General features: G+C 45.6%; 48 protein-coding genes, 3 tRNA genes and 1 pseudogene (1 of these 52 running past the window's edge). 30 read left to right on the plus strand and 22 right to left on the minus strand.

Features of this window, described 5'->3' with window-relative positions; all coding sequences use genetic code 11:
• Positions 1–237 precede the first annotated feature (237 nt).
• The 3 genes from P3C17_RS19325 to P3C17_RS19335 all read right to left on the minus strand — a co-directional run bounded on the left by P3C17_RS19325 (position 238) and on the right by P3C17_RS19335 (position 585).
• Positions 238–314 (minus strand) — tRNA-Met (locus P3C17_RS19325).
• A gap of 65 nt (positions 315–379) precedes the next feature.
• Positions 380–456: transfer RNA gene (locus tag P3C17_RS19330), tRNA-Met, on the minus strand.
• Positions 457–508: 52 nt separating this feature from the next.
• A tRNA-Met gene (locus tag P3C17_RS19335) sits at positions 509–585 on the minus strand.
• 242 nt (positions 586–827) lie between these two features.
• Here P3C17_RS19335 and rlmKL point away from each other — a divergent pair.
• The 5 genes from rlmKL (at position 828) to rmf (ending at position 7,328) form a co-directional block, all read left to right on the plus strand.
• Complete coding sequence (gene rlmKL / locus P3C17_RS19340; RefSeq protein WP_300930955.1) at positions 828–2,960, plus strand: bifunctional 23S rRNA (guanine(2069)-N(7))-methyltransferase RlmK/23S rRNA (guanine(2445)-N(2))-methyltransferase RlmL; 2,133 nt, start codon at positions 828–830, stop codon at positions 2,958–2,960.
• A gap of 6 nt (positions 2,961–2,966) precedes the next feature.
• The gene (locus P3C17_RS19345; protein WP_300930956.1) at positions 2,967–3,206 is read left to right on the plus strand and encodes a glutaredoxin family protein; all 240 of its coding nucleotides are present in this window, start codon (positions 2,967–2,969) and stop codon (positions 3,204–3,206) included.
• A 3-nt stretch (positions 3,207–3,209) separates the two neighbouring features.
• Positions 3,210–5,120, plus strand: a complete 1,911-nt coding sequence (locus P3C17_RS19350) for an ATP-binding cassette domain-containing protein (protein ID WP_300930957.1) — start codon at positions 3,210–3,212, stop codon at positions 5,118–5,120.
• 12 nt (positions 5,121–5,132) lie between these two features.
• Positions 5,133–6,764, plus strand: a complete 1,632-nt coding sequence (locus P3C17_RS19355; RefSeq protein WP_300930958.1) for a DUF3466 family protein — start codon at positions 5,133–5,135, stop codon at positions 6,762–6,764.
• A 381-nt stretch (positions 6,765–7,145) separates the two neighbouring features.
• The gene (rmf, locus tag P3C17_RS19360; RefSeq protein ID WP_046521510.1) at positions 7,146–7,328 is read left to right on the plus strand and encodes a ribosome modulation factor; all 183 of its coding nucleotides are present in this window, start codon (positions 7,146–7,148) and stop codon (positions 7,326–7,328) included.
• Positions 7,329–7,391: 63 nt separating this feature from the next.
• On the opposite strand, the gene P3C17_RS19365 is transcribed toward rmf, so the two are convergent.
• On the minus strand, positions 7,392–9,788 hold the full coding sequence (locus P3C17_RS19365; protein WP_300930959.1) for a TonB-dependent receptor: 2,397 nt from the start codon (positions 9,786–9,788) through the stop codon (positions 7,392–7,394).
• Between the two features lie 178 nt (positions 9,789–9,966).
• Between P3C17_RS19365 and P3C17_RS19370 the strand changes: the two genes are divergently transcribed.
• The 5 genes from P3C17_RS19370 to P3C17_RS19390 all read left to right on the plus strand — a co-directional run bounded on the left by P3C17_RS19370 (position 9,967) and on the right by P3C17_RS19390 (position 13,506).
• On the plus strand, positions 9,967–10,617 hold the full coding sequence (locus P3C17_RS19370) for a LysE family translocator (RefSeq protein WP_300930960.1): 651 nt from the start codon (positions 9,967–9,969) through the stop codon (positions 10,615–10,617).
• Positions 10,618–10,652: 35 nt separating this feature from the next.
• On the plus strand, positions 10,653–11,189 hold the full coding sequence (locus tag P3C17_RS19375; protein ID WP_300930961.1) for a YaeQ family protein: 537 nt from the start codon (positions 10,653–10,655) through the stop codon (positions 11,187–11,189).
• Between the two features lie 99 nt (positions 11,190–11,288).
• Entirely contained in the window at positions 11,289–12,206 is a 918-nt protein-coding gene (locus tag P3C17_RS19380) for a rhodanese-related sulfurtransferase (RefSeq protein ID WP_300930962.1), read from the plus strand.
• A gap of 158 nt (positions 12,207–12,364) precedes the next feature.
• A complete protein-coding gene (locus P3C17_RS19385; RefSeq protein WP_300930963.1) occupies positions 12,365–12,904 on the plus strand; it encodes a cytochrome b in 540 nt (179 codons plus the stop codon).
• 26 nt (positions 12,905–12,930) lie between these two features.
• Positions 12,931–13,506 carry a YceI family protein gene (locus tag P3C17_RS19390; protein WP_300930964.1) on the plus strand — a complete coding sequence of 192 codons (576 nt, stop codon included), beginning with the start codon at positions 12,931–12,933 and terminating at the stop codon, positions 13,504–13,506.
• Positions 13,507–13,556: 50 nt separating this feature from the next.
• Here the strand turns inward: P3C17_RS19390 and yfaE are convergent, their stop codons facing one another.
• The 5 genes from yfaE to ubiG all read right to left on the minus strand — a co-directional run bounded on the left by yfaE (position 13,557) and on the right by ubiG (position 19,063).
• Positions 13,557–13,811: a class I ribonucleotide reductase maintenance protein YfaE gene (gene yfaE / locus P3C17_RS19395; protein ID WP_300930965.1), complete on the minus strand. Its 255-nt coding sequence runs from the start codon at positions 13,809–13,811 to the stop codon at positions 13,557–13,559.
• A gap of 15 nt (positions 13,812–13,826) precedes the next feature.
• Entirely contained in the window at positions 13,827–14,957 is a 1,131-nt protein-coding gene (gene nrdB / locus P3C17_RS19400) for a class Ia ribonucleoside-diphosphate reductase subunit beta (protein ID WP_264342206.1), read from the minus strand.
• 65 nt (positions 14,958–15,022) lie between these two features.
• Positions 15,023–17,308 carry a class 1a ribonucleoside-diphosphate reductase subunit alpha gene (gene nrdA, locus P3C17_RS19405; RefSeq protein ID WP_300930966.1) on the minus strand — a complete coding sequence of 762 codons (2,286 nt, stop codon included), beginning with the start codon at positions 17,306–17,308 and terminating at the stop codon, positions 15,023–15,025.
• A 370-nt stretch (positions 17,309–17,678) separates the two neighbouring features.
• Positions 17,679–18,356, minus strand: a complete 678-nt coding sequence (locus P3C17_RS19410; protein ID WP_300930967.1) for an HAD-IA family hydrolase — start codon at positions 18,354–18,356, stop codon at positions 17,679–17,681.
• Positions 18,353–19,063 carry a bifunctional 2-polyprenyl-6-hydroxyphenol methylase/3-demethylubiquinol 3-O-methyltransferase UbiG gene (gene ubiG / locus P3C17_RS19415; protein WP_300930968.1) on the minus strand — a complete coding sequence of 237 codons (711 nt, stop codon included), beginning with the start codon at positions 19,061–19,063 and terminating at the stop codon, positions 18,353–18,355. The genes P3C17_RS19410 and ubiG overlap by 4 nt, the downstream gene beginning before the upstream one ends.
• 177 nt (positions 19,064–19,240) lie before the next feature.
• Here ubiG and gyrA point away from each other — a divergent pair, with 177 nt between their 5' ends.
• The 10 genes and pseudogenes from gyrA (at position 19,241) to P3C17_RS19465 (ending at position 31,292) form a co-directional block, all read left to right on the plus strand.
• Positions 19,241–21,865, plus strand: coding sequence for a DNA topoisomerase (ATP-hydrolyzing) subunit A (gyrA, locus tag P3C17_RS19420; RefSeq protein WP_300930969.1), 2,625 nt, complete (start codon positions 19,241–19,243; stop codon positions 21,863–21,865).
• Between the two features lie 251 nt (positions 21,866–22,116).
• A complete protein-coding gene (serC, locus tag P3C17_RS19425; protein ID WP_300930970.1) occupies positions 22,117–23,196 on the plus strand; it encodes a 3-phosphoserine/phosphohydroxythreonine transaminase in 1,080 nt (359 codons plus the stop codon).
• Complete coding sequence (gene aroA, locus P3C17_RS19430; protein ID WP_300930971.1) at positions 23,196–24,482, plus strand: 3-phosphoshikimate 1-carboxyvinyltransferase; 1,287 nt, start codon at positions 23,196–23,198, stop codon at positions 24,480–24,482. The genes serC and aroA overlap by 1 nt, the downstream gene beginning before the upstream one ends.
• A gap of 114 nt (positions 24,483–24,596) precedes the next feature.
• Positions 24,597–25,277: a (d)CMP kinase gene (cmk, locus tag P3C17_RS19435; RefSeq protein WP_233007132.1), complete on the plus strand. Its 681-nt coding sequence runs from the start codon at positions 24,597–24,599 to the stop codon at positions 25,275–25,277.
• A gap of 101 nt (positions 25,278–25,378) precedes the next feature.
• Positions 25,379–27,034, plus strand: a pseudogene (gene rpsA / locus P3C17_RS19440) (30S ribosomal protein S1); the annotation flags it as partial.
• 90 nt (positions 27,035–27,124) lie between these two features.
• Positions 27,125–27,409 carry an integration host factor subunit beta gene (gene ihfB / locus P3C17_RS19445; RefSeq protein WP_008899011.1) on the plus strand — a complete coding sequence of 95 codons (285 nt, stop codon included), beginning with the start codon at positions 27,125–27,127 and terminating at the stop codon, positions 27,407–27,409.
• A gap of 35 nt (positions 27,410–27,444) precedes the next feature.
• Positions 27,445–27,687: a lipopolysaccharide assembly protein LapA domain-containing protein gene (locus tag P3C17_RS19450; protein WP_300930972.1), complete on the plus strand. Its 243-nt coding sequence runs from the start codon at positions 27,445–27,447 to the stop codon at positions 27,685–27,687.
• 5 nt (positions 27,688–27,692) lie between these two features.
• Positions 27,693–28,823, plus strand: coding sequence for an N-acetylglucosaminyl transferase (locus P3C17_RS19455; RefSeq protein ID WP_300930973.1), 1,131 nt, complete (start codon positions 27,693–27,695; stop codon positions 28,821–28,823).
• Positions 28,824–28,844: 21 nt separating this feature from the next.
• Positions 28,845–29,552: an orotidine-5'-phosphate decarboxylase gene (gene pyrF / locus P3C17_RS19460; protein ID WP_300930974.1), complete on the plus strand. Its 708-nt coding sequence runs from the start codon at positions 28,845–28,847 to the stop codon at positions 29,550–29,552.
• Between the two features lie 27 nt (positions 29,553–29,579).
• Positions 29,580–31,292, plus strand: coding sequence for a potassium/proton antiporter (locus tag P3C17_RS19465; protein WP_300931007.1), 1,713 nt, complete (start codon positions 29,580–29,582; stop codon positions 31,290–31,292).
• Positions 31,293–31,776: 484 nt separating this feature from the next.
• On the opposite strand, the gene P3C17_RS19470 is transcribed toward P3C17_RS19465, so the two are convergent.
• From P3C17_RS19470 to P3C17_RS19490, 5 genes are all read right to left on the minus strand, one after another.
• The gene (locus P3C17_RS19470) at positions 31,777–32,007 is read right to left on the minus strand and encodes a hypothetical protein (RefSeq protein WP_300930975.1); all 231 of its coding nucleotides are present in this window, start codon (positions 32,005–32,007) and stop codon (positions 31,777–31,779) included.
• Between the two features lie 108 nt (positions 32,008–32,115).
• Entirely contained in the window at positions 32,116–32,631 is a 516-nt protein-coding gene (locus P3C17_RS19475) for a hypothetical protein (RefSeq protein ID WP_300930976.1), read from the minus strand.
• Positions 32,632–32,948: 317 nt separating this feature from the next.
• Positions 32,949–33,527, minus strand: a complete 579-nt coding sequence (locus P3C17_RS19480; protein WP_300930977.1) for a hypothetical protein — start codon at positions 33,525–33,527, stop codon at positions 32,949–32,951.
• Between the two features lie 159 nt (positions 33,528–33,686).
• Positions 33,687–35,375 carry an NAD-dependent malic enzyme gene (locus P3C17_RS19485; RefSeq protein ID WP_300930978.1) on the minus strand — a complete coding sequence of 563 codons (1,689 nt, stop codon included), beginning with the start codon at positions 35,373–35,375 and terminating at the stop codon, positions 33,687–33,689.
• Between the two features lie 145 nt (positions 35,376–35,520).
• Complete coding sequence (locus tag P3C17_RS19490) at positions 35,521–35,949, minus strand: Lrp/AsnC family transcriptional regulator (protein WP_233081740.1); 429 nt, start codon at positions 35,947–35,949, stop codon at positions 35,521–35,523.
• A gap of 157 nt (positions 35,950–36,106) precedes the next feature.
• Between P3C17_RS19490 and P3C17_RS19495 the strand changes: the two genes are divergently transcribed.
• The 4 genes from P3C17_RS19495 to P3C17_RS19510 all read left to right on the plus strand — a co-directional run bounded on the left by P3C17_RS19495 (position 36,107) and on the right by P3C17_RS19510 (position 40,783).
• Positions 36,107–37,312: an aspartate aminotransferase family protein gene (locus P3C17_RS19495; protein WP_300930979.1), complete on the plus strand. Its 1,206-nt coding sequence runs from the start codon at positions 36,107–36,109 to the stop codon at positions 37,310–37,312.
• 70 nt (positions 37,313–37,382) lie between these two features.
• Positions 37,383–38,414, plus strand: coding sequence for an arginine N-succinyltransferase (gene astA / locus P3C17_RS19500; RefSeq protein WP_300930980.1), 1,032 nt, complete (start codon positions 37,383–37,385; stop codon positions 38,412–38,414).
• Entirely contained in the window at positions 38,411–39,895 is a 1,485-nt protein-coding gene (astD, locus tag P3C17_RS19505) for a succinylglutamate-semialdehyde dehydrogenase (protein WP_300930981.1), read from the plus strand. Before astA ends, astD begins: the two co-directional genes overlap by 4 nt.
• 84 nt (positions 39,896–39,979) lie before the next feature.
• Positions 39,980–40,783 (plus strand): DUF1338 domain-containing protein, encoded by an 804-nt coding sequence (locus tag P3C17_RS19510; RefSeq protein ID WP_300930982.1) that lies wholly within the window; start codon positions 39,980–39,982, stop codon positions 40,781–40,783.
• 22 nt (positions 40,784–40,805) lie between these two features.
• On the opposite strand, the gene P3C17_RS19515 is transcribed toward P3C17_RS19510, so the two are convergent.
• A complete protein-coding gene (locus tag P3C17_RS19515) occupies positions 40,806–41,360 on the minus strand; it encodes a dienelactone hydrolase family protein (protein WP_300930983.1) in 555 nt (184 codons plus the stop codon).
• A 9-nt stretch (positions 41,361–41,369) separates the two neighbouring features.
• A complete protein-coding gene (locus P3C17_RS19520; protein ID WP_300930984.1) occupies positions 41,370–42,236 on the minus strand; it encodes an MBL fold metallo-hydrolase in 867 nt (288 codons plus the stop codon).
• A 205-nt stretch (positions 42,237–42,441) separates the two neighbouring features.
• Between P3C17_RS19520 and P3C17_RS19525 the strand changes: the two genes are divergently transcribed.
• On the plus strand, positions 42,442–44,748 hold the full coding sequence (locus P3C17_RS19525; RefSeq protein ID WP_300930985.1) for a methyl-accepting chemotaxis protein: 2,307 nt from the start codon (positions 42,442–42,444) through the stop codon (positions 44,746–44,748).
• A gap of 59 nt (positions 44,749–44,807) precedes the next feature.
• On the opposite strand, the gene htpX is transcribed toward P3C17_RS19525, so the two are convergent.
• The 6 genes from htpX to P3C17_RS19555 all read right to left on the minus strand — a co-directional run bounded on the left by htpX (position 44,808) and on the right by P3C17_RS19555 (position 51,584).
• On the minus strand, positions 44,808–45,692 hold the full coding sequence (gene htpX, locus P3C17_RS19530) for a protease HtpX (RefSeq protein ID WP_233080856.1): 885 nt from the start codon (positions 45,690–45,692) through the stop codon (positions 44,808–44,810).
• A 348-nt stretch (positions 45,693–46,040) separates the two neighbouring features.
• A complete protein-coding gene (locus P3C17_RS19535; RefSeq protein WP_233080857.1) occupies positions 46,041–46,508 on the minus strand; it encodes a Dps family protein in 468 nt (155 codons plus the stop codon).
• 161 nt (positions 46,509–46,669) lie between these two features.
• The gene (gene tyrS / locus P3C17_RS19540; protein WP_300930986.1) at positions 46,670–47,953 is read right to left on the minus strand and encodes a tyrosine--tRNA ligase; all 1,284 of its coding nucleotides are present in this window, start codon (positions 47,951–47,953) and stop codon (positions 46,670–46,672) included.
• 93 nt (positions 47,954–48,046) lie between these two features.
• Entirely contained in the window at positions 48,047–48,826 is a 780-nt protein-coding gene (locus P3C17_RS19545) for a helix-turn-helix transcriptional regulator (protein ID WP_300930987.1), read from the minus strand.
• A 78-nt stretch (positions 48,827–48,904) separates the two neighbouring features.
• Entirely contained in the window at positions 48,905–50,518 is a 1,614-nt protein-coding gene (locus P3C17_RS19550) for an ABC-F family ATPase (RefSeq protein WP_300930988.1), read from the minus strand.
• A 157-nt stretch (positions 50,519–50,675) separates the two neighbouring features.
• Entirely contained in the window at positions 50,676–51,584 is a 909-nt protein-coding gene (locus P3C17_RS19555; RefSeq protein ID WP_300930989.1) for a DMT family transporter, read from the minus strand.
• Between the two features lie 122 nt (positions 51,585–51,706).
• Between P3C17_RS19555 and P3C17_RS19560 the strand changes: the two genes are divergently transcribed.
• From P3C17_RS19560 to P3C17_RS19580, 5 genes are all read left to right on the plus strand, one after another.
• The gene (locus tag P3C17_RS19560; protein ID WP_300930990.1) at positions 51,707–53,152 is read left to right on the plus strand and encodes a PLP-dependent aminotransferase family protein; all 1,446 of its coding nucleotides are present in this window, start codon (positions 51,707–51,709) and stop codon (positions 53,150–53,152) included.
• 73 nt (positions 53,153–53,225) lie between these two features.
• Positions 53,226–55,091, plus strand: a complete 1,866-nt coding sequence (locus P3C17_RS19565; protein ID WP_300930991.1) for a GNAT family N-acetyltransferase — start codon at positions 53,226–53,228, stop codon at positions 55,089–55,091.
• Positions 55,092–56,009 carry a histone deacetylase family protein gene (locus tag P3C17_RS19570; RefSeq protein ID WP_300930992.1) on the plus strand — a complete coding sequence of 306 codons (918 nt, stop codon included), beginning with the start codon at positions 55,092–55,094 and terminating at the stop codon, positions 56,007–56,009.
• A 147-nt stretch (positions 56,010–56,156) separates the two neighbouring features.
• Positions 56,157–57,641: a TrkH family potassium uptake protein gene (locus tag P3C17_RS19575; protein ID WP_300930993.1), complete on the plus strand. Its 1,485-nt coding sequence runs from the start codon at positions 56,157–56,159 to the stop codon at positions 57,639–57,641.
• A gap of 1 nt (position 57,642) precedes the next feature.
• Positions 57,643–57,671, plus strand: the start of a protein-coding gene (locus P3C17_RS19580) for a DUF4118 domain-containing protein (protein ID WP_300930994.1). It continues 1,282 nt past the right edge of the window; 29 of the gene's 1,311 nt are visible here — the first part of the coding sequence; it begins with the start codon at positions 57,643–57,645; the stop codon falls past the right edge of the window.

Here is a 57,671-nt window from a genome sequence, read left to right on the forward strand (position 1 = left end):
GGTTTATAAAGAGGAGTCCGGCGAGCTACCAGGCTGTTCCATCTTCTAAACCCCAAATTTTTGATACAAAAAAACCGACTATTGAGTCGGTTGATTGTTGGTTGCGGGAGCCGGATTTGAGCTGATGACCTTCGCCCAGGGTTTATAAAGAGGAGTCCGGCGAGCTACCAGGCTGTTCCATCTTCTAAACCCCAAATTTTTGATACAAAAAAACCGACTATTGAGTCGGTTGATTGTTGGTTGCGGGAGCCGGATTTGAACCGACGACCTTCGGGTTATGAGCCCGACGAGCTACCAGGCTGCTCCATCCCGCGTCCGTATCTTAACACCGAGCAGTGTGTGTTAAGTGGGGTACTACATCTACATAACTTACTTAAGTTGGTTGCGGGAGCCGGATTTGAACCGACGACCTTCGGGTTATGAGCCCGACGAGCTACCAGGCTGCTCCATCCCGCGTCCGTATTGATAGTTGAGCAGTAACTATCAGGATTTAAAACAAACATCAGATTGGTTGCGGGAGCCGGATTTGAACCGACGACCTTCGGGTTATGAGCCCGACGAGCTACCAGGCTGCTCCATCCCGCGTCCGTGTTTGCGGGGCGCATAGTAGAGCTTTTGACATAGCAGCGCAAGGCCTAATATCAGTAAATTCCAAAGAAGCGAACTGACTGCACAATTATTAAACGCATAGGTCTTAAAGTAGGCGATAGTGGCTATTTCTGAAGTTTCATCGCCGCAAATCTTTGTTTTTTGAGCTGAAAAACATCCCAATGCTTTCGAAAGCGCTTCTGTTATAATGTGCGCCATTTTATTGCAGGGCAGATCATATGTTGGAATTCTGGGCCTTAACATCCAAAGGTGTTGAAGAGCTGTTGGCGGATGAGATCCGTCGTTATCAAGGCGAAATCATTAAATTAGGCATGGGCGTAGTGCGCTTTAAGGCTGAACTTAAAGATGCGTATCAGCTGTGCTTATGGTCGCGTCTGGCGACCCGTATTATGCGCCTGGAACAATCCATCGAAATTGATGCCAATTCAGATCTGTATCAGGTGGCTATGCGCATTAACTGGCCTTCCTTAATGCGGATGGAACAAAGTTTTGCTGTCGAGTGTGTGGGGAAGCACCCAACCATAGACAATACCCAGTTTGGTGGCATGCGCGTGAAAGATGCCATAGTGGATCAGTTCCGCGAGCGTTACGACGCGCGTCCAAATGTCGACCGTCTGGATCCGGACGTCCGCTTTCAGGTGCGTTTAGAACGTCAGTTTTTCCATTTCTTTCAGGATTTCTCTGGTCCTTCACTTCATCAGCGTGGTTATCGCAAAGAGCAGGGTGAAGCCCCACTAAAAGAACATTTAGCTGCCGCTTTATTATTACGCTCAGGTTGGAAAGCCGATCAGCCTTTATATGACCCATTTTGTGGTAGCGGCACTTTGTTAATAGAAGCAGTGCTTATGGCCCGTCAGTTAGCCCCAGGTTTAAAGCGGGAGAAGTTTGCGTTTGAACAATGGGGCGATCATCAGCCTGAACTCTGGCAACAACTGCGCGCTGAAGCTTTAGGCTCACGTCAGGCGATAGCTGAAGGTGTAACCTTTGTCGGTAGCGATACAGATGAGCGCACTTTGCAGAAAGCCCGTCAGAACGCTGCCCGTGCTGGAGTGGCAGATTTTATTGAATTTATTACCCAGGATGCGACACAAATTCAGTCTGCTGTATGCGAAGGCAAAGGCGTAATTATTACCAACCCACCATACGGTGAGCGTTTAGGGGATTTGCCAAGCCTTATTCCTATTTATGCTGAATTCTCCTTAGGCTTGAAAAAACATTATCAGGGCTGGCGTTTAGCCATTATTACCTCAAGCCCCGATTTATTGCGGGCGCTGAAGTTATCCAAAGCCAAAAGCTATAAATTCACTAACGGTCCGCTGGATTGTGAATTTACTATGTTCGATTTGACCGAACAGCAAGTGCAGGTCAATGCCAACAGTCAAAGTGCAGCTTTGTTTTATGCGGAAAGCGAATCTTTTGGCAATCGCCTGAAGAAAAACGTCAAGCAGTTAGAGAAGTGGGCGAAACGCGAAAACATCAGTTGTTACCGTATGTATGACGCCGATATTCCGGAATACAACGTCGCAGTCGACTGGTACGACGGTGAAGTGGTGATCCATGAATACGCCGCACCTTCTAATGTCGACGAGCAAATAGCGCAAAAACGTTTGTTTGATGTGGTGAACCTGGTGCCTAAAGTGCTGGGTATCAGCAGCGACAAGCTAGTGCTAAAAGTTCGCGAAAAACAAAAAGGTAAAGATCAGTATCAGGCGCTGGCCAAAGCCGGTCAGTACAAAGAAGTTACTGAATATGGCGCTAAATTTTTAGTCAATCTGCGTGATTATCTGGATACCGGTTTGTTTTTAGATCACCGCGTCACTCGTTTGGCTATTCAACAGCAAGCCAAAGGCAAAAAATTATTGAATTTGTTTGCCTACACAGGCACTGCTTCTGTGCATGCTGCTTTAGGTGGTGCTTTGTCTGTTACTACAGTGGATATGTCAAATACCTATCTGGACTGGGCAAAACGCAATTTCCTTATTAATGGTCTGGATGGCAAAGCCTATCAGTTTGTGCAGGATAACTGTCTGGATTGGCTGAAAGGCTGTAAAAACCAGTTTGATTTAATCTTTGTTGACCCGCCAACTTTTTCGAATTCGAAACGGATGGAAGATACCTGGGATGTGCAACGTGATCACGTCAAGTTGCTGACTATGGTAGGCCGTTGTCTGGCGCCTAATGGCAAAGTAATTTTTTCCAACAATAAAAGGCGCTTTAAAATTGACAAAGCAGAACTGGAAGAAGCAGGCTGGATCATCAAAGATATTTCAGCCCAAAGTTTGCCGGAAGACTTTAAACGTAACCCGAATATTCACGTGTGCTTTGAGCTGTTTAAACGCCTTGAAGAGTAAGTTTTCATGCAGATAAAGCTTTACAGCACCTGGGGTTGCCATTTGTGCGAGCAGGCCGAGCAGCTTTTGCTGCAGGCAGGCGTTGCAGGTGCTGTTGAAATTATAGATATAGTGGACGAACCGGCTGCTTTTGAGCGCTATCGTGTGCATATTCCGGTGTTAAAAGTGAATGAACAGGAACTGTTCTGGCCCTTTGAACTTGAACAGATACAACAACTGCTGCGTCAGCAGTCGTCAGGATTATAAAGAGTGGAATTATTACGTTTTCAGCAAGCCAGCCTTGCTTTTGGTACCCATCCCATTTTAGATAAAGTGGATTTCAGTTTATTTGCCGGCGAACGCGTCTGTTTGGTTGGTCGCAACGGGGCTGGTAAATCATCCTTTTTAAAAATACTGACCGGTCATCAAAATTTGGATGATGGCCAGGTTGTGCGGCAGAATAATTTAATTATCAGCCGCTTAGAGCAAGACCCACCAGCTCGTGTAGATATTAAAGTGGCAGATTTTATTCGTGAAGGTGCGGGCGATTTAGCTGAAAAACTGCAGCGATTTTACCATCTGGCCGATCATTTTTCGGATGCCACCGAAGCTGAACAACGTGAGTTTGGCACCTTGCAGGCTGAACTGGATACCCGTCATGGCTGGCAGTTAGAAAACCGCATTGAAGAGTTGTGTTTGCAGTTTGAAATGGACCCTGATACCACCCTAGCTTCTTTATCAGGTGGCTGGTTACGTAAAGCCGCTTTAGCCAAAGCTCTGGTGTCACAGCCTACCGTATTGCTGCTGGATGAACCGACCAACCACCTGGATGTAGCCGCCATTCAATGGCTGGAGCAGTTCTTTATGAACTTCAAAGGCGCGATCATTTTTATCTCGCACGACAGGGCTTTTATTCGTGCTTTAGCCAGCCGTATTATCGATTTGGACCGTGGTGAGCTGACTTCGCACCCAGGTAATTACGCCGAATATCTGGAACGTAAGCAAAAACTGCTGGAAGTTGAGCAACAACACAATGCCTTGTTTGATAGAAAACTGGCAGAAGAAGAAGTCTGGATCCGCCAGGGTATTAAAGCCCGTCGAACCCGTAACGAAGGCCGGGTTCGTGCCTTAAAAGAACTGCGTAACGAGCGTGCTGCCAGGGTAGAGCAAATGGGCAAAGTAGAATTTGCCATTGAGCAGTCGCAAAAGTCGGGCAAGCTGGTGTTTGAAACCAAAGATGTCAACGTCAGCTTTAAAGGCGAAACTGTACTGAAAGACATCAATATTTTAGTGATGCGTGGCGATCGTATTGCCTTGGTCGGTCCAAACGGTGTGGGTAAGTCCACCTTAATCAAAACTTTGCTTGGCGAATACAAGGCCGACAGTGGTGAAATTAAACGCGGCACTAACCTTGAAGTGGCGTATTTTGACCAACACCGTATTCAGCTGGATTTAAATGCCACAGTGCAGGATAACGTCGCTGATGGTAAGCAGGAAATTATTCAAAACGGTCAGACCCGTCACGTATTAAGTTACCTGCAGGACTTCTTATTTGCACCAGCGCGCGCCAGAACACCGGTTCGGGCTTTATCTGGTGGCGAGAAAAACCGCTTATTACTGGCGCGTTTATTCGCTAAACCAAGCAATTTACTGATCCTCGATGAGCCGACCAACGATCTGGATGTAGAAACTTTAGAGCTATTAGAAGATATTCTGCAGCAGTATCAAGGCTCTGTGCTTCTGGTCAGCCACGACCGTGAATTTGTTAATAATACAGTGACCAGTTCGCTGTATTTCGCTGGTCAAGGCAAGGTGGTCGACATAGCCGGTGACTATGAAGATGTGGTGGCTTATCAAAAACGGCAGCAAAACAATGTAAAAGCTGTTGAAATTGTGCAAAAAAGTGTAAAACCTGTCGAAGAAAAGCCTGTAGAGCTTTCATCCACAAGCAGTAAGAAGTTATCATACAAAGAGAAACGAGAACTGGAACTATTGCCCGCTTTAATCGAGACACTTGATGCAGAATTGAGTGGCTTGCAGCAGCAAGTAAATGATCCACAATTTTTCCGGCAAAGTGCCGATTACACCCAAAAAGCGTTGAACCAATTGCATGAGGCCGAGTCGAAGCTCGCGCACGCTTATGAGCGTTGGGAACAATTAGAAGCATTAAATCAGCAGTAACAGGGGACCTGAATGAGATTATCGCCCGTAGTATTAGCCTTATTACCCGGCCTGGCCGCCAGTTCAGCATACGCCGCTGTTTATCAGGTTCAGGAGTTGGCTGAGGTCACCACTGTCCAATCTCAGTTTGGCGCGGCTTTAAATGACAATGGCGACGCAGTTGGTTCTGGGTCTGTGATTTATAATTTCCCGATCGATATCAGCGCCATTGATTTCGAAAATGCCAGTTTGGTGGCAGCCTTAACGGCCGAACAAATAGAACAGATTAAGTTGGGTAACATCACTGCGTCCTCTCAGCTTGTTTTGGTCAATTACCTTAGAGCCAACAGCACAAACTATGCAATCCAGCGCTATGTAGAAGTAATGGGCTTTAACCTGGTGACTGGTGAACAGCTTAAGATCCGCGAGCAAGCAGCAACACCAACCAATAATGAATACCTGTACGATATTAATAATAGTGGAAATGCTATTGGTGTTGCGACAACCACCTACACCCAACAGAGTTTTACGCCTGAAGCTACTGAAGCAGTTCCATCGCCTGAGACTGTCAATTTATGGCTGCCTGCACCGGGTCATATAAAGTCTTATGTAGTCAATGGCAATAGCGTTACTGCATTACCTATTCCCTATGAAGAGTTTGGCGGTGGTTTCTCTGTTGCCATTAAAATCAGTCAGGACAACTACGTGGCAGGTTATGGCAGTGTTTCTATGCTGGAAAGCGTTCAGGAAACTATTGAAACAACCTGTACCGGAAAAACCAGACCTATAAGTCTTTGTCACGACCAATATAAAGATGGTTATGTTGAACGGGCATTAGTCTGGAAAATGAACGAAGCAGGGCAAATTTCAGCGCCAGTCCAATATGGCGTTTTAGGCCCTCTGATTGAAGATACGGCAGAAAATCTTTATTCCAGCCGGGCTTTATCTGTGAATGATAACGGTATAGCTGTCGGATATTCTACCTCTACTGATGGCAACCGTGCTGCATTGCATGCTAGTGTTTTTCATGAAGGTGAAGTGTCAGCCATCATAGATCCACTGGAATGGAATTCCAGTACTGCAGTTGATATCAACAATGAAAATATTGTCGTCGGTTCTGCAAGTACAACCTTTAATGGTATGTCACGCGACAGGTTATTCATTTTTGATTACAACACAAAAACCCTGACCTTTCCAAATGGCTTTTTTAATAGTTCTGATACGAACCCTATGGCCATCAACGAAAATAATATGGTAGTAGGTTCGGCTGAAATATTACCTGCTGATGGCACCAACAGGCGTATAGTGGCCTTTTTGTATGATATCGAAAACGATACTTTCACCGACTTAAATACCTTATTACCTTGTGATTCAGCTTTTACTTTGGCTGAAGCAAAAGATATCAACAATAACAACGAAATCATTGCCAACGCTGTAGTTTCTGTTGAGCAACGCGATAGCAAAGGGGAGTTGGTAAAAGACAGCGCGGGTAATCCTGTTATGGAGAATGTCTCCAGAGCTGTGAAACTAACTCCGGTTCCTAACGGTACAATCGACAGCTGCAAGATACCAGAAGACGAAACCTATGAGCGTAAAGGTGGTTCATCGACGTGGTATAGCTTATTGTTGTTGCCACTATTGTGGCTAAGACGACGTGTAAGCTAGTTACAGTTGTATATAGATGGCTAAATACAAACCCGCGAAAGCGGGTTTGTTCTATGTTGTCCAACCTAAATTTTGTTCTCTGCTATCCAAAATATTGCCTCTAAAATGACGTTACTCCGTAACGTTAAACAACAGCAGGAGAGCCTTTTTCATAGCTTTAGCTGCCGAAGGCGAACATCACGGACGATGTGAGTAAAAAAAGTCCAAGCAATTCAAAAAAAATAAATTATTTTGTCATCAAATCTTAAATAACTTCAGGTTCTTACTTAATGTCAATAGGGAAGAGCTAAGTTTATTAGTGGAACCTTTTCGGCATCTCAACTATCTATTAAGGTGCAACGTAAGTTGCTTGTTATTTATCAGATCGAGGAAGATTGCCTTATGAAAAGACAGAAAAGAGATCGTTTAGAACGTGCCCACGCTCAAGGTTATCGCGCCGCTGTCACAGGTCGCTCAAAAGAGATTTGTCCTTATCAGAATTTAGACACCAGATCGCAATGGCTCGGAGGGTACCGGGAAGCGATGGAAGACAAAGGGATTGGCCTGTTCGCCAGAGGCCAGTAATTCACGAATTCAGATAACAAGGCCCCGATAACCGGGGCCTTGTGCGTTTTCGAAGGCTCAAAATTAGAAGCGGGCTTTGATGCCTAAAGTGAAAGAACGACCTGGCAGAGGCGCATCTTCTTTGATAAAGGAGCTATGCACAAAACCTAATTCATCGGTCAGATTGTTGGCTTTGACAAAAGCAGTCAGATCCAGATCATTTAAATTAAAGTAATAACTAAAACTCAAATCGAGGATCTGATAGGAGCCTGTTGCACTTTCATCTGCTGCGACCCGGTTTTGCTTCATATAGTGAGTCCAGTCGATATTTGCTGACCAGTCCTCTGCTGAATAGCTATAACCTGTACCTACTTTCACAGGTGGAATACGCGGCAAATCACCGCCGTTGTCCAGCTTGGCTCGCACTGAGTCAATAAAAAACTCCAGTTGTTGTTCTGCTGTCAATTGATAAGCCATTGCAAACTCAGCGCCATATAAAGTGGCATTCTGCTGTTGATAATGGAATATTGAGAACGCTTCATCTTCAGCATGGCCGTGTTCTTCATCATGCTCTTCGTGATCGTCATGCTCATGGTCTTCATCTGCATGGGAGTGCAGGTCTGCCATAGTTAAACCTGAATCTCTCATATACAGGTAGTTATGTACTTTGTTGTAGAACAGGTTGTAAGTGAAGGTAAAATCACCGTCATATTTGCGTAACGTCAAATCGATGTTGTTCGCCACTTCTTTTTTGAAGTTGACATCAGACTCTGAAATTTCACCGTCTTGATCCAGGCTATAGGCCAAACCCAATTCATAAGTACGGGTAGCGATGTGGGCACCATTTGAGTATAACTCTGCAGCGCTCGGGGCTCGTTCAGAGCGGCTGACGGATAAAGCCGCGTTGTAACCCGGCTGAAAGTTCCAGACTAAGCCTGCCGACAGGCTAGACGCTGTAAAGTCATGTTTTACCTCGTCAGCATGATGTTCGTCTGTGTCTTCTTCCTCATGGTGATGTTCAAACTCTATGCCAGAGGCTTTGTAATCGACGTGCTCAATACGGGCACCTAGCTGAGCTGTAAAGTCGCCAAAACTGCGCTCTTCAAGCACAAATAAGGCGTGGGAATCGGTTTTGGTATCTGGGGTGAAGGCTTCTTCACCTATCGCCTGATAATCGCTTTGTTGCAGGTGATAACCAAAAACACCATGCCAGCCGGCAATAGTTTCATGCTCAGCAGCGAAGCGGCTCTCAAAGCTATCATTCTTAAAGGTGGTACCAATGACGCCTTCTTCTATTTCGTGATGCTGATAACGGGTTAGGGCGCTGCTGAAAGATAAGGTTTCAATGCCGTTAAAAGGTTTATACAGCTCGCCAGCCAGGCCGTATCTGTCTTGTTTTACTTTAGCAAATACAGCTTCTTCTGTATGTTCATCGTGGTTCTCGTCGTGGTCCTCATCATGTTCTTCATGATGATGGTGATGGCCAGGAATACCGTATTCACTGTCAATATGCCCTATGGAAAAACCAAGCAAGCCTTTATCAGTGATCCAGCTTAAACCACCATTCACCGCAGAATTATCCAGCCATGAATTTGCCAGTTGATCAGTGCTTTCGCCTTCATCATTGGTAAAATCTGGCACATCATAATTATCGGTTTTACGCTTAAAGCCATCCACATGCCAGGCGACTTGATCCTGACCGCCATCATGAGTCAAGGCGGCAGTTTTTTCATCTGCACCTGAGCTGTAGCGCGTCTCTATCTGGGTATTGGCGGGACGTAACTGTCGTGGCAATCTGTTGTCGACCACGTTCACGACACCACCTACAGCGCCACTGCCGTACAATAAAGTGGCAGGGCCACGTAACACTTCAATTTGCTCTGTGGTGATGGCGTCAGCACTGATGGCATGATCCGGGCCAATACGGGATACGTCAGCAGAATCAAGACCGTTACTTAATATGCGAACCCGTGGCCCATCGAGGCCCCGCAAAATAGGGCTTGAGGCTACTGGGCCGTAATAGTTGCTGTGTACGCCCGGCATCGACTTTAAGGTTTCGCCTATAGTAGGGGCTATTTTACGGCTGAGCTCTTCACCTGATAACACAGAAACGGGATTAGCCATTTCCAAATCGTATTGATGCAAGCCTGAAGCTGAGACCACAATACGTTCCACGCCACCAGACTGCAGTTGTACTTTAAGTTCGTTGCTGTTTGATAAGGTGACAAACTGATCGCCATAACCTTTGGCAGAGATATGCAGTTCAGCGTCAGCAGGAGCCTGGATAGTAAAGCGGCCATTTTTGTCTGCGTACACATATTGCTGACGGCCATGCACATGCACACGAGCCTGTTCAATGGCTTTGCCGTCATTATCCAGCACTACACCGTTCACGGTGATGCTTTGTGCGACAACCTGGGCTGAAAATGCTGAAACAACCAGCATGGCAACGGGAGTAAGTTGAAAAAGAGAAGGGCGCATCGGAAAACCTATTACAGTAATTAATGATTGTGATGTTATAACATTTTTGCGGATTAACGATTCAGACGCAAGTACTTTTGTGATGAAGTAACATTAATTTAAGATTTAGCTTCGACACTCTGAAGTCTAATGCTTTAATATCTGCATAATAATGTTTGAATAATCAAAAGGATAAGCTATGGATTTCTGGCCGGAATTTTTACTGATCGCGTCAGTTCATTTAGTTGCAGTAGCAAGCCCCGGCCCTGATTTCGCCATAGTTCTACGCTATGCAGTGCGTTATGGTCGTAACGTCGCGTTAGCGGCCAGTGTTGGCATAGGTATGGCTATTTTTCTGCATGTCTGTTATTCGCTGCTTGGCTTAGGCTTGCTGATTAAAACCACCCCCTGGTTATTTACCTTGTTCAGCGCACTGTCGGCAGCGTATCTGGCTTATATAGGCTGGCAGGCTATTCGTAGCGGCGCACCAACCAACACCACAGCAGAAATAGTCACAGAGCCGGTGACAGAGACTCCGTCATTACTCAAAGCCTTTACCTCAGGTTTTGTCACTAATGGTCTAAACCCCAAAGCGACCTTGTTTTTCTTATCACTTTTTGCAGTCATTATTTCGCCAGTTACGCCACTTTCTTACAAAGTGATTTACGGCGTTTATATGGCCGGCGCTACAACGGCCTGGTTTGCATTTTTATCTGTGATCCTAACCCGCGAAAAAGTAAGAGCTTTTTTGCTTATGAAAGGGTACTGGTTTGATCGTTTAATGGGTGCGGTATTACTGGCATTGGCTATGCATCTGATTTACGGTGCAATTCAATCTCAGCTACACTAAACAGAGGTTGTTGCCGATACCAACGAGGTGTCTGTATGCAAGTGATAAGCAAAGTAATAAGGCTGGATCTGAACTATGCGTCAGAGGCCAGTCATTTTTATCAAAAACGGACTTGTTATATAGCTCCTTATAAAACCGAGCTGGCTGAACATTTTGCCCGCCGTATTCTGGCTTATCTATCTTATTTCGAATCTTCTCCACAACTGGCTAAAATAGAAAGTGCAGGTAAAACGCCTGACTTGTATGTCAGTGATGCGGCTGAACACATCAAACTTTGGTGTAATGTTGATTTACTCAGCGAAAAACATATGCAACGCGCCAGCCATCAAGCGGATCAAGTGGTGTTGTTTCTGGATGAAACCCAACAGAAAAAAGTAAAAAGTCAGTACAAACAACACTTCAGCAATGTGCAGTTCCATGCGTTATCCCACCAACAGCTACTGGACTTTTGCTGCATGCTCAAAGGTCATATGCAGCTGGACTTGTGGCGGGAAGATGACAAGTTATTAATCACAGACGGTGAGCAAACCTTTGAGCTGGCCTTGTCCTCTGAGCCAGAACTCCGGCATTAAACTTGCCATAACTTGTTATTTCATTTTCACTAGTTATAATGCTCGCCCGTATTTTTGCCCCGGATTTACGGTCCGGTTTTGCAGAAGGTGAATCCAAAAATGTATGTTGTTGCTGCTTTATATAAGTTTGTCGCTTTACCTGATTATGTTACTTTGCGTGATAACCTCTACCAACATCTGGTGCTGAACAAAGTCAAAGGTACTTTGTTGCTGGCCGAAGAAGGTATCAACGGCACTATTTGTGGTCCACGTGAAGGTATAGATGCGATGTTGCAATGGTTTGCTGCAGACAGTCGTTTTGAAGCTATGTCTTACAAAGAATCTTTTGCTGATGAACAGGCGTTTTACCGCACTAAGGTCAAGCTGAAGAAAGAGATCGTCACTATGGGGGTTGAAGGTATCAATCCTGCTCATATAGTCGGCACTTATGTCAAAGGTGAAGCCTGGAATCAGTTAATCTCTGATCCAAACACTATAGTTATCGATACCCGCAACGATTATGAAGTGGCCATTGGCACTTTTAAAAATGCTGTCAATCCAAATACCACCAGCTTCCGCGAATTTCCAGAATGGGCAGAACAAAACCTGGACAAAACCAAGCACAAAAAAGTGGCGATGTTTTGTACCGGAGGTATTCGCTGTGAAAAGTCTACGGCCTTTTTAAAAGAGCAAGGTTTTGAAGAGGTCTATCACCTGGATGGCGGTATTCTGAAATACCTGGAAGAAGTACCAGAACCAGAAAGTCTGTGGCAGGGTGAGTGTTTTGTGTTTGACCAGCGTGTTGCGGTGAAACATGGTTTGGAACAGGGCAGCTACGATCAGTGTTATGCCTGTCGCATGCCACTCTCACAGGACGAAATGAAGTCGCCACTTTATGTGCAAGGTTTAAGTTGTCCGCATTGTCATGACAAAATTACTGAAGAGCAGAAAGCTTCTTTTGCTGAGCGTCAAAAGCAAATAGCCCTGGCTAAAGAGCGAGGCGAACAGCATATCCGTGACGGTAAAGTTGAATTCTAATTTCAGCTATATTTGAAAAGAGCCGTTAAGGCTCTTTTTTTTGCCCTTGTCTTTAGAGGTAATAGGTTATAGTTCTATTTATTAGAATTAAACGTGCTTAATTTTGCTATTTTAAACCAACTTCTGGAAAGATAAGCTGTGTATTAAGAGAGGAAGCTATGGCAACAGAAAATAAAGGTTACAGTTGGACCAGCATTGTATTGCACTGGCTGGTGGCCGTCATGGTCATTGGGCTTTTTGCCTCAGGCTTTTGGATGGTGGATCTAAGCTACTACAGCAGTTGGTACAGAACTGCGCCTTTTTGGCACAAAAGTGTTGGTGTGTTGTTATTGGCTCTGATGCTGTATCGGTTACTGTTTCGTGTGATTAAAGGAACTGCTGAGCCTTTATCCAGTCACAGTAAAGCCATACAGCGTGCCAGTCATGTTACCCATCTGACTTTATATGGCCTGGTGTTTTTGATTATCTGTAGCGGCTATTTGATCTCGACTGCAGATGGCCGGCCTATAGACGTATTTGGCTTATTTAATTTACCCTCAGCCGGAGAATTGTTTGCTGAACAGGCAGACAGAGCTGGACTGGTCCATAAGTTTGCCGCTTACGGCTTAATTGCGTTAGCCGTTTTACATGCAGCGGCTGCTTTTAAACATCACGTTTTTGATAAAGACAACACGTTAAAACGCATGCTTAAACCTTAAGACCCTAATTACTAAAGGAGATTGGAATGAAGAAATTACTAATTGCCGGTTTGTTGACTTCAATGTTAGCAGCACCAGCACTGCAAGCTGCAGACTACGAAATAGATACGCAAGGTGCTCACGCTTTTATTCAATTTAAAATCAGCCACTTAGGTTATAGCTGGTTGTATGGCCGTTTTAATACCTTTGAAGGTACATTCAGCTATGACGCTGCCAAGTTAACGGACTCTAAAATCCAGTTAGAAATCGATACCAAAAGTGTTGACTCTAACCATGCTGAGCGTGACAAGCACTTACGCAGCCCGGATTTCCTGAACGTAGACAAACACAGCAAAGCGACTTTTGTCAGCACAAAAATAGTACCAAAAGCAGGTGCTGATTTTGATGTAGTAGGTAACTTCACATTAAACGGTGTTACTAAAGAAGTTGTGATCAATGCCACTAAGCTGGGTGAAGGTTCTGATCCATGGGGTGGTTACCGCGCAGGTTTTGCTGGCACCACCAGCATCAACTTAGAAGATTTCGCCATTAAAAACATTCTTGGCCCGGCATCTGCCACTGTTCATCTGGATCTGACGGTAGAAGGTATTAAGAAGTCTTGATTCTGAATTGAGTTTCTAAAGACGACATTGCCCTGATGTATTTTTGATACTCAGGGCAATTCTATCTCTATATCTGTAACGGGAATACTGCAGCAAGGCAAAATTTCACCTGTTCGCACAAAAGCCAGCGGCTCGTTGATGTAGCTGACTGAACCTGACAGTAGTTTACAACGACATGCACCGCAATAACCTTCACGGCACTGATAATTCACTTGCTGTTTTTGTGCTTCAAGGGCTTCAAGCAGGGTGCGTTGCTCAGGCCCAAACTCCAGACTGAGCACATTTTTCACCACTACTTTAACCATGTGAATAGTCGCAGATCAGAGATCAAAATCGCCGAAGTCAGCGCCATCCATTTCGTTGTCGATTTGACCCACTAAATAGGAGCTGATTTCTGATTCTTGTGGCGCCACCTGCACATTGTCAGACACCAGCCAGGCATTGATCCATGGAATAGGGTTCTGAGTGGTGCTGAATATCGGTTTTAAGCCCACAGCCTGCATTCTGTTGTTGGTGATGTACTCAACGTACTGGCATAAAATATCTTTGTTTAAGCCAATCATTGAACCATCTTTAAACAAGAACTCAGCCCAGTCTTTTTCCTGCTCAGCGGCTTTACGGAATATCGCATAGGCTTCGTCTTCGCATTCTTTGGCGATAATGGCCATTTCCGGGTCGTCTTCACCAGCAGCCATAATATTCAGCATATGCTGAGTGCCGGTTAAATGCAGCGCTTCATCACGGGCAATCAATTTGATGATTTTTGCATTACCTTCCATCAGTTCACGTTCGGCAAAAGCAAAACTACAGGCGAAACTGACATAAAACCGGATGGCTTCGAGCACGTTTACCGACAAAATACAGATGTAAAGCTTACGCTTCAGATCATGCATGCTGATGGTATGAGTTTTGCCGTTCACTTCATGAGTGCCGACACCACATAAGTGATACAGGCTAACAGAAGTGATCAAATCATCGTAATAACGGGTCACGTCATCTGCACGTTCAACAATACGTTCATTTAGCAGAATATCGTCGAACACTTTATGAGGTTCGTTGGTGATATTACGCACTATATGGGTATAGCTGCGGCTGTGAATAGTTTCACTGAATGCCCAGGTTTCAATCCAGGTTTCCAGCTCAGGCAAGGACACTATAGGTAACAAGGCGACGTTTGGTGAGCGGCCTTGCACTGAGTCCAACAGAGTTTGGTATTTTAAATTGCTGAGAAATATATGTTTTTCATGTTCTGGCAACTGTTGAAAGTCGATGCGATCTTTACTGACATCCACTTCTTCAGGACGCCAGAAAAAGCTCAGTTGCTTTTCGATCAGTTTTTCAAAAATGCCGTATTTCTGTTGATCATAACGGGATACATTCACCGGATTGCCAAAAAACATCGGCTCTTTCATTTGATCATTGTTCGTACGGCTAAAGGTGGTATAACTCATCAGCAATTTCTCTGTGTTTTTATTAGCTATGCATACAAAAAGAGGGCTGCAATGCAGCCCCAGTCTTAAATTTTACAGGCGCCACCGGCACAACCATCGTCTTCCGGCGTCGCTTTGATGTCTTCCTGTATGTCGGAAGCGCCATCGCGGGTATTGTGGTAGTACATGGTTTTAACACCCAGCTTATAAGCCGTCAGTAAGTCTTTTAACAAGATCTTCATTGGCACTTTGCCACCTTCGAACTTGCCCGGATCGTAATTGGTATTGGCAGAAATCGTCTGGTCCACAAACTTCTGCATTATAGCCACCAAGCTGATATAACCGTCGTTGTTAGGCATGTCCCATAACAATTCATATTGGTTTTTCAGGCGATCGTACTCAGGCACTACTTGCTTTAAAATACCGTCTTTACTTGCCTTTATACTGATATGACCGCGAGGTGGTTCAATACCATTGGTCGCATTTGAAATTTGCGAAGACGTTTCAGATGGCATCAGTGCTGATAACGTAGAGTTACGTAAACCGTGTTTCACCACATCTTTACGCAGTTGCTCCCAATCGTAGTGCAATGGTTCAGCACACACCTTATCCAGATCCTTTTTATAGGTATCAATAGGCATAATGCCTTCTGAATAGGTGGTCTCGTTAAATTTAGCGCATGGGCCAAACTCCTGAGCCAATTTGTTCGATGCTTTCATCAGGTAATACTGAATAGCTTCAAAAGTGCGGTGCGTTAAGCCGTTGGCTGAACCATCCGAGTATTTAACGCCATTTTTCGCCAGGTAATAGGCATAGTTAATCACGCCTATACCTAAAGTACGGCGGTTCATGCTGGCGTGGTAAGCGGCAAGGATAGGGTAGTCCTGGTAATCCAGTAAACTATCTAAAGCCCGCACTGCCAGTTCTGCTAGTTCTTCCAGTTCATCTAAATGCTCAATAGCACCTAAGTTAAAGGCTGACAGAGTACAAAGGGCGATTTCACCATTTGGATCGTTAATGTCATTCAGTGGCTTAGTTGGCAGCGCTATTTCTAAACAGAGGTTGCTCTGGCGCACAGAAGCAAACTTTGGATTAAACGGGCTGTGCGTATTGCAATGATCGACGTTCTGTAAATAGATACGACCTGTGCTGGCACGTTCCTGCATAAATAACGTGAAGAGTTCAACAGCTTTAATACGCTTCTTACGGATAGAGGCGTCCGCTTCGTATTGAACATACAGCTCTTCAAACTTTTCCTGATCTTCAAAAAACGCATCATATAAACCTGGTACGTCAGAAGGACTGAACAGGGTGATCATTTCATCTTTAATCAGGCGTGTGTACATCAGGCGGTTAAACTGCACACCGTAATCTAAGTGACGTACGCGGTTTTCTTCCACACCCCTGTTGTTTTTCAGAACCAGCAAAGATTCCACTTCCAAATGCCACAGCGGGTAAAACAGCGTTGCTGCGCCACCACGAACACCACCCTGAGAGCAGCTTTTCACTGCTGTCTGGAAATGCTTGTAGAAGGGGATACAACCTGTATGGAAGGCTTCACCGTTACGGATTGGGCTGCCTAAGGCACGAATACGACCCGCGTTGATACCAATACCGGCACGTTGACTGACGTACTTCACGATAGCACTGCTGGTGGCATTGATGGAGTCTAAGCTGTCACCACATTCAATCAACACACAGGAGCTGAACTGACGGGTAGGGGTACGTACACCAGACATAATAGGCGTAGGTAATGAAATCTTAAACATAGACACAGCGTCGTAAAAACGACGCACGTAACTTAAGCGGCTGTCTTTTGGATAATTAGCAAATAAACAAGCGGCAACCAGCATATAAAGGAACTGAGCGCTTTCGTAAATCTGACCTGTGACCCGGTTTTGCACCAGGTATTTGCCTTCGAGCTGCTTTACCGCAGCGTAGCTGAAATCTAAATCGCGAGCATGGACAATGAAACTATCCAGCTGCTCTAATTCTTCTTTACTGTAGTCAGCCAGAATGTGAGCGTCATAACGCTTTTCTTCCACCATTTTGACCACATGGTCATACAGCTTTGGTGGCTCGAACTGGCCATAGGCTTTTTTACGTAAATGGAATACGGCCAAACGAGCGGCCATATATTGATAATCTGGCGTCTCTTTTGAGATTAAATCGGCAGCAGCTTTGATGATGGTTTCGTGGATATCGGCGGTCTTAATACCGTCGTAAAATTGAATGTGAGAACGTAACTCAACCTGAGACACTGATACGTTTTGTAACCTCTCAGCTGCCCAATCTATCACACGGTGGATCTTGTCTAAGTCTAATGGCTCGCGCTGACCATCTCTTTTGGTTACGTATAATGTTTGAGTCATATTTTTCCGCCGAAAATTCCATCTCAATTGTTATTATTGTGTGCACAGAATTTCTTCTGCGCAGCGAATTCACCCGCTTTTGGCTTCATTAGGTCAAACTCAATTGAGCGACACAACATCTAGGGGTGAAAGGAGAACGGATCACAAGATAGAGTGGATCAATAGCAATTGCAACCCCTGCTGACGGGCGAAAAAAGCAGCATGTTAGTGTCCGCTAACGTGCGAAATAGGCTTTTAAAAACCTCTGCAGGGAAGCAATAGTTTTTCAGTAAAAAATCTATTTTGTCTGTTCGGTTAAATTTTAAGTGATTAGTAAAATCACCCGCAAAGAGGTGATTTTTAATTGACCAAAAATATGAAAAAACTGAACTCAGTCGAGGTGTCGGATCAGGTCTGTGAAGTGGGAAATATGTAAATCTGCGCCCCAAAGTTCAGTTTTATCATCTGGCCCAACATAACCAAAATCACACATCACAGTTTGCATGCCAGCACGACGGCCTGCTTCTATGTCGCGCTCTGCATCTCCTATATACCAACACTGGTTTGCAGAGACCTGCATATAGTGAGCAGCCATCCATAACGGAGTTGGATCAGGTTTACGTTGTGCCAGGCTGTCACCGCCCAGTAACAAGCGGCTTTTTAATAAGGCAGGTAACTGACGTTGTACTTTGGCGGCGAGCTTATAAGGTTTATTGGTCACTATGGCCCAAGGGATGTTGCGTGCCTCAAGCGCTGCAAATAACTCTTCAGTGCCTGGAAACAAGCGGCTGTGTACGCCGCTATGCTCATGGTAATAATCCAGCAGGCTTTGGCGTGCTTTGCCAAAATCAATGTCTTTTAGCGCTTCACCAAAACCAAGCTGCAGTAGACCTTTGGCACCATGCGAGGCCATAGGACGATATTCTTCGTAGCTTTTTTCTGGCATACCATGCTGTCGCAGAACAAAATTCAGAGCTGCGCCTAAATCCTGTGCTGTATCGACCAGCGTGCCATCCAAATCAAATAAAATGGCGGCTGGTTTTTTAAGTGTAATGAGCTGTTGGGTCATAACGGCTTTTTCGCTACCACAAAATAATTTACATCCAGCCCAGGGCCAGTGCGGAAGGACTGATTAATAGGGTTGTAATGCAGACCAGTGGCATCGACCACCTGTAAACCCGCATCATCAATAAAACGCATCAAATCAGAAGGGCGGATAAACTTCTCAAACTCATGAGTACCTTTGGGGACCAGTTTGAGTACCTGTTCAGCACCGACAATAGCCATCAGATAGGCTTTCCAGGTTTTATTTAAGGTCGAGAACACCAGCGTAGCGCCGGGTTTGGCTAAATCAGCACAAGCCTTCACCACAGAAGCAGGTTCTGGCACATGCTCCAGCATTTCCATGCAGGTCACTAAATCAAAGGCGCCTTGGTTGGCTGCGGCAAAATCTTCCGCAGTGCTTTGCTGATACTGGACTGATACCGCAGATTCCAATGCATGCAATTTGGCCACGGTTAACGCTTCGTCAGCCATATCAATGCCTGTGACTTCAGCCCCGGCTTTCGCCATCGCTTCAGCCAAAATGCCGCCGCCACAACCTACATCTACAGCTTTTTTCCCGAATAAGCCTTGCACCTGATCACTGATAAAGGCCAGACGGCAAGGATTCAGTTGGTGTAACGGCTTAAATTCACCGGACGGATCCCACCAGCGAGAGGCGATTTCATTAAACTTGGCAATTTCGGCCGGATCAACATTGGAAGAGGGGTTCATAAGCGTATCCATTTAAAATTTTGCCTATTATAAGGCCTTGATCTGTTTGAGCAATGCTGTACAAAGCACAACAGAACTGGCAAGGTATTTTTTCTGTGGTAGAATCCGCCTTTGTCCCGCGACCCATTACAGTAAAAAACGCGGGTATCTTGTTGATTTAAGGGAAAAAAGCTTTTTATGACAAATTTGGCCAAAGAAATTGTTCCCATTAATATCGAAGAAGAATTAAAGAATTCTTATCTCGATTATGCAATGAGCGTTATTGTGGGGCGTGCCTTACCGGACGTAAGGGACGGTTTAAAGCCTGTTCACCGTCGCGTTTTGTTTGCGATGAAAGAGTTAGGCAATGACTGGAATAAAGCCTACAAAAAATCTGCCCGTGTCGTCGGTGACGTCATAGGTAAATACCATCCACACGGTGACAGCGCTGTATACGACACTATAGTTCGTATGGCTCAGCCTTTCTCCTTACGTTATATGTTGGTTGACGGTCAGGGTAACTTCGGTTCCGTAGACGGTGACTCAGCAGCAGCTATGCGTTATACCGAAGTGCGTATGTCGCGTATCGCAGGGGAATTATTAGCCGATCTGGATAAAGAAACAGTCGACTTTGTGCCTAACTACGACGGCACTGAAATGATCCCGGCTGTATTACCTACTAAAATCCCAAACCTGCTGGTCAACGGCTCGTCAGGTATTGCGGTTGGTATGGCGACCAATATTCCGCCACACAATTTAAATGAAGTGATTGATGCCTGTCTTGCATTGATTGCTAATCCGGATATCAGCATTCCAGAACTGATGGAACTGATGCCGGGACCAGATTTCCCGACAGCCGCTATTATCAATGGCCGTCGTGGCATCGAAGAAGCCTACCGTACTGGTCGTGGTAAGGTGTATATCCGCGCCAGAACTCATATCGAAACTGACGAAAAAACCGGTCGCGAGACTATTGTTGTCGACGAAATTCCTTATCAGGTCAACAAAGCCCGTCTGATTGAAAAAATCGCCGAACTGGTGAAAGAAAAGCGCATCGAAGGCATTTCAGCATTACGCGACGAGTCTGATAAAGACGGTATGCGTATTGTGATTGAAGTGAAACGTGGCGAATCGTCAGATGTACTGATCAACCACTTGTATACCCAAACTCAGATGCAAACCGTGTTTGGTATCAACATGGTAGCCCTGGATCAGGGCCAACCGAAGTTGATGGGCTTAAAACACATGCTGCAATGTTTTGTGTTGCACCGCCGTGAAGTGGTGACACGCAGAACAGTTTATGACTTACGTAAAGCTCGTGACCGCGCTCATATCTTAGAAGGCTTGGCTATTGCTCTGGCGAACATTGATGAAATTATTGATTTAATCAAAAACTCATCAAGCCCGGCCGACGCCAAACAAGGTTTAGTGGCTCGTGGCTGGCAGCTAGGTGATGTCAGCGCCATGTTAGAACGTGCCGGTGAAAACGCCGCCCGTCCTGAATGGCTGGAAGAGCATTTTGGTATTCGTGATGGCGAGTATTTCCTGACTGAACAACAGGCTCAGGCCATCTTAGATTTACGTTTACACAAACTGACTGGTCTGGAACATGAAAAAATTCTGGACGAGTACAAAGAGTTATTAGTGCTGATTGCTGAGTTATTACACATTCTGGGTAGCCCGGAGCGTTTAATGGAAGTGATCTGTGAAGAGTTAGAAGCTGCAAAAGCCCAATATGGTGATGCCCGTCGTACTGAAATTCAGGACAACTCGATGGATATCAACATGGAAGACTTGATCACTGAAGAAGACGTGGTCGTGACTCTGTCGCATTTAGGCTACGCCAAGTATCAGGCTCTGTCTGACTATGAAGCTCAGCGTCGTGGTGGTCGTGGTAAAGCGGCAACTACAGTAAAAGACGAAGACTTTGTCGACCAGCTTTTGATCGCCAGTACTCACGATACGATTTTGTGTTTCTCTAACCGTGGTCGTCTGTACTGGATGAAGGTGTATCAATTACCGCTGGCCTCCCGTCAGGCGCGTGGTAAGCCAATAGTTAACTTACTGCCACTGGAAGAAAACGAACGTATCACCGCTATTCTGCCGGTTCGTGAATACGAAGAAGGCAAGTATGTGTTTATGGCCACTGCCAACGGTACTGTGAAGAAAACCTCACTGACTGAATACTCTCGTCCACGTAGCAACGGCATTATTGCCGTGAACCTGAACGAAGGCGATCAGCTGATTGGTGTGGATATCACAGACGGCAACAGCCAGATTATGTTGTTCTCCGACGACGGCAAAGTAGTACGCTTTAAGGAAGATCAGGTTCGTCCAATGGGCCGTGGCGCTACAGGTGTTCGTGGTATTCGTTTACGCGAAAACGGCTCTGTGGTGTCCTTGATTGTTCCGAAGAGCGAAGGCGCTATTCTGACGGTGACTGAAAACGGCTACGGTAAACGTACCGCATTGCAGGAATACCCAGAGAAGAGCCGCGCTACTCAAGGTGTGGTCTCTATTAAAGTCTCCGAACGTAATGGTCTGGTGGTAGGTGCAGTACAAGTGAATGCGTTGGATGAAATCATGCTGATTTCTGACAAAGGCACACTGGTACGGACCCGCGTCAGCGAAGTATCACAAGTAGGCCGTAACACCGCTGGTGTTATTCTGATCCGCACCATCGAAGGTGAAAAAGTAGTAGGTGTACAACGCATCGACGAAATTCAGGATCAGGACGAAGTAGCAGCCGCAGAAGCGGAAGCTGCCGCATTAGCCGCACAAAATCCGACAGAAGATACTGTCGCGGACGGCGAAGAAGAGTAAGACTGTTAAGAAGGGGCCAGATCACATTACTTAAAAAATAATGTGATCTGGCCCCTTTTTTATTTCTGTCTTTTGCAAAGTGCGCTAAAGTAGCGGCTGTTTAAAAAGAGCCGTCCAGACGTCAGGATTATTCGTTGACAGCACTTTTCGTTATAACCCAAGGCCACAATAACAAAGATCATCCAAAGATGACCCAAAGCAGTTTTCTAATTTGTTTTTCATTCGATAAAGCGTTGTAACAGGAGCAAGAGATGACCACCTATAACTTTTGTGCTGGCCCGGCTATGTTGCCGGTGGAAGTGATGCAACAAGCACAGGAAGAGTTGATCAACTGGCATGGTCGCGGCTGCTCCATTATGGAGATGAGTCACAGAGGCAAAGATTTTATGCAAGTTGCGGCTCAGGCAGAGCAGGACCTGCGCGATTTATTGTGCATACCAGCCAACTACAAAGTGCTGTTTATGCACGGTGGTGGCCGCGGTCAGTTTTCAGCTGTACCACTGAATTTAGCCAAAACCGGTGTCAGTGCAGATTATATAGTTTCAGGCGCCTGGTCTAAGGCTGCGGTTGAAGAAGCAGAGAAATTCACCGCCTTAAAAGCTCAGGCTATTCAGTTTAAGCAAGATGGTCTTCGCACTTTAGTACCGGCATCCGACTGGCAGTTGAACGACAATGCCAGCTTCGTGCATTTTTGCCCGAACGAAACAGTGGATGGCATGGAGTTTATCGACTTACCCAGCACCAAAGTGCCTTTAGTGGCCGATCTGTCATCCACCATCTTATCGCGTCATATTGACGTCAGCCGTTATGGTGTGATTTACGCCGGTGCCCAGAAGAATATTGGGCCCTCTGGTTTAACGCTTGCGATTGTGCGCGAAGACTTGTTACCGGCCAAAGGCAGCAGCATTCCGAGCGTTCTGGATTATCGTTTGGCCGCTGACAATGACAGTATGTTTAATACACCTCCTACTTATGCCTGGTATCTGGCCGGTTTAGTCTTCCAGTGGCTGAAACGTCAGGGTGGTGTAGAGGCGATGCAGCAGCTTAATGCCGTTAAAGCACAAACCTTGTATGGTTATATCGACCAAAGCGATTTTTATCGTAATGACGTAGCGCCACAATTCCGCTCATCGATGAACGTGCCGTTTTTATTAGGTGACGAAACGCTGAATGACTTGTTTGTCAGCGAAGCCGAAGCCAATGGTTTGTTGGCATTAAAAGGCCATCGTATGGTCGGCGGTATGCGCGCCAGTATTTACAACGCTATGCCATTAGAAGGCGTACAAACTTTAGTGACTTTTATGAAAGAATTTGAGCGGGTGCACGGCTGATGAAAACCTTAACCTTAGAGCCTATAGCTAAAGTGGAAGGCGTGGTGCATTTGCCTGGTTCAAAAAGCATTTCCAATCGCGCTTTATTACTGGCCGCTTTAGCCAAAGGCACAACCCGTATTACCAATTTGCTCGATAGCGACGACGTCAGCCATATGCTTAATGCCTTAACAGCACTTGGCGTACAGTTTTCGTTATCTGCGGATAAAACAGTGTGCGAAATTACTGGTGTAGCTGGCGTATTTCAGCATAAAGAGCCGTTAGAACTGTTTTTAGGCAATGCCGGCACAGCGATGCGCCCCTTAACTGCAGCTTTGGCAGTATCCAATGTTGATGTGACCTTAACAGGTGAGCCACGGATGTACGAACGTCCTATTGGCCATTTGGTGGATGCCTTGCTGCAGTGGAATGCTGATATTGAGTATCTGCAGCACAAAGACTATCCGCCGCTGCGTATTCGCGGTCAAGCGCTGGCTGGCGGTAAAATCAGTATTGATGGCTCAGTCTCCAGTCAGTTTTTAACTGCTGTGCTGATGGCTGCACCTTTGCTGTCAGGTGACAGCGAAATTGTCATTAGCGGCGAGTTGGTGTCTAAGCCTTATATTGATATTACCTTGGCCTTGATGGCTCGTTTTGGCGTGGCCGTCGAGAACAAGAACTATCAAAGCTTTGTCGTCAAAGGCAATCAGCAGTATCAGTCACCAGGTGATTTTCTGGTTGAAGGGGACGCATCTTCAGCCTCTTATTTCCTTGCCGCTGCTGCTATTAAAGGCGGCACCATTAAAGTCACAGGCATAGGCAAAAATGCAGTGCAGGGTGATATTCACTTTGCCGACGCTTTAGAAGCCATGGGTGCAACGGTCGATTGGGGGTATGACTACATTTCGGTTACCCGTAACCAACTCAAAGGCATAGACCGTGATTACAACGCTATTCCTGATGCAGCCATGACTATTGCGACCACAGCATTATTTGCACAAGGTCCAACAGCTATCCGCAATGTGTACAACTGGCGCGTGAAGGAAACCGACCGTCTGAATGCTATGGCGACAGAACTACGCAAAGTAGGTGCTGAAGTGGAAGAAGGTGAAGATTACATATTGATCACGCCACCAGCACAACTGAAACATGCCAGCATAGCCACCTACAACGACCACCGTATGGCCATGTGCTTCTCTTTGGTTGCGTTAAGTGACACTGCTGTGACCATTGAAGATCCGGATTGTACCCGCAAAACATTTCCTCAATACTTTGAAGTATTTAGCAAGTTAAGTACTTTGGCTTGAAAATAACGCGTAACCCAAATGGTTACGCGCTCCCTTTGATTAAACCGCGCTTTTTGTCATTTATTTCTGTATAATGCCGCATCTTTTTGTGTGTTCGACTGTTTTGGAGGCAGAATGCAACAAGCGCCGGTAATTACCATTGACGGACCAGGTGGCTCAGGGAAAGGCACTATTTGCCGTTTAGTTTCCCAAAAACTGGGCTGGCATCTGCTGGATAGCGGAGCGATTTATCGTGTATTAGCTTTAGCAGCTATCCATCACCAGATTGACCCTTCTGACGAAGAAGCCTTACAGCCTTTGGCTGCTCACCTTGATGTACAGTTTACCTGTGACGAACAAGGCAATACCCGCATTACGCTGGAAGGCGAAAATGTCACTCATACCATACGTACTGAAGAAGTAGGTTCTGTGGCCTCTAAAATTGCCTCTTTACCACGGGTACGTGAAGCTTTGTTACGCCGCCAACGTGCTTTTAAAGAAGCTCCTGGCTTAGTGGCAGATGGCCGTGATATGGGCACTGTGGTGTTTCCACAGGCAGAAGTTAAAATCTTTTTAACAGCCGATGCGTCAGAGCGCGCCAGACGGCGTTATTTAGAGTTGAAAGAAAAGGGCCATGATGTTAACATCGGCGACCTTTTGAGCGAAATACAGGCCCGTGACGAACGGGATATGAATCGCGCCGTAGCGCCATTAAAGCCTGCAAGCGATGCATACATGCTGGATTCGACCAATAAATCCATTGAACAAGTGTTGGACGAGGTTCTCAACGTCTGTAAAAAGTTGAACCAGGCCTAGACCTTCACGTTGGACAGCTTGTCGCAAGGAAGATGACAAGTTAACTTAGCAACCCCATGACACAGGACTGTGCGTGGAGCACTTAAACTGAAAAAGTGAATATGACTGAAAATTTTGCACTACTGTTTGAGGAAAGCCTCAAGACTATCGAAACTCGCCCTGGTTCTATCGTTAAAGGAACCATCGTTGCTATCCATAAAGACGTAGTACTGGTTGACGCCGGTCTGAAATCTGAAGCAGCAATCCCGGTTGAACAATTCAAAAACCTGGCTGGCGAGATTGAAGTGAGCGTTGGTGACATCATCGACGTAGCTCTGGACGCGGTAGAAGACGGTTTCGGTGAAACCTTATTATCTCGTGAAAAAGCTAAACGCCATGAATCCTGGGTTCGCCTGGAAAAAGCTTGTGAAGATAAAGTTACTGTTATCGGTATCATCACTGGCAAAGTTAAAGGCGGTTTCACTGTCGAAGTCGATGGTATCCGTGCATTCCTGCCTGGTTCATTAGTTGACGTGCGTCCGGTACGTGACACATTACACTTAGAACACAAAGAACTTGAGTTCAAAGTAATCAAATTGGATCAGAAGCGTAACAACGTGGTTGTATCACGTCGTGCTGTGATCGAATCTGAAAGCAGTGCTGAGCGCGATACACTGTTACAAAACTTAGAAGAAGGCATGGAAGTTAAAGGTATCGTTAAGAACCTGACTGACTACGGTGCATTCGTAGATTTAGGTGGCGTTGACGGTTTACTGCACATCACTGACATGGCTTGGAAACGTGTTAAACACCCAAGCGAAATCGTCAATGTTGGCGACGAAATCCCAGTTAAGGTTCTGAAGTTTGACCGTGAGAAACAACGTGTTTCTTTAGGTCTGAAGCAAATGGGTGAAGATCCATGGGCCGCTATCGCTTCACGTTACCCAGAAGGTGCTCGCATCACTGGTCGCGTAACTAACCTGACTGATTACGGCTGCTTCGTAGAAATCGAAGAAGGCGTTGAAGGTTTAGTACACGTTTCAGAAATGGACTGGACTAACAAAAACATCCACCCATCTAAAGTTGTTAACTTAGGTGATTCAGTGGAAGTTATGGTCTTGGAAATCGACGAAGAACGTCGTCGTATTTCTTTAGGTCTGAAACAATGTAAAGCCAACCCATGGGAAGAGTTCGCTAAGGGCTTCAACAAGGGTGACCGCGTATCTGGTAAGATCAAGTCAATCACTGACTTCGGTATCTTCATCGGTTTAGACGGTGGCATCGACGGTTTAGTACACCTGTCAGACATCAGCTGGAATTCAACTGGCGAAGACGCTGTACGTGAATTCAAGAAAGGCGACGAAGTACACGCAGTTGTGTTACAAGTTGACCCAGAGCGTGAGCGTATCTCTTTAGGCATCAAGCAATTAGACGAAGACCCGTTCAACGGCTACCTTGCTGATAACAAAAAAGGTGCTATCGTTAAAGGCAACGTAACTGCAGTTGACGCGAAAGGCGCTACTGTAATGCTGGAAGGTGGTGTTGAAGGTTACGTTCGCGTATCTGACATCGCTCGTGAGCGTATCGAAGACGCTACTACAGTATTAAAAGTTGGTGAAGAAGTAGAAGCTCGCCTGATGGGTGTTGACCGCAAAAACCGCGTAATCAGCCTGTCAATCAAAGCGAAATTCGAAGCTGAAGAAAAAGAAGCTATGGATACGATCAAAAAGCAGGATGATACTGATTTTGGTGGTAACGCTATGGCCGAAGCATTCAAAGCTGCTCAAAAAGCTGACTAATTGATGCTTGTATAGAAGGGCTGGAGCATTTGCTCCGGTCCTTCATTCTACTGATACAGCGGAGGGTCCATGACCAAATCTGAATTGATCGAAAAACTGTCTACTGATTTTTCTCATGTCCAGGTGAAAGACATCGAATCTTCAGTCAAAGAAATTCTGGAACAAATGGCCACCTCACTGGCGAATAACGAGCGTATCGAAATTCGTGGTTTTGGTAGTTTTTCTCTGCATTACCGCGCACCTCGTGTAGGTCGCAATCCAAAAACCGGCGATAAAGTGGAATTAGATGGCAAATACGTGCCTCATTTCAAACCGGGTAAAGAATTACGTGACCGGGTGAAAACTAACACCTGATCTCTTTTCAGCTAAAAAACGGGGTTGACGGAGTTTTGACCAGATTTTTTTATGTTGTATTTATTATTGCCCTGATTATTTTCGGGCTTATTCTGGGTTCCCTCAATCAGCAAGTTGCTGAATTTAATTATCTTATTGCAAAATCAGAACTCAGAGTGGTGGATATCGCCGCTCTGTTTTTAGTCTCTGGTTTTCTGCTTGGCCTGAGTGTGTCTATGGCCTTTATCCTGAAGGCAAAAACCAAAGGTTGGTTTGCTAAATCTTCAGATAAAACCTGACTCCTATGCTGGAACTGTTATTTCTGTTACTTCCTGTCGCCGCCGCTTACGGCTGGTTTATGGGCCGCAACAGCGAAAAACAAAAAGAGCTTAAGGGCAGGGCTTCTGTTACCAAAAACTTATCTTCAGGCTTAAATTTCCTGCTGACTGATCAGGAAGACAAAGCTATTGAGCAATTACTGCAATTGCTTGATGTGGAAGCCGCGACTATTGATACCTACCTGGCATTAGCTAATCTGTTCCGTCGTCGTGGCGACTGGGATAAAGCCATTCGTATTCATGAAAAATTACATCAGTTAAAGCTGCCGAAACAGCAGGCCCAAAAGATACAATTTGAGCTGGCCAAAGATTACTTTAGTGCGGGTTTATACGATAGAGCCGAGCCTTTATTAAGCGCTCTGGTGCAGGCCGAAAGCATTCGCGAAGCTGTTTTAAAACAATTGTTTAGCTTATTTACAGCCACTCACGAATGGCAAAAAGCCATGGATTTCCGTGCTGTAGTAGAACAGACAGATTCCCGTTCCTTACGTATTGGTGTGGCGAATTTTAGCTGTGAAGCCTGGCGTAAAGAACCGGCACCCAGCGATGCGTATCGCCAGTTGATCCAACGTTATCCGGTGTCCTTAAGGCCTAAATACGAACTGGCAAAAAAGCTGATTGCAGAAGAAGAATTCACCGAAGCGCGTGAGCTGTTGCTGGCCATACTTCAACAACGGCCACAATGGGCTGCAGAGTTATTGCCTTTAGTGCAACAAACAACTCCAGAACCAGCCGAGTGGCAACAACTACTTACTGAGCTGAGCCGCAAACATAAAAACATCAGCGCTATAGCTGAGTTGGCAGAGTTTTATGCGCAAGGCGAAAACCTGCAGCAGGCTGAAAATTTGCTGACGGATAAACTCAGGCAGCAGCCGAATATCCGCTTATTCTTAAAATTCATTCAAATCAGACGGTTGCAAGACCCGTCTGAGCCACATTTGGCTGAAATAGAACAAATGTTACAGGCTTATCTGGATACCAAAGTGCTGTATCATTGCCGCAATTGTGGTTTTAAAACCAAGCAACCTTATTGGCTCTGTCCGTCTTGCCAGCAGTGGGAAACGGTGGAGCCAATGACCGGCATTGACGGTCGCTGATCTGACAATAAAGAGAATTTGATGAATAACACCAGTCCTATAGTGGTCGCATTAGACTTCGAACAAAAATCCGCAGCAATGAATTTAGTCAGCCAACTTGACCCGGCTTTATGTCGCTTAAAAGTAGGTAAAGAGATGTTTACTCACTTTGGCCCTGACTTTGTCAAAGAGCTGCATCAGCGCAAGTTTGATGTGTTTTTAGACCTGAAATTTCACGATATTCCAAATACAGTAGCCAAAGCCGTCAAAGCCTCAGCCGATTTAGGTGTGTGGATGGTGAACGTACATGCATCTGGTGGCAGTCGTATGATGATTGCCGCCCGTGAAGCCTTAGAAAGCTTTGGTAAAGAAAAACCTCTGCTGATTGCTGTAACCGTATTGACCAGTATGGAGCAAAGTGATTTAGTGGAGCTGGGTATTAATTTAACGCCACAACAGCAGGTACTAAGACTGGCAGGGCTGGTTGATAAGTCCGGTTTGGATGGCGTGGTTTGTTCCGCACAAGAAGCTGTTGAATTAAAACAGCAATTTGGTAAAGAATTCTGCTTAGTGACCCCTGGTATTCGCCCATCTTTTGCCACTGCTGATGATCAAAAAAGGGTGATGACTCCAGCTGATGCATTAAAGGCTGGTGTAGACTATATGGTGATAGGGCGCCCAATTACCAAAGCAGCCGATCCGTTATCCGCTTTACAGCAAATCTACCGGGAGATTTACCCCGCGCATTAAGAAAAAAGGAGCTTTTATTTGGATGCAGTGAATTTAACAATCCTGGTTGCAGGGGCTCTGTTTTTCTCCAGTATCGTTGCTACTCTGATCTCGGCGCGCTTAGGTGCGCCTTTATTATTAATTTTCCTTGTCATTGGCATGCTGGCCGGTGAAGACGGTTTGCTGGGCATCAAGTTCGGCAATCCTGATGTCGCTCTGCTGATTGGCTCTATAGCTCTTGTGATTATTCTGTTTGATGGTGGTATGCGTACTCATCCGGACAGAGTTCGGGTAGTCTTAGCGCCAGCAGCGGTATTGGCCACTTTAGGTGTAGTACTGACCTGCGGCATTTTAGGTGTCGCAGCTTCTTATCTGTTTAATTTGACCTTGCTTGAAGGCTTACTGTTGGGCGCAATCTTAAGCTCAACTGACGCCGCCGCCGTATTTTCTATCTTCCAGTCTGCCGGCTTAAATATTAAAGAGCGGGTGGCATCCACATTGGAAATAGAGTCGGGTAGTAACGACCCTATGGCGGTCATGTTGACCTTTACATTGGTTGGCGTTTTAGCGGGCCAAAGTGAATTGAACTGGTCCTTGTCAACGGTATTCTTTCAGCAAGCCATAGTGGGCGCAGCAGTAGGTTATGGAGCAGGGCGCTTCTTTGTTTTGCTTTGCCGTAAACTGCCATTAAGCGCAGCGTTTTTTCCTTTACTGGCCGTCTCTTATGCACTGCTGATTTATGGCTTAACCAACCAATTTGGCGGCAGCGGTTTTCTGGCCGTGTATTTAATGGGCTTTTTAATAGGCAACGCCCGTTTACCCCAAATTCAGCAGATTTTACGCATGCACGACGGTTTAGCCTGGCTCAGTCAAATCATTATGTTTTTGATGCTGGGCTTATTGGTGACGCCAAGCAAACTGATGGAATATGCAATTCCTGCGCTGATATTGGCATTGGTGATGATCTTTATAGCCCGGCCTATAGCGGTGTTTTTAAGCCTGGTGCCATTTCATTTTCCAAAGAAAGATCAGGTATTTATCAGTTGGGTAGGGCTGCGAGGTGCAGTGCCTATTATTCTGGCGTTATTCCCATGGCTGGCCGGCGTGCCAAATAAAGATTTGTACTTTAACGTGGCGTTTTTCGTAGTAATTGTATCCTTGCTTATTCAGGGCTGGTCTATAGCGCCGGTAGCGCGCTGGTTGAAGCTTGAAGTACCACCAGAGCCAGGCCCGGATCACTCCATGACGCTCGATAGCGTCGACAGCAATGATTTGCTGCAAGTGTTGTCCTTTAAAGTCGGCAAAGGTTCACCTATTGTAGACAGCGACTGGCAACAACTGAATATGTCTCCCGATGTCAGCTACTTAGGTGTACTACGTAAAGGCGAATGGATCAAAGCCGAGCAAAGCCCAAGCTTTCAACTGAACGATATGCTGCTGGTACTAAGCAAAGCCAAAGATGTAAAAGCCGTCAGTGACAAAGTGTCCACTAGCGCAGAGCAAACCTCGTTGGATAAACTGGACTTCTTCGGTGACTTCGTATTAAACGGCGAAATCACCTTAAACGAGCTGGATGGCTTCTACAGCATTCAATTCACTGAAGACCAGGACCCAACCCAAAGCCTGTCCGAATACATCACCGAGAAATTCCACAGACGTGTGGTGGTTGGTGATCAGGTGCAGCTGGATCAGTTAGTACTGACAGTACGTCAAATCGACGACCACGACCAGATACTGCAGGTAGGTATTAAATCGGCCTAATCTATAGAAATCAGCCTTATGCCGGATAAATGGATTAAATCAGGTATAAGGCTTCTTAATGCCCTTTTTTTCATTTGAATGTAGCAAGCTTAGTAAGGTAATCATAATTATCGAATTTCAGATTCATATCGTATTCTATGTATTCTATATCTTTTTTGCTTGGCGCCTCTTCAAATGCAAATACATGACTGTCATTTGGTAAGTCACCATCATGATTGATATAGAAAATTCCTGATGCGGGCCTGCTTATTGTGTAAAACGGCATAATTCACCTCTAAATGAAGTGCCGGATGTTCGGCACGCAACAATAGTAACATCTCTTTTTATTTAATCAATTAACACAAAAAATAGAATGATAGTTTTTTGAATGAACAAGTTCATCACCAGTGAATACAATATTATTTGCGTTTATTTTTAACGATCATTATTTTTATTTGTTGTGCTTATATTAAAGCGAATAACTCAATGATAAATATTATATTATTCAGTTTTGAATTCCGGAAAGCCCTCTTACAAATCTATTCAAATAGTCGGCAGTGTGAATTAGCATTTTCATTTTTGGATCAGACTGCATAGCTTCAACTTTCGATTTTAACTCTGCAACTTTTCGCTGAGACTGAGCAGCAGACCATTTAAAACGCCAGATCAATGCAACGTCACCAGACGTACAACGGCCATGGGGCGTATTTAACCAGCCTTCAGAATCGATATACATATCACGCCAAGAGGGATGATAAGGCAGAGATCCTTTACAGTGAACCTGAAAATACCGGTTCGCTGTTGCAAGGGGTTCTCCGTCATACCAGCGGCGGCTTAGCCAATCCTAGCTTTTAGGATCTGTATAGGTTTTAGAAAAGGAGCTCGGTTTATCATTACGCGGTGTACCTTCAAATCGAGGTATAAACTTAAAGTGTTGCAAACGAATACCTGTGGGAACGAATAGATCTCTAGGTGGACGAACTGCAGAGATGGCCTGAGCTACGATCGTAGGTAACTGTTGTTCAAACTCTTTACCCATAGTGCATGCGAAAACCTGTAAATTAAGTAGCTTTCTGTTTGCCACATCATGATTAAAACTTACTGTGCAAGACTTTCCTCTGTGGTACTCATAGAGTCGTACACGACGATGAATTTCATTTTGAAGCGAAGTGTTATAGACCTGCATAGCATTGAAGCTTTTGACCTCGACAGATTTTTTGTCTGGATTAGCCTTATGCTCATAAAGCTTTTTAGAAACTGGTTTATTAGGTTCAACAACGTAGTGTTGAGCGAATAAGGGGAAGGCCACCAAAGTCATAAAACATATAAGTGAGCGATACACGTCTAGAGTTCCTTTCATTGATACATGCATCACCAATTTACAGTCTAAACCCATAGCAGTGCAACACGAGTTTGAAGTCAGTAGTTAGCTTAACATATTCAATTTAACATAATAATCATTATGCGACACATGATGCATTAGAGGAAAAGGGGATATTTATATATTTATCAATCAGATATCAGATTTTCACATGACTGTTATTCTGCTGCTTATCTGTTATTACTTTCGATATAAACCTCTATTTGCAGCGTTAAACTCGTTAATTAGAACACATGCCTAAGCTAGACAGGAAACCATACACATCAACGTCTATGGTTTCCTGATCAAGATAAAGATTAATTCCGTGAAATTAGTTTAATACCGCCATCGTAACATTCCGTTGTTTTGCCTGAATCTGATATCACCTGGATATGATCAAAGCCACCAGCTGGCGCTGACTTCTCCAGCAAGTCGGTAAAATCATCGGCTATGTCGCTGATTTCATCACCTTTTTGTTCTAAAGCTGCGAAATGTGGTCTGTGGCGTTCTGTGATTTCATGAATTTCTTCGGCTAATTTGTGCTGTTCAGCCATTTTGACTTTATCTATCCGAATACTATGCTCATCTTCCTGATGCACAAGATCGGAAAGCTCAGCCATACGGTCGCTGTGTTGCTCCATTTCAGCCTCAAACGCTTTTAAAGGTAAATGCAGCTCTTCCATTTGTTGCTCAACAGCTTCTAAGCGTTGGTAAGCTGCGAATTCTTCTGTGGTCATAGCGCGCTGCTGTATCACTTTGCAGTTTTTAATAAAAGCGATTTGTGCCGGTTTTGCCATAGAGCTCGTTACTGAGGTTTCAGCTTGAGCTGTACAGCCAACAGTGATTGCAATAGCGATGGATAACAAAGTGAAGGTAAATGATTTTTGGTATTTCATAGCAAGCTCCTGTGCTTCAGTTATTACTAAGTCGGAGCTGTTGAATAAATAGTTGGAAGAAAAAACAAAAAAAGTTGGTTTAATCGCTAAGGCATTGATTAAACCAACTTTTTATTTAGCTGACTTGAACGAAAAACACAGAAAACTTAATGGCCGATTTTAGTGACCACTTACGCGTTTATATTCACGGTATTCTGGCTTCCAGAAATTGCGTTCAATTTTTTGCAGTAATTCATCGTCACTGATTTCCAGTGCCAAACCTTGCTTTTGTGCAATTTTAGCCACTTCGAAGGCGATTTTTTTACTCAGCTCAGACAGTTCAGACAAAGCCGGCAGTAAGGATCCCTGCCCTGTATTGGCTAATGGCGACGCTGCAGCTAAGGTTTCGCTGGCAATACGTAACATATCATCGCTGATACGGCTGGCTTTCACAGCAACTACACCTAAACCAATGCCAGGGAAAATGTACGAGTTATTACACTGCGCAATGTGGTAAGTCTGGCCTTTGTAAGTCACAGGCTTAAATGGACTGCCGGTGGCGATAATCACTTTCCCATCTGTCCACTTGATCACTTGTTCAGGTGTCGCTTCCACTTGTTTTGAAGGGTTGCTTAACGGGAAAATAATTGGCAATTCACAGTGTTTCTTCATTGCTGTGATCACTTGTTCAGTGAACAAGCCTGGCTGGCCAGAGACACCAATTAAGATATCTGGTTTAGCGCAATTCATCACATCCAATAAAGAAGCGTATTCGCCACTGTATGCCCAGTCTGCCAAATCTGATGTTTTCTGCATCAGAGCTTGCTGGAAATCACGTAAATCCGTCATGCCTTCGGTTAACAAACCAAAACGGTCAACCATATAAACTTGTTTGCGGGCTGTTGCGTCATCCAGTCCTTCGGTTTTCATTTGACTGATGATTTGCTCGGCAATACCACAACCGGCAGAGCCTGCGCCGACAAAGACAACTTTTTGTGAAGATAACTTCATGCCTTTGCTATAACAAGCGGCTAATAACGAACCTACAGTGACAGCAGCTGTTCCTTGAATATCATCGTTAAAGCAGCAATACTCATCGCGGTAGCGTTTTAAAATAGGCATCGCATTTGGCTGAGCGAAGTCTTCAAACTGCACTAAAGCCTCAGGCCAACGGCGTTTTACCGCTTTCATAAACTGGTCGATAAAAGCGTCGTACTCTTCGCCGGTAATACGCTTATGTTTTGAACCCATATAAACCGGGTCATTCAGCAGTTTTTCGTTGTTAGTACCTACGTCCAGCATCACAGGTAAGGTATAAGCCGGGCTAATACCACCGCAGGCTGTATATAAAGACAACTTACCGATGGAAATACCCATACCACCCACGCCCTGGTCGCCTAAACCCAGCACACGTTCGCCGTCTGTAACTACTATCACTTTTACTTTTTTCTTAGTGACGCTACGCAGTATGTCATCCATATGCTCACGTTCACTGTAGGAGACAAAAATACCACGGGCGCTGCGGTAAATTGCGGAGAAACGCTCACAGGCGTCCCCTACTGTTGGCGTATAAATCACCGGGATCATTTCTTCCAGGTGCTCTTTTACCAGACGATAAAACAAGGTTTCGTTTTTATCGTGAATAGCACGCAGATAAATATGTTTGTTGATTGGCTCAGCAAAGCTGGAGTACTGCATATAAGCACGTGCCAGTTGCTGTTCAATAGTTTCGTAACGTGGAGGCAATAAACCAATCAGGTTAAAGGCGATACGTTCTTCTTTGGTGAAGGCGCTGCCTTTATTTAACAATGGAGTTTCTAATAAAGCTGGACCTGCGTAGGAGGTATAAAGAGGTTGTTTTGTACTCATGGGTATCTCTCGAAACTAGCCTGCTGGCTCAAATTGCCGCCGATCATAACAGGTCTGACTAAAGCGGCAACCTCACATTGGGTAAAGTGTTGTTAAATGACGATCATTTAACGCTGGTCAGACCTGAAATGCAGTATTTTCAGCCTTATCTTTTGAATTTTGTCTCCAGAATGACTGAAGAATTGGTGCGCTCTACCCCATCCAGATTGCCTATTTCATCCAGAATATGGCTCAATTGTTCAGTGCTTTGCGCCTGCACTACGGCTATTAGGTCGTACTCACCACTGATGGCGTATAACTCGGAAATCTGACTGATTTGTTTCAGCTCAACGTTGGTTTTTGTCGTCAGTTTTTGTCGTACTTTAATAGCCACATGAGCTGAAACCAACTGGCTTAAAAATGCACTGCCATATTCCAGTACATAACCTTTCACCACGCCGCTTTGCTCCAGCCTGTGCAGGCGGTTTTGTACCGTGCTGCGCGACACATTCAAGGCTCTGGCCAGGTCTGAAATACTGGCTCTGGCGTTACGGCGCAACATACCTAATAGTTTTTCGTCATCAGAACTTATCACTTTGCTCAATTGCCTTATCAAAATGACAGAATTAACTGCAATATTGTTGAATATGCTACTGCATATTGGTAAGTCTGGCCAATATAATAAGTAGAAATCCTTAGTTACCCCGCCATATCAAGGGGTAATCAACAAAAAGCATAAAGGCAGAACAACAATGCAAGTCAGCAGATCCTTATTCGATGAAGTGATGGTACCTAATTACGCACCGTCCGCAGTGATCCCGGTAAAAGGTTTAGGTTCAAGAGTCTGGGATCAGACTGGTCGTGAGTTTATTGACTTCGCAGGCGGCATAGCTGTGAACTGTTTAGGTCATTGTCACCCTGCTTTAGTCAGCGCTCTGAAAGACCAGGCTGACAAGTTATGGCATTTATCTAACGTCATGACCAATGAGCCAGCCCTTATTCTGGCGCAAAAGCTGGTCAACGCTACCTTCGCTGAAAAAGTTTATTTTGCGAACTCGGGCGCTGAAGCTAACGAAGCAGCTTTAAAACTGGCGCGTCGCTGGGCTAAAAATGAGTTTGGTGATCACAAAACCCAAATTATTGCCTTTAAACAAGGTTTCCACGGCCGTACTTTCTTCACAGTAACAGTAGGTGGTCAACCCGCCTATTCAGACGGTTTTGGTCCTAAACCTGCTGATATAGTGCATGCTGAATACAACAACTTAGCGAGTTTAGAAGCACTTATCTCCGACAACACTTGTGCTGTGATGCTAGAGCCACTGCAAGGTGAAGGCGGTATCATCAGTCCAACTGCAGAATTTATTCAGGGTGTGGCTGCTTTATGTAAAAAGCACAATGCGCTGATGATTTTTGATGAAGTGCAATCTGGTGTCGGCCGTACTGGTGAGTTGTATGCCTATATGGGCTTAGGCGTAGTGCCTGACATTCTGACTACCGCCAAAGCCTTAGGTGGCGGTTTTCCTATAGGTGCTATGCTGACAACCACTGCTATCGCTAAGCATTTAGTAGTGGGTACACACGGTTCTACTTATGGTGGTAACCCGTTGGCTTGTGCTGTAGGTATTGCTGCTTTTGATACAGTAAACACGCCTGAAGTTTTGAATGGCGTAAAACAGCGTGAGCAGTTATTCCGTGACGGTTTAAAGGCTATTAACGCTAAATACAATGTGTTCAGTGAAATTCGTGGCCAAGGTCTGTTAATAGGTGCTGCACTGAATGACAAGTACCAGGGCAAAGCCCGTGATTTTATGCTGGCAGCTGCTGATGAAGGTTTAATGATGTTAGTCGCAGGTTACAGCGTCATTCGTATGACTCCGTCGCTGGTTATTCCGGAAGCAGATATTGCCGAAGGTTTAAAACGTTTAGAAAAAGCTGTCGCTAAGATGATCCAGGCTTAAAAGCCGTTGAAGGGAGTTCGTAGATCTCCCTTACCTTATCAAGCAGCTACTACGCAGGAATACTAAATTTATGTTGTTGATCCGTCCTATCCGACAATCGGACTACCCTGTGCTGATGCAAATCGCTATTGAATCAGGTGCTGGTTTTACCTCTTTGCCGGTCAATGAGCAAAAATTGCAGGCGAAAATTGCCCGTTCTGAGCAAAGCTTCGCAACTGCCGTTGAGGCCATGGGCGATCAGGGGTATGTGTTTGTGTTGGAAGATACCAGCACAGGCGAAATTGTCGGCACTTCAGGTATTGAAGCCTCAGTTGGCCTGGAAAACCCTTTGTACCATTTTCATAAAAGTACGGTAGTGCACCACTCCAAAGAGCTGGATGTATTTAAACAAGTTGAAGTGTTGACCATGTGTAATGACTACACCGGTGTCTCTGAAATTTGTACGCTGTTTTTACGCGAGCCTTACCGTCAGGGCTTAAATGGCCGCTTTTTATCCAAAGTCCGGTTTTTGTTTATGGCTGAGCACCCAAAGCGTTTCTCCAAAATGGTGATCGCAGAAATGCGTGGTGTGGCCGATGACTCGGGTTTACCACCGTTTTGGAAATGGCTGCAGTCGTATTTCTTCAGCATCGACTTCCCTACCGCCGATTATATGATTGGTGTCGGTAATAAAGGTTTTATCGCCGATCTAATGCCTCGTCATCCTATTTACGTCAGCTTGTTGCCGGAATCTGCCCAGCAAGTCATAGGTGAGGTGCATGAAAACACTAAACCTGCTTTGGCGCTTTTAGAAAACGAAGGTTTTTTCCACCGTGGTTATGTCGATTTATTTGACGGTGGCCCAACGGTCGAGTGCCAGTTAAAACAAATTAAATCAGTGCGCAACAGCCATAAAATTAAAGTGCTGGTGGCGCCTGTTGAAGGTAACGCAACCCTTGCTGTTTGTAATACTCAAACCGCTAATTTCCGCGCTGTATTTAGCAAAAATGCAGCACTGAATGACAATCATGAACTGGTGATTAGTCCTGAATTAGCAGAAGCTCTGATGGTCAGCAATGGCGATTTCGTGCGTTACCTTTCCTTAGAAAAGGCAGTGAAATGATAGAACTTACTACAAAAACAGCAGTGCAGTTTATCGAAGGTCAATGGCAAGCCGGTTTTGGTTTAGCGTTTCAGTCTGTAAACCCTGCAACGGGTCAAGTGATCTGGCTAGGCAACAGTGCTGATGAAGCACAAGTGCATCAGGCATTAATAGCTGCTCGACAGGCTTTTTATGGCTGGTCGGCGTTATCTCTTGCAGAGCGCCTGGTGGTGATTGAAAAATTTGCTGCCTTACTGCAAGAAAACACTGAAACCATGGCTCGTACTATTGCTGAAGAAACCGGTAAAGCCTTATGGGAAAGCCGTACTGAAGTAGCAGCCATGATAGGTAAAATTGCGATATCAAAACGCGCCCATGAAGAACGCACCGGCACAGTAGAAAACCCTATGCCTGGCGCCAAAGCCTTTATCCGCCATAAACCTCATGGTGTGGTTGCAGTATTTGGCCCTTATAACTTCCCGGGCCATTTACCAAATGGTCATATAGTGCCAGCGCTCATTGCCGGTAATGTTGTGGTATTTAAGCCATCTGAGCTGACACCAAAAGTAGCCGAATACACTGTGCAGTTATGGCAACAGGCTGGTTTACCAGCAGGTGTACTGACGTTACTGCAAGGTGAAGTGGCAACGGGCAAAGCTTTGGCTGCTCACCCTCAGTTAGATGGTTTGTTTTTTACTGGAAGCTCGGGCACAGGCCACTATCTGCATCAACAGTTTGCCGGTCAGCCAGGTAAAATTCTGGCTTTGGAAATGGGCGGTAATAACCCGCTGATTATCAAAGATGTGGCCAATGTAAAAGCAGCTGTGCATGACATTATTCAGTCGGCTTTTATCAGTTCTGGCCAGCGCTGCACCTGTGCGCGTCGTTTGTTTGTACCAAATACCGCCAATGGTGATGCCATTTTGGCAGAGCTGGTGGCTGCCACTAAAAATATCAAGGTTGCCGACCCTTTTGCCACAGAACAACCTTTTTACGGTGCTATGATTTCTGCTAAAGCCGCAGAAGGTATGGCCAAAGCTCAGCAACAGCTGGTGAGTATGGGCGCTAAAGTACTAGTCGAACTCACTTTGCCTGAAGCTCATGGTGCTTATGCCACGCCAGGCATTCTGGATGTGACAGGTGTAAACGGCATTCCGGACGAAGAACATTTTGGCCCGCTGTTAAAGGTTTATCGTTACGATGATTTTGAGCTGGCTATTCAGGAAGCCAATAACAGCAAATACGGCTTATCTGCAGGTTTACTGGCCGATTCAGCTGACGATTATCAGCTGTTTTTTAAGCAGATCCGTGCAGGCATAGTCAACTGGAACAAACCTATTACCGGAGCTTCCAGCGCTGCACCTTTTGGTGGTATTGGCGCCAGCGGCAACCACAGAGCCAGTGCTTATTATGCCGCCGATTATTGCGCTTACCCTGTGTCTTCAGTAGAAGCAGATCAGGTGGTATTGCCAGCAACCTTAAGCCCGGGTTTAGTACTGTAAAGCTGAACCAGATCAACATAATAAGCTGGCAAGCTCGCTACACTTGTCAGCTAGAACACCATAATCAACAGAGCAGGACCCGTTATGCATACTGATGTGAAAGAACTGTTTAACCAACTTTGGGCTAACTACTTAGAAGTCACTCCTTCTGCAAAAAAAATTCACGCTATTTTAGGCTCATCGCAACAGGATGATGTGATTAATGATCACATAGCTTTACGTACTTTTAATATCGAAAAAGTAAGCCTTGAAAAATTGGCTGCTCACCTGTTGGCTTTAGGTTATACCGAAGGCGGCGAATACCACTTTGAAGCGAAAAAGCTGTACGCCAAACACTTTGAGCATAAAGACCCAACTCTGCCGAAGGTCTTTATCTCCGAGCTGCTGTTAGAAAAATGCTCCGCGGAGCTGCAGAGCATAGTACGTAAACTGGTTGATCAAATCCCTGAATCGGCAGTGACCGCAGATAACTTCCTCTACTCAGGCCGTCACTGGACTATTGATCAGCAAAGCTATGAAACTTTGTTGGCCGAAAGTGAATACGCCGCCTGGATGTCAGTCTGGGGTTACCGTGCTAATCACTTTACGGTCAGCGTCAATGCACTGAATAACTATGAAACCTTAGAGTCGGTGAATCAGGCATTAAAAGATGCAGGTTTTCCATTAAACACCTCAGGTGGTGAAATCAAAGGCACGCCAGAAGTCTTGTTGGAACAGTCTTCAACTTTAGCAGACGAAGCACCGGTTCAATTCACTGATGGCACTCGCAACATCCCTAGTTGCTTCTATGAATTTGCCCGTCGTTACCCTATGGCCAACGGCCAACTGTACGGTGGTTTTGTTGCGGCTTCTGCGGATAAGATTTTCGAAAGCACCAACGTGCGTTAACAGGCTCTGTTCATTCTGACGACTAAAGGCTGGATAAGTATCCGGCCTTTATTTTTTCCCAATAGATCCCTGCAGCTTCAGCCCGATAACCTTGAGATAAAACATTCATAAAACCATGAGGATATGGCTCAAGGCTTTGTTTTACATTGGCTTTATCTGCTAATACACTCATCAGTTCCGACACTGAAAAATGTGTTTCTTCGGCAAATATCAACTCTGTTGGGTATAAAGGCTGAAGATGAGTCATGTGTCTGATTTGGCCGCCATAAAAACCAACACAATGCTTGATAGTTAAATGCTCCAGAATCAGATTCGCCCAGCAGGCTGCAGCACCGGCGCTAAAACCCACTAAAAATACCGGCCCTGTCTGTGCTTTAAGCACCTCGCCCACCTTATTGCAGTACGCCTCTATGCCGCCATGATCCAGAAAATACTGATAGGCCTCTTTGTCATCAGCGAACGCAGGAGGCTGATGTTTATAAGGCTGCACACAAATATGGGTGCAACCCAGCTTATCAAACTGCGAAAGAACTTCAGGTTGGGCACCAAAGATATCCGTCGCTATCACCAGTTGCATCTAGTGTCCTTAGCGAAACAAATTAACCGGAAGTTTTAAATACACAGTGCCATTATCTTCTGCCGCCGGGAACTGCCCTGCCCGCACATTCACCTGCACCGAAGGTAAAATCAACTTTGGCATGCTCAGGGTTTTGTCTCTGGTCGTACGCATAGTGACAAAGTCCTGCTGACTGGTGCCTTGTTTTAGGTGGATATTCTGCTGTTTTTGCGCTGCTATTGTGGTTTCACAAACAAAGGCATCACGCCCTGGCGCTTTGTAATCGTGACATAAAAACATCCGGGTTTGATCCGGCAGTTGATAGAGTTTTTGCACTGAATTAAACAAAGTGACTGCGTCACCGCCCGGGAAATCACAACGGGCCGAACCATAATCAGGCATAAACAAAGTATCGCCGACAAAAACCGCATCTCCTATGCAGTAACTGACACAAGCAGGCGTATGACCTGGAGTATGCAGTACAGAGCAGTTGATGGTTCCCAACATAAACTCTTCGCCATCAGCAAATAGTTTGTCAAAAGCTGAACCGTCTGTTTTTAAATCTTTGAGGTTAAATACCTGACCAAACAGCTGTTGTACTTCTGTGATACCTGAACCTATCGCAATACGACCGCCCAGCTGCTGCTTCAAAAATGGTGCAGCGGATAAATGGTCGGCATGGACATGAGTTTCTAAGAGCCATTGCACCGTCAGGTTATGTTCTTTCACCTCAGCTATGATTTGCTGTGCGAACTTAGTGCAGGTAGACCCTGAAGCTGCGTCAAAATCCAATACAGGATCGATAACTGCAGCCTCTTTGCTCACGGGATCCCAAACCAGATAACTGTAGGTAAAGCTTTGAGGTTCAAAAAAAGCATGGACAACAGGCTGTTGCATAAATCACCGCTATTCGTGGGCAGGCCAAATTCAGGCTTATAGTAGCAAAGCTTTTTCATTCCAGAAAGATATAAGCTTATTACCTAAAAATTTATACCTGCGTATTAAACAACCACTCACAGATCCAGCGTCTGATTTGTCATAATTTTGCAATCGCCCGTCTCTACTCTGCCTGTGCCTGAAACTTAGTGGAGATAGGAGTTGTATGAATATCGCCAGAAAATTAACCCTCGGAGCTGGTGTGTTGACTGTGATGGCGGTGATTTTATCTGCCAGCACCAGTGGTTTATTAGCTTTAAAAGATAGCTCTGACGCAGTACATCAAAGTGCAGAACAGCAATTTCAGGCCCTGGCAGCAAGCAGACACACCATGCTGCACACCCAACTCGACAGCCAACAGCAATTACTCAATGCACTGGCACATAATCGCCTGACACAAGAAGCTATTTACAGCTTTAAGAACCCTTTTGTGTCCTACCGTTATGAAGTTTCAGCCCCTAACCTGGATGGGCTGAAACAACAGATGGGCGACTGGTACAACACTAAGTATCAGCCTTATTTTCAGGCTCAAACTCAAGGCTTGTCAGTTAATACCAATGAGTGGCTGGAAAAATCCAAATTTGAAACCTTATTGCTGCAAAAATTCTATGTAGCCGAAAACCCACAACCTTTGGGCAAGCAGCAGTTGCTGGAGGATCGCAGTGATGGTTCTGTTTATGGTCAGCAACATAAAAAATATCACAGCAGTTTTAAAGAAATAGTCGACCGTTACGGTTTTCAGGATTTAATGCTGGTCGATGCCAACAGTATGGACGTGTTGTATAACGTCAACAAAGGTCCGGTGTTTGCCAGTAATTTACAAAGCGGTGCTTTTGCCAACACTGAACTGGCAACCTTAGCCAAGAACTTAAAACAAAAACCTAAAGCAGGTTTGCAGATCTCTGCTATCACAGCCTTTAGCGGCGCTTTTTCGCAACAAGTGTTGTTTTTTGGCGTACCAGTGTTTCATCCTAACAGTGCTGACACTCCAATCGGATTCTTAATAGCTCAGTATCCGGTCAGTCGTTTTACAGATTTGATGACCGGAAATCAAAAGTGGCAGGATTTAGGTTTAGGCGAAACCGGCGATTTGTATCTGGTTGACCAGGATCACAAACTGGTGACTGAATTAAGGCCTTATCTGACGGATAAAAGCCGCTTTGCTGCCGACTATCCGGAATTTAAGGCCGGACCTTATGGTTTAGGTGGTCATAGCATATTAAAACTGCCCCAAATTGACGCTGCGCTGGCTGGCCAATCCGGAGTAGCTGAAGCTGAAGATTACCGGGGTGTCGATTCATTAATCAGCTGGCGCCCTCTGCAGATAGGTCAGCAGCAGTATGCGCTTATTGTGCAGCAGGATTTATCTGAAAGTATGGCGGCCGTCAGTACCATCAGAACCAACCTGGTTCTGAGCACCCTGCTCTCTGTACTCTTGCTTGGAATACTGGTGGTGCTGCTGGTTTATGTCTTAGCGCGACGTTTTGCCAGACCTATGTTGGCACTGCACCAACGTATCGAAGCTTCTGCCCAGTCTCATGATCTGACAGTGCGCTTTGATTTACAGTCTAAAGATGAGGTGGCGGATATTGGCGCTGCGTTGAATACACTCTTTGGCGCTTTTAGGTCGCTGGTGGCAAAACTATCAAGCACCTCTGAACAAAGTGCTTCAGCGGCCACTCAAAATTTGCAAATTAGCCTGGAATGTCAAAACTCAGCGATGCAACAAGGTGCGGCTATCAGCCATTTGCTGCAGCAATCTCAAAGTCTGGATCAGCAACTGCAACATTCAGCGGAGCAGTTACGTCGTTCAGCCAGTCAGGCGAATCATGCCAACCAACAGGCTGACTCTGGTTATCAGGCGGTGGATCAGGTCGCAAGTTCAATGCGTCATCTGGCCGAGCAAGTCAGTTCATCCAGTCAGAGCATGGACCATTTACGCTCTGCCGCCACAGATATAGTGACAGTGCTTGATACCATCAAAGGCATTTCAGAACAAACGAACCTTTTGGCGCTGAATGCTGCAATCGAAGCTGCCCGGGCTGGTGAACATGGCCGTGGCTTTGCGGTCGTGGCCGATGAAGTACGACGTTTATCAGGCAGTACCCGTCAGGCCACAATGGAAATTCAACATATGCTGGACCGTTTAATGAGCACAGTAGATGAAACTGCGCTGGACTTAGCGAAAGAGCGACAAAGTGCAGAACTTTGTGTCACAGGCTCCGAGCAGGCGTTACATGCTTTAGAAGAGATTAAACAACTGATTGCAGAGGTCAGCACTGATACCACAAAGATAGCCCAGGCCAGTGAGCAACAATACCAACACAATCAACAAATGCGTGATGAACTGACCGCTGTGCAAGCTTTAGCAGCTCATACCGAACAAGCGATGGCCGAATTAAACATGACGGCAAAACAGCAGGAAAAACTGGCTGCTGAATTACTAAGTAACGCCAGAACCTTCCGGGTTTAAATCCTGAGCATGAAAAAAGCCCCTGTGGACGCAGGGGCTTTTTTATAACTATTTACTGATTAGCCTTCAAAGGAGCGGCTTTGTAGTGCATGAATACGTTTATCCAGCGGCGGGTGGCTCATAAAAAGCTCTGAAGCAGCTGGTTTAGTCGCCAGACCAAAAGCCGTCATTGAGCCTTGTAACTGACTTTCATGATTGCCCTTCAAACGTTGTAATGCGGCGACCATGTTTTCTGCACCTACTAAACGTGCTGCACCGGCATCGGCCTTATATTCACGTTGACGGGAAAACCACATCACAATGATGCTGGCCAGTACACCAAAGATCATTTCCAGTACAAACACAGTGATCATATAACTGATACCGCCACCCTGACTTTCTTCTTCATCATTGGAGCGGAAAAAGTTATCAATAATGCCGGCTACAACCCGGGCAAAGAAAATAACGAAGGTATTCACAACACCCTGAATAAGCGTCAGCGTCACCATATCGCCGTTGGCGACGTGAGAGACTTCGTGCGCTAACACAGCTTCGGCTTCCTGCTGTGTCATCGCATGTAATAAACCCGTACTAACAGCCACCAAGGCATTATTACGGCTCATGCCCGTGGCAAAGGCATTAATTTCCGGTGAGTCGTAAATCGCCACTTCAGGCATACCAATACCAGCTTGTTTTGCCTGACGTTGCACAGTGCTGACCAGCCAGTGTTCAGTGGCATTCGACGGCTCTGTGATCACCACAGCTCCTGTCGAACGTTTTGCCATCCACTTGGACATAGCTAAAGAAATAAAAGAGCCACCAAAACCAAACACAGCAGCAAATATCAACAAGCCACCCATGCTGCGGTTATCTATACCAAAAACTTTAAACACAATACTCAAAACGATACTCAGCACTAACATCACAGCTAAGTTCGTGATTAAAAATAGCACTATACGTTTCATACCAACCTCTGTAATTCGGAAAACTGCTAAGTTCAAAACGGTTGTTGCTAAAAAGGCCCCTGTTTCATTGCTGTAACAGAGGCAAAGGGCGGATTAATTACCACAACAAGTACGTATTGGTTCTGCCCACCCCAACATCAGCATTTCGGCTCTTTGCGGGGTTATTCAGGGAACGCTGAGATAATAAGCTGGACAAGATAGTAAGGTAAAATCGAATATAACTGCCATTATGGTAGTTTTATACTGATAATTATCAGGTTGCGGATTTGTTTATCAGACCAAACGAAAAAAGCCTGTCAGGAGCGAACCGGACAGGCTTTGGTATCATTAAAAATGCTGTAGTGTGGTTTAACCTAACAGGCTTCTGAGCATCCAGGCATTTTTTTCATGCACCTGCATACGCTGCGTTAATAAATCCAGCGTAGGCTCGTCTGAGGCTTTATCTGCTACAGGCACTATAGAACGTGCTGTCTTTGCCAAAGCTTCCTGGCCTTTCACCAGATCTTTGATCATGTCCTGAGCATTCGGAATACCATCGGCTTCTTTAATGCTGGTCAGTTTGGCGAATTCTTTATAAGAACCTGGCGCAAACTCACCTAAAGCACGAATACGTTCTGCAATTAAATCGACGGCCAAAGCCAGCTCAGTGTACTGAGTTTCAAATAAAACATGCAGAGTCTGGAACATAGGGCCTGTCACGTTCCAGTGATAGTTGTGAGTCTTCAGATACAGAGTGTAAGTGTCAGCCAGTAAAGTCGCTAAACCATGCACTATGGCTTTACGATCATCGTCTTCAATACCAATATTAATTTTCATAAGAAACTCCGTGTTGCTGAAATAACGCTGTAACCCTAACACAGATAAAGCGGAACGCTCAATTAGACAAAGGGTTAAGCTGTTATAGATCAATGGGATTGAATAAAGAGAAAACAAGGATACAGACCAAAATTAAGCCTTTAATCTGCATACCTGCTGTATCACTTTGCTGATTTCACCAGGCAAAACTGCTTTTGACCTCGTTGCAACAACCAGTACTGGTGATGCAGCGGCTTTATGTCAGACATCTTCATATCTAGTTGCATCACTTCACCATTGAGCCTTATGGCTTTGGAGCTCAGCAAGTCTCTGGCTTTGCTTTTGGAAGAAGCCAGGCCTGCTTTTTGCACTAACTCCGAAAGTGTCAGGCTCCTTTCTATCTCAACGCAATGTAAAGCATCCAGTTCGAGTTGCTGCAATTCGGCTAAGCTCAGTTGCTGCGGCTGTCCTGTAAACAAGGCTTTCGTAATACGTTCTGCCGAGATCAGCCCTGCCTCGCCATGCACAAAGCGGGTCACCTGCTCTGCCAGAATACGTTGAGCCTGAGGTTTGCTGCCGGAGTTGCGGTCCGTTTGCTCCAGAGCAGTTATCTCGTCACAACTTAAAAAACTGTAGTAGCGCAGCAGGTTATACACCTCTTTATCGTCGGTATTTAACCAGAACTGATAGAAGCTAAAAGGCGAGGTTTTGTTTTTATCCAGCCAGATGGTGCCGGATTCGGTTTTGCCAAATTTAGAGCCATCCGCTTTGGTGATCAAAGGTAAAGTTAAGCCTTCTACTTTGGTATGGTTTAATCTGCGGCACAGATCAATACCTGCCACTATATTGCCCCACTGATCATTGCCCCCTATCTGCAAAGTGCAGCCAAACTTTTGGTTTAACATAGCGAAGTCGTAAGCCTGCAGCAGGCTGTAACTAAACTCTGTAAAAGAAATGCCCTGATCCGGCCGCTCCAGTCGCTGCCGCACTGATTCTTTACGCATCATGGCGTTGACTGAAAAGTGTTTTCCTACATCCCGAAAGAAACTAATCACATCTAATGTCGACAGCCAGTCGGCATTATTGACCAGTTGCAACGGTTCGGATAACACAGGTTGCAGCAGCGCAATGATCTGACTGCCAAGCTGCTCAGTCCAGGCTTGAATGCTTTTTGTGTCGTTTAAACTGCGCTCTGTGGCTTTAAAGCTTGGGTCACCAATAAAACCTGTAGCCCCGCCTATTAAAGCTATTACGTGATGGCCTGCATCCTGAAAACGTTTTAGCATCAACAAAGGCACCAGGTGGCCTATATGCAGGCTGCCCGCTGTAGGATCAAAACCACAGTACAAGCTTTGTCTGCTGCTCAAAAAGTCGCGTAAGAGTTCTGGATTTGAACATTGGGCTATCAGGCCACGCTGGAGCAAGTCGTCCACTAGCTGGGGTTTGCTCACTGCTGTTGTTGTCATTGGCTGCTCTCTTTGTGCATATAAAGTGAAAAGCAGCAGCTTAAAGCTCAGATGCAGAAAAAGGCATGTCCCTAAAGGGATAAGAAAGGCATTTTAGCTGGTCAGCAGATGAGTCAGAAACAACTGGAATAACTCGCTTAATGAGCCGATTTGCAGTTTAGCGTAGATTTTTTTGCGATGGTTTTTGACCGTGCCAGTGCTGATATGCAGCTGCTGGGCTATATCCTCTGAATCAAAACCCTGAAGTAACAAACAGGCAATCTGCTGCTCTTTATCAGTCAGTAACTGCTGGCCAAAACAGGAAAATGCCTGGCTCAGTTGGTGCTGCAAGCCAGTTTTTTCTGACGAAGCGTTGGATACGACAAAGCTGTCCTGACCCCAATGCTGGCGAATGAAAGCGCTGAGCAGGCCTTGCAGTTGTGTCAATTTTTCATAGCTGGTTTGATAACGAGCCTGGTTGGGTTCGCGATAACCGATAAACAGCACAATCCAGCGGTTTGGTCCCAGCTTAAAACTCAGGCAGAACTCATCATGCAGACCGGTCTTTTCGGTAAAGAGCGTCTGGTAGCTTTTACGGGCTTTAGCCGAATCAAACAGATCCTGCAAACGCCATAATCCGTCGTCAGTCGCTTGCTGAGCATGCAGATAAAAAGGGTCTTGCAGGTAGGAATCCATTAAATAGTGATGAAACAAAAACTCACGTTTTATATCTATGCAGTCGTACAAATAAATCGGATGTTTATCTGCTCTGCAGCCCAACAACAGCAGTTGGTCACAGTGCAACTCTGTTTTAAGAAAAGCCGCCAGCCGTTGACTAAAGTCCATGGTCCGGATGCTGCTAACGAGATCAGCCACTGTCTGCCATTCTGTCATTAGGGATAAGTCCTCGCCCAAAATGTAAAAAAGCCGGTGTTCAGACCGGCTTCTTAGCTTACAACATCAATACTGTTGTTACGAACGGGCAGCCAATTCAGCTTGTTGTACTAAATAATCTTCGTATGTACCAGCGAAGTTACGTACGCCGCTGTCCGTCATTTCGACGATACGGGTTGCCAGTGAAGATACAAACTCTCGGTCGTGGCTGACAAAAATCAGTGTGCCTTTGTACATTTCAAGCGCCATGTTCAAAGATTCAATAGATTCCATATCCAGGTGGTTGGTTGGTTCGTCCATGACCAGAATATTTGGCCGTTGCAGCATCAGCTTACCAAATAACATCCGGCCTTTTTCACCACCTGATAACACTCGTGTTGGCTTGGCAATGTCGTCTTGTGAAAACAATAAACGGCCTAAAATACCACGAATCGCCTGTTCATCATCTGAAGGCTGTTTCCACTGGCTCATCCAGCTAAACAGCGTCATGTCTTTTTGAGCGCCTTCAAACTCGTATTCATGGTCCTGAGCGTAATAACCAATATTGACGTTTTCAGACCATTTCACTATGCCTTTTTCAGCGGTTAATTCGCCAACCAGACATTTTAAGAAAGTGGTTTTACCAATACCGTTTGTACCGAGGATCGCCACCTTCTCACCGACTTCAATCGTCAGATCAAGGTTTTTCAATACGTGCAGATCATCAAAGCTCTTGTTTAACTCTGTCACTTCTAAAGCTAAACGGTACAGCTGCTTTTGCTGATCAAAACGGATAAACGGGTTCACCCGGCTGGACGCTTTTACTTCAGACAGGGTAATTTTATCAATTTGTTTAGCACGTGAAGTGGCCTGACGTGCTTTAGAAGCGTTGGCAGAGAAACGACTCACGAAGGTTTGCAGCTCAGCAATTTGAGCTTTTTTCTTGGCGTTATCAGACAATAAACGTTCACGCGCCTGAGTGGCTGCCGTCATGTATTCGTCGTAGTTGCCAGGGTAAACACGCAGCTCGCCGTAGTCTAAGTCAGCCATATGAGTACAAACGCTGTTTAAGAAGTGACGGTCGTGCGAAATGATAACCATAGTGCTGTTACGTTCCGCCAATACTTCTTCTAACCAACGGATGGTGTTGATATCTAAGTTGTTGGTTGGTTCGTCCAATAACATAATTTCAGGGTCAGCAAATAATACCTGAGCCAATAACACCCGCAGTTTCCAGCCTGGTGCTATAGAGGACATTAAGCCAAAATGCTGTTCAACCGGAATACCAACACCAATTAATAATTCGCCGGCACGGGATTCAGCGCTGTAGCCGTCCATTTCGCCAAAAGCGACTTCTAAATCGGCCACACGCATACCGTCTTCTTCGCTCATATTTGGATCAGCGTAAATACGGTCACGTTCTTCTTTCACTTTCCACAGTTCAGCGTGGCCCATAATCACAGTGTCAATAACACTGTATTGCTCAAAGGCAAACTGATCCTGGTGCAACTTAGCCACACGGTGGTTAGGTTCAACAAAAATGTTACCACCACTTGGGTCTAACTCTTTGCTGAGGATCTTCATAAAGGTTGATTTACCGCAGCCGTTGGCGCCAATCAAACCATAGCGGTTGCCGTCGCCGAATTTAACGGAGATATTTTCAAAAAGCGGCTTAGCGCCAAATTGCATCGTAATATTTGCGGTAGAAATCACAGTGTTTTTGATCCAACAAAGAGTCATATATAAGCCGCGCCGACAAGTTTAGCTCGCCAGCACAGCCCCAAAAATAGCGCGCCACTATACGCTTTTTCGACGCTAAACTCAAAGTATCTCTGTGTTTTATGACAAATTTGCCAGAGCTTTCTGCGCTTTAGCCAAAACGTCGACCTAAAGCTATGCAACCCACCACAGTCAAGGCCAATATCCAGTGGATCCACTGCAATGGCTCCGCCAGCAATAGCGCGCACAAGGCCAGCCCGCTAAAAGGCGATAACAGCTGCAATTGACTGACTTTAGCAATGCCGCCTATAGCCAAACCTTTGTACCAGCAGAAAAAGCCAATAAACATGGTAAAGACCGACAGATACCCCAGCGCCAGCCAGGAGCGCAGCGATACCGCCGCGTAATCCGGCTGATAAGCCCAAACCCAGGGCAGCAAGACTGGAATCGACATCACCAGTGCCCAGCAGATCACCTGCCAGCTGCCTAGCTCTTTGGATAAAATAGCCCCTTTGGCATAACTAAAACCGCATAAAAAACTCGCTAACACCAGATAACCATCAGCGAGCTGAAAAGGGCCAGTGCTGTGCTGTAACGCATAAAGCGCAACACAAGCGGCCCCCAGCAGTGCAAAAAGCCAAAAACCAATAGCTGGCCATTGTTTAGTTAAATAAGCGCCAAAAAAGGCGGTAAAAAGTGGCATTACACTGGTCACCAGAATGCCGTGACTGGCCCCTACCTGTTGCAAGGCCAAAGCAGATAACACCGGGTAAGCAAACACAGAACCCAATGCCACTAACGACAGCCCCTGCCACTGTTTTGCGCGAGGTAATTTTTGTCGTGTGATCAGTAGCAGTATCAAAGCCAGCATCGCCGCTATCAAAGCCCTGCCCGCACCAACAAAAACCGGCGGCATATCAAGCACAGCCATTCGAGTTGCAGGTAAACCCGCTGAGAACATCAGCATGCCTAAGCTGCCAAACCATAAGCCTTGCACCAGCGGCTTTTGCCAAAATGGCAAAGCGGTTGAGTTTTGCTCTGAAACAGAAACTGCGGACATAAAAGCTGCTCCCAAAAACTGGCTGGACAGTCAGCCAACTTCGGTTAGTATACAAAGCTAGAGACCATGACAATCAGGACAGTTAGCGCTAAAGCTCACTTGACTGTACAGGTGAAAATTCCATGACAATTGCAGTGACTCAGTGGCAGCTGGATAAAGCCAGCAAAGAAAGTTTTGGCAGTCAGCTTTATTTGCAGGCACAACAAGCCATTCAATCCGGACGCTGGACAGCAGGTGCCCGCTTGCCGTCGATCCGGCTTTTAGCGGCGCATTTAGAGATCAGTAAATTTACTGTGGCAGAACTCTATGAAAAACTCTCTGCCGCAGGTTTTGTCCGCTCTCAGCCTGGCAGCGGTGTGTATGTCAGTCGTTTAACTGAGCAGCAACAGCAACTGGAATCCAGCGCCAGCCAAAGCAGCAGACAACAGGATGTCGCCCTGATGCGTCAGACGCTGCTGCGCGAACCTCATTGGATCAAAGCATCAGCGGGTTGGTTATCGCCGGATTGGATGCCGGATCAGGAAATACGTCAGGCGATGCGGGATTTAGCCCGTCAACCTCAGTCTTTAACCGACTATGGCCCGGCTCAAGGTTATTTCCCGTTGCGCCAGTATTTCACTCAGCGTTTATCGCAGTTATCTATTGCCACAGAACCAGCCCATATTCTGCTGACCTACAGCGCCTCTCATGCCCTTGATTTGGTGTTTCGTTTACATCTGAAACCCGGCGATTGGGTGATGGTGGATGACCCGGGTTTTTATAACTTCTTCGCTTTGCTGCGTTTGCATCAGGTGCAGCTCTTGGTGGTGCCACGCACTAAGGAAGGTCCAGATTTAGCTGTGATGCAACAACTGGTGCAGCAGTATCAACCCAAAGCCTATTTAACCAATTCAGTGCTGTCGAACCCAGTGTCGTTAAGTATCCATCCGGCCCGTGCTTTTGCGGTATTGCAGCTACTGCAACAGCATCAGTGCTTGTTAATTGAAGATGATATCTACGCCGACTTTGAAACCCAGCCGGTATCGCGTTACGCTTCGATGGCGGGCTTTCAATCTCAAAATGGCTTTGAAACCATCTACTTAGGCAGTATGTCGAAAACCTTGTCCGCCGATTTACGGGTAGGTTTTATTGCTGCAGCCCCTGCCACTATTGCGGCCCTGACGGATTTGAAACTGATTAGCGGTATATCTACCTCCAATACTATGGAGCGTCTGGTATACGCGCTATTAACAGGCGGCGGTTATCGCCGTCATCTTGAACAGTTAAAACGTCGTTTACAGCAAGCCCGCAGTCTGGTGTTTTCGAAATTAAAGCAACTGGATTGCCAGTTATGGGCAGAACCTGCAGCTGGTTTTTTATGTTGGGTCAAGCTGCCAGAAGGCGTCAGTAGCAGTATGTTATCGGAGCGTTTACAGCAACGTCAGGTGGTATTAGCGCCTGGTTCGCAGTTCAGCACCCTGCCCGATGCCGATCACTACACCAGACTCAATGTGGCACAGTGCCTGGATGAAGAATTTTGGTTGATATTGGAAGAAGAGTTGAGCTTGCTCAAAGCAATGGCAAAGTAATAAGCAGATTATCGACTTAGGTCGCACTGACAAAACCGTTGTAATCTGACATGGTAAAGAAAAAGGATGCTGAATGGCCAAAACATCAGATAAATCGCCGGCAAAATCGCTGGACTGGAGTGCACTGCTGCAATCCGGTAATCGTATTTTTATTGGCTCACACGCAGCCGCGCCTCAGGCTTTGTTGGCCGATTTAATGGCCCGCAGTAAAAACCTGCATGATATTGAGCTGGTGCAACTGATGGTGCTGGCTGATAACTGCTGGGCAGAACAGCGTTACAGCGATTTATTTAAAATCAATGCGTTATTTATTGCAGGTGACAAAGTGCGTAATGCGGTCGCTGAAGGCCGGGCCGACTATACCCCTTGTTTTTTATCTGAAGTACCAGCGCTGTTTAAAAACGAAATTCTGCCTTTAGACGCCGCTTTAGTGATGGTCAGCCCGCCTGATGCTTTTGGTTATTGCTCTTTGGGTGTATCAGTTGATGCAGTATCAGCAGCTGTGCGCTCAGCGAAAAAAGTTATAGCGCAAATCAACCCCAAAATGCCACGGACCAATGGTTATACCTTTATTCATCAAAGCCAAATTCACGCTTTTATTGAGCAGGAAGAAGAGCTACCAGAACTGCCACCGCCAGTGCTGGATGAAGTCACAGAACGGATTGGCCAGTATGTGTCGATGCTGATTGAAGATGGCGCTACCTTACAGCTGGGTATAGGCAAAATTCCTGAAGCCGTTTTACGTTATTTAGGCAATCACAAAGATTTAGGCGTGCACTCAGAAGTGATTTCCGATGGTGTGATGGAGCTCATCACCAAAGGCGTGATTAACAACAGGAAAAAATCCTTTCACCCCGGCAAAACCGTCACCAGTTTTTGTATGGGCAGCAAAGCTTTATATGACTTTGTGGATGGTAACCCTCATGTTGAGTTTTACCCCAGCGAATATGTCAATTCCCCCACCAATATTGCCCGTAACGACGCCATGATCGCCATTAACAGCGCCATAGAAGTCGATTTAACAGGCCAGGTGGTATCAGATTCCATAGGTCACAGATTTTACAGCGGTATTGGTGGTCAGGTAGATTTCAGCCGTGGCGCGTCAATGAGCAAAGGCGGCAAACCTATTATTGCCCTGCCCTCCACAGCGAAAAATGGCACAGTATCACGTATTGTGGCCACTATCACTGAAGGTGGTGGCGTAGTCACCTCCCGTGGCCATGTGCATTATGTCGCGACAGAATTTGGTGTGGCGTCCTTACGCGGAAAAAGTATCCGCGAACGGGCATTGGAATTAATTCGGGTGGCGCATCCAAAATTCCGTAAACAACTGCTGGATGAGGTTCGTACCCGCTATTGGGTGCCGCATTATCAAAAAGATTACCCCAAAGATGTGACTGAGCTTGGCAAAGTGGGTGTGAAAACTTTAACTATAGCGGGCGAGCAGTTTGATTTACGGGCACTCAACCCGGCAGATGAGCGCCGTTTGCAGGAGTTCTTTTACTCTCATACCAAAGAAACCTTGTTGCTGCGCTACAACCACCACCCCAAACAAATGAGCAGAGAAAAATCCTGTACTTTGGTTAGTGTGGATCAGTCCCGCGATTTAGCGCTTTGTATTGTCAAACAGCAAGGCTCGATACTGGAAATTCAGGCGGTAGGCCGTTATTACCTGAACGAAACCGACAATAGCGCAGAAGTAGCTTTTGTCACCCGCGAACGGCAACATGGCAAAGGCATGGCCAAACGGCTGCTGGAAGAGATGATCCGAATTGCCCGTATGCGCGAACTCAACCGCATGATGGCGTATGTCCGGGCCGACAATAAGCCGATGCAAAAGGTGTTTGAAAAGGCCGGATTTAAACGCATCGCTAGTGGCGATCCGGATGAAGTGTATTTAGAGTTGCTGTTAAAGGCGGCAGAACCAGAGAAGCAGTAAATGAGTTTAGTGATATTCAGTCATGGTCGCTGTTTGTCTTACGATATAGGGCATGATCATCCGGAAGCCGCATCGCGAATACATGCAGTGCAGGACCAGCTATTAAGTTCGGGGCTGGAATATGTGGTGCAGCAACGGGATGCCAGCCCTGCCAGTCGTGAGCAGCTGTGTTTAGCGCATTGTCCGTCCTATGTCGATCATATACTTGATGTAGTGCCAGATAGCGGTCATATCTGGCTGGATGACGATACCCAGGCCAATGCTAAATCGCTAAACGCAGCGTTGTATTCAGCAGGCTCCGGTATCAATGCGGTAGATTTGGTGATGCAACAATCTGACGCACAGGCTTTTTGTTTAATACGCCCACCTGGTCATCACGCTGAATACAAAGCGGCCAAAGGTTTTTGTATTTTTAATAACATCTCCATAGCAGCGGCTTATGCTATGCAGCAGTATGGGTTGCAGCGTGTGCTGATTGTGGATTTTGATGTGCATCATGGCAATGGCACCGAAGATATTTTCCAGCATGATCCCAGAGTGAAGTTTTTCTCTTCCTTTCAGCATCCGTTTTACCCTTACACAGACCCTGTCAGTCATACGCCGTCTATCGTCAAAATGCCTTTAGCTGCTGGCACTACAGGCGCTTTGTATCAGCAGCGTTTTACCGATGAATGGCTACCTTTAATGCATGAATTTCAGCCTGAACTGATATTGGTCTCAGCTGGTTTTGATGCTCATATCGAAGATGATATGGGCCAGATGAAACTGACTGAGCTGGATTATTTATGGTTGGGCCAACAACTCAAGCAACTTGCAGACAGTTATTGCGGCGGTCGTTTAGTTTCAATGCTCGAAGGTGGTTATGAACATAGCCCGCTGGCGCGCAGTGTGGTGAGTTATCTAAAGGGGCAGTTATAACAACCCCTGTGGGCGGGGATAAACCCGCCCCCTACAGTTTCATTGAGCTGTCTATCTGTGTTGCAATCTTTCTTTATACAATCTTTATAACCTCTAGAGACCTAAAGCTATAAAATTTGGCTGTTGTTTCACGCCGGATCAAATTTTATGGCCGCCACTTTGGTGTTGGGTTCTGCAGTAAAAAACGCCAGTCGTTATCTGATGTACCGGGTGCTTGGGCATTTGTTATTGCTGTTGTCGGCGGTCAAGCTGGTGGCTATGGCGGTGTCTATTCTTTATAACGAAAGCAGTTTTTGGGTGTTTCTTGGCTCCGCACTATTTACAGCTTCTGTAGGTTATACGCTGGTGTACAAAGGCCGTGAAGCGAAAGATATTAAGCATCGCCAGTTGTTTTTACTCACCACCTTAAGTTGGCTGTCGCTTTGTGTTTTCTCCGCTATCCCTTTATGGCTGATTGTGCCCAATTGCACTTTAACAGACGCTGTGTTTGAAACCGTCTCAGCCGTCACTACTACAGGTTCTACAGTGCTTGCCGGATTAGATACCATGCCAAAAGGCATTTTATTCTGGCGCGCCGTGCTGAACTGGATAGGTGGTATAGGTATTATTGTGATGGCCATCGCCATTTTACCTGCACTAAAAATCGGCGGTATGCGATTATTTAAAACCGAGAACTCCGATACCTCAGATAAAATTCTGCCCCGCAGTTCTACTTTATCCGCTGCCATTGGCGTTGTTTATCTGGTATTAACTGTCTGTACTATGACTGCCTACTATCTGGCGGGCATGACAGGTTTTGACGCTGTCACGCATGCCATGACTACTGTGGCCACAGGTGGATTTGCTAACTACGATGCATCCTTTGGTCAATTCAAAGACATGCCGCAAATCTTCTGGTTAAGTAGTTTTTTTATGATGCTGGCCGCCATGCCTTTTGTGCTTTTTGTCAGTATCGCCAAAGGCGATAAAACCTCGTTGTGGCGAGACCCGCAAGTACGGGCATTTTTAGCCATAGTAGCATTTTGCAGCCTGCTGCTGACTGTGTATCAAGTGGTGCATAATGACAGAGCCGTATTTGATGCCCTCACCCACAGCTTGTTTAATGTAGTGTCCATTATTACCACCTGCGGTTATGCCTCAGAGGATTACACCTTGTGGGGCAATATGGCCATTATGCTGTTTTTCTACCTGACCTTTGCCGGAGCTTGTTCAGGTTCTACTTCGGGTGGTTTAAAAATATTCCGAATTCAGCTTGCTGCTATGTTATTGGTAAAACAGTTAAAATTGCTGGTGCATCCCAAAGCGGTCTGGAGCCAGAGTTATGGTGGTAAAAAAGTAGATGACCAGTTATTAGGCAACGTACTGGCCTTTTGTTTTATCTATTTTGCTACCATAGCCTTTATCGCTATGGCATTGTCTTTTTGTGAACTGGATTTAGTTACTTCAATCACTGGTGCCGCAACAGCTGTCGCGAACGTTGGTCCTGGTCTTGGCAGCATTATTGGCCCTGCCGGTAACTTCGCGACTTTACCAGATGCCGCTAAATGGTGGCTGAGTTTAGGTATGTTAATGGGACGACTGGAAATTCTGACTTTACTCATTTTATTTACCCCCTCTTACTGGCGCTATTGATATGGCAAAACCACTGCGTGTTTCGTTTTC

The sequence above is a fragment of the Rheinheimera sp. 1928-s genome (assembly GCF_029269265.1).
In the GTDB taxonomy this organism is placed as follows: domain Bacteria; phylum Pseudomonadota; class Gammaproteobacteria; order Enterobacterales; family Alteromonadaceae; genus Pararheinheimera.

What these genes read in the sequence shown, in the direction of transcription:
- P3C17_RS19355 (WP_300930958.1), top strand. Translation starts at nt 5,133, where the DNA reads ATGAGATTATCGCCCGTAGTATTAGCCTTATTACCCGGCCTGGCCGCC.
- serC (WP_300930970.1), top strand. Translation starts at nt 22,117, where the DNA reads ATGACCACCTATAACTTTTGTGCTGGCCCGGCTATGTTGCCGGTGGAA.
- P3C17_RS19570 (WP_300930992.1), top strand. Translation starts at nt 55,092, where the DNA reads ATGAGTTTAGTGATATTCAGTCATGGTCGCTGTTTGTCTTACGATATA.
- rmf (WP_046521510.1), top strand. Translation starts at nt 7,146, where the DNA reads ATGAAAAGACAGAAAAGAGATCGTTTAGAACGTGCCCACGCTCAAGGT.
- gyrA (WP_300930969.1), top strand. Translation starts at nt 19,241, where the DNA reads ATGACAAATTTGGCCAAAGAAATTGTTCCCATTAATATCGAAGAAGAA.
- rlmKL (WP_300930955.1), top strand. Translation starts at nt 828, where the DNA reads ATGTTGGAATTCTGGGCCTTAACATCCAAAGGTGTTGAAGAGCTGTTG.
- P3C17_RS19555 (WP_300930989.1), bottom strand. Translation starts at nt 51,584, where the DNA reads ATGTCCGCAGTTTCTGTTTCAGAGCAAAACTCAACCGCTTTGCCATTT.
- P3C17_RS19380 (WP_300930962.1), top strand. Translation starts at nt 11,289, where the DNA reads ATGTATGTTGTTGCTGCTTTATATAAGTTTGTCGCTTTACCTGATTAT.
- P3C17_RS19495 (WP_300930979.1), top strand. Translation starts at nt 36,107, where the DNA reads ATGCAAGTCAGCAGATCCTTATTCGATGAAGTGATGGTACCTAATTAC.
- yfaE (WP_300930965.1), bottom strand. Translation starts at nt 13,811, where the DNA reads ATGGTTAAAGTAGTGGTGAAAAATGTGCTCAGTCTGGAGTTTGGGCCT.
- P3C17_RS19515 (WP_300930983.1), bottom strand. Translation starts at nt 41,360, where the DNA reads ATGCAACTGGTGATAGCGACGGATATCTTTGGTGCCCAACCTGAAGTT.
- ubiG (WP_300930968.1), bottom strand. Translation starts at nt 19,063, where the DNA reads ATGAACCCCTCTTCCAATGTTGATCCGGCCGAAATTGCCAAGTTTAAT.
- P3C17_RS19545 (WP_300930987.1), bottom strand. Translation starts at nt 48,826, where the DNA reads ATGACAGAATGGCAGACAGTGGCTGATCTCGTTAGCAGCATCCGGACC.
- P3C17_RS19410 (WP_300930967.1), bottom strand. Translation starts at nt 18,356, where the DNA reads ATGACCCAACAGCTCATTACACTTAAAAAACCAGCCGCCATTTTATTT.
- P3C17_RS19385 (WP_300930963.1), top strand. Translation starts at nt 12,365, where the DNA reads ATGGCAACAGAAAATAAAGGTTACAGTTGGACCAGCATTGTATTGCAC.
- P3C17_RS19485 (WP_300930978.1), bottom strand. Translation starts at nt 35,375, where the DNA reads ATGAGTACAAAACAACCTCTTTATACCTCCTACGCAGGTCCAGCTTTA.
- nrdA (WP_300930966.1), bottom strand. Translation starts at nt 17,308, where the DNA reads ATGACTCAAACATTATACGTAACCAAAAGAGATGGTCAGCGCGAGCCA.
- P3C17_RS19535 (WP_233080857.1), bottom strand. Translation starts at nt 46,508, where the DNA reads ATGAAAATTAATATTGGTATTGAAGACGATGATCGTAAAGCCATAGTG.
- P3C17_RS19565 (WP_300930991.1), top strand. Translation starts at nt 53,226, where the DNA reads ATGGCCAAAACATCAGATAAATCGCCGGCAAAATCGCTGGACTGGAGT.
- P3C17_RS19520 (WP_300930984.1), bottom strand. Translation starts at nt 42,236, where the DNA reads ATGCAACAGCCTGTTGTCCATGCTTTTTTTGAACCTCAAAGCTTTACC.
- P3C17_RS19560 (WP_300930990.1), top strand. Translation starts at nt 51,707, where the DNA reads ATGACAATTGCAGTGACTCAGTGGCAGCTGGATAAAGCCAGCAAAGAA.
- P3C17_RS19370 (WP_300930960.1), top strand. Translation starts at nt 9,967, where the DNA reads ATGGATTTCTGGCCGGAATTTTTACTGATCGCGTCAGTTCATTTAGTT.
- P3C17_RS19455 (WP_300930973.1), top strand. Translation starts at nt 27,693, where the DNA reads ATGCTGGAACTGTTATTTCTGTTACTTCCTGTCGCCGCCGCTTACGGC.
- aroA (WP_300930971.1), top strand. Translation starts at nt 23,196, where the DNA reads ATGAAAACCTTAACCTTAGAGCCTATAGCTAAAGTGGAAGGCGTGGTG.
- cmk (WP_233007132.1), top strand. Translation starts at nt 24,597, where the DNA reads ATGCAACAAGCGCCGGTAATTACCATTGACGGACCAGGTGGCTCAGGG.
- P3C17_RS19510 (WP_300930982.1), top strand. Translation starts at nt 39,980, where the DNA reads ATGCATACTGATGTGAAAGAACTGTTTAACCAACTTTGGGCTAACTAC.
- P3C17_RS19345 (WP_300930956.1), top strand. Translation starts at nt 2,967, where the DNA reads ATGCAGATAAAGCTTTACAGCACCTGGGGTTGCCATTTGTGCGAGCAG.
- P3C17_RS19475 (WP_300930976.1), bottom strand. Translation starts at nt 32,631, where the DNA reads ATGAAAGGAACTCTAGACGTGTATCGCTCACTTATATGTTTTATGACT.
- htpX (WP_233080856.1), bottom strand. Translation starts at nt 45,692, where the DNA reads ATGAAACGTATAGTGCTATTTTTAATCACGAACTTAGCTGTGATGTTA.
- P3C17_RS19525 (WP_300930985.1), top strand. Translation starts at nt 42,442, where the DNA reads ATGAATATCGCCAGAAAATTAACCCTCGGAGCTGGTGTGTTGACTGTG.
- P3C17_RS19575 (WP_300930993.1), top strand. Translation starts at nt 56,157, where the DNA reads ATGGCCGCCACTTTGGTGTTGGGTTCTGCAGTAAAAAACGCCAGTCGT.
- ihfB (WP_008899011.1), top strand. Translation starts at nt 27,125, where the DNA reads ATGACCAAATCTGAATTGATCGAAAAACTGTCTACTGATTTTTCTCAT.
- P3C17_RS19470 (WP_300930975.1), bottom strand. Translation starts at nt 32,007, where the DNA reads ATGTATATCGATTCTGAAGGCTGGTTAAATACGCCCCATGGCCGTTGT.
- astA (WP_300930980.1), top strand. Translation starts at nt 37,383, where the DNA reads ATGTTGTTGATCCGTCCTATCCGACAATCGGACTACCCTGTGCTGATG.
- astD (WP_300930981.1), top strand. Translation starts at nt 38,411, where the DNA reads ATGATAGAACTTACTACAAAAACAGCAGTGCAGTTTATCGAAGGTCAA.
- P3C17_RS19480 (WP_300930977.1), bottom strand. Translation starts at nt 33,527, where the DNA reads ATGAAATACCAAAAATCATTTACCTTCACTTTGTTATCCATCGCTATT.
- P3C17_RS19365 (WP_300930959.1), bottom strand. Translation starts at nt 9,788, where the DNA reads ATGCGCCCTTCTCTTTTTCAACTTACTCCCGTTGCCATGCTGGTTGTT.
- P3C17_RS19375 (WP_300930961.1), top strand. Translation starts at nt 10,653, where the DNA reads ATGCAAGTGATAAGCAAAGTAATAAGGCTGGATCTGAACTATGCGTCA.
- tyrS (WP_300930986.1), bottom strand. Translation starts at nt 47,953, where the DNA reads ATGACAACAACAGCAGTGAGCAAACCCCAGCTAGTGGACGACTTGCTC.
- nrdB (WP_264342206.1), bottom strand. Translation starts at nt 14,957, where the DNA reads ATGAGTTATACCACCTTTAGCCGTACGAACAATGATCAAATGAAAGAG.
- pyrF (WP_300930974.1), top strand. Translation starts at nt 28,845, where the DNA reads ATGAATAACACCAGTCCTATAGTGGTCGCATTAGACTTCGAACAAAAA.
- P3C17_RS19390 (WP_300930964.1), top strand. Translation starts at nt 12,931, where the DNA reads ATGAAGAAATTACTAATTGCCGGTTTGTTGACTTCAATGTTAGCAGCA.